Origin of the sequence: Paraburkholderia sp. Ac-20340, assembly GCF_017104965.1 — a bacterium.
Classification (GTDB): domain Bacteria; phylum Pseudomonadota; class Gammaproteobacteria; order Burkholderiales; family Burkholderiaceae; genus Paraburkholderia.
In genome coordinates this window covers 225,347-277,683 of the sequence record NZ_JAAGPR010000001.1, presented here as the reverse complement: position 1 = coordinate 277,683, position 52,337 = coordinate 225,347, and the positions used below count along the sequence as shown (strand labels likewise).

Annotated in this window: 78 protein-coding genes (2 of these 78 running past the window's edge); 16 read left to right on the top strand and 62 right to left on the bottom strand. The window is 61.2% G+C overall.

Annotated features, from left to right (window positions below):
• Positions 1–444 carry the start of a 5-methyltetrahydropteroyltriglutamate--homocysteine S-methyltransferase gene (gene metE / locus G3N59_RS01470; RefSeq protein ID WP_205980696.1) on the bottom strand. Its footprint begins 1,851 nt before the window's first position, so 444 of the gene's 2,295 nt are visible here — the first part of the coding sequence; it begins with the start codon at positions 442–444; its stop codon lies off the left edge, out of view.
• A 202-nt stretch (positions 445–646) separates the two neighbouring features.
• Between metE and G3N59_RS01465 the strand changes: the two genes are divergently transcribed.
• Entirely contained in the window at positions 647–1,009 is a 363-nt protein-coding gene (locus tag G3N59_RS01465) for a cupin domain-containing protein (protein WP_205980695.1), read from the top strand.
• Between the two features lie 82 nt (positions 1,010–1,091).
• Here G3N59_RS01465 and G3N59_RS01460 read toward each other — a convergent pair whose 3' ends face one another.
• The 3 genes from G3N59_RS01460 to G3N59_RS01450 all read right to left on the bottom strand — a co-directional run bounded on the left by G3N59_RS01460 (position 1,092) and on the right by G3N59_RS01450 (position 4,778).
• Positions 1,092–2,087, bottom strand: coding sequence for a substrate-binding domain-containing protein (locus G3N59_RS01460; protein ID WP_241023143.1), 996 nt, complete (start codon positions 2,085–2,087; stop codon positions 1,092–1,094).
• A 118-nt stretch (positions 2,088–2,205) separates the two neighbouring features.
• The gene (locus G3N59_RS01455; protein ID WP_241023142.1) at positions 2,206–3,141 is read right to left on the bottom strand and encodes an ABC transporter permease; all 936 of its coding nucleotides are present in this window, start codon (positions 3,139–3,141) and stop codon (positions 2,206–2,208) included.
• Positions 3,142–3,275: 134 nt separating this feature from the next.
• Entirely contained in the window at positions 3,276–4,778 is a 1,503-nt protein-coding gene (locus G3N59_RS01450; protein WP_205980692.1) for a sugar ABC transporter ATP-binding protein, read from the bottom strand.
• A 265-nt stretch (positions 4,779–5,043) separates the two neighbouring features.
• On the opposite strand from G3N59_RS01450, the gene G3N59_RS01445 reads away from it, so the two are divergent.
• Positions 5,044–6,015, top strand: coding sequence for an aliphatic sulfonate ABC transporter substrate-binding protein (locus G3N59_RS01445; protein WP_205980691.1), 972 nt, complete (start codon positions 5,044–5,046; stop codon positions 6,013–6,015).
• A 17-nt stretch (positions 6,016–6,032) separates the two neighbouring features.
• On the opposite strand, the gene G3N59_RS01440 is transcribed toward G3N59_RS01445, so the two are convergent.
• Genes G3N59_RS01440 through G3N59_RS01430 form a run of 3 tightly spaced genes read right to left on the bottom strand, consistent with a single transcriptional unit; the run spans position 6,033 to position 8,537 of the window.
• Positions 6,033–6,794 carry a MipA/OmpV family protein gene (locus G3N59_RS01440; protein WP_205981059.1) on the bottom strand — a complete coding sequence of 254 codons (762 nt, stop codon included), beginning with the start codon at positions 6,792–6,794 and terminating at the stop codon, positions 6,033–6,035.
• A gap of 38 nt (positions 6,795–6,832) precedes the next feature.
• A complete protein-coding gene (locus G3N59_RS01435; protein ID WP_241023113.1) occupies positions 6,833–7,762 on the bottom strand; it encodes an alpha/beta fold hydrolase in 930 nt (309 codons plus the stop codon).
• A gap of 1 nt (position 7,763) precedes the next feature.
• Positions 7,764–8,537 (bottom strand): DUF4118 domain-containing protein, encoded by a 774-nt coding sequence (locus G3N59_RS01430; protein ID WP_205980690.1) that lies wholly within the window; start codon positions 8,535–8,537, stop codon positions 7,764–7,766.
• Between the two features lie 390 nt (positions 8,538–8,927).
• Between G3N59_RS01430 and G3N59_RS01425 the strand changes: the two genes are divergently transcribed.
• Complete coding sequence (locus G3N59_RS01425) at positions 8,928–9,221, top strand: hypothetical protein (protein WP_205980689.1); 294 nt, start codon at positions 8,928–8,930, stop codon at positions 9,219–9,221.
• Between the two features lies 1 nt (position 9,222).
• Here G3N59_RS01425 and G3N59_RS01420 read toward each other — a convergent pair whose 3' ends face one another.
• From G3N59_RS01420 to G3N59_RS01395, 6 genes are all read right to left on the bottom strand, one after another.
• Positions 9,223–10,047, bottom strand: coding sequence for a patatin-like phospholipase family protein (locus G3N59_RS01420; protein ID WP_205980688.1), 825 nt, complete (start codon positions 10,045–10,047; stop codon positions 9,223–9,225).
• Positions 10,044–10,562, bottom strand: a complete 519-nt coding sequence (locus G3N59_RS01415; RefSeq protein ID WP_205980687.1) for a hypothetical protein — start codon at positions 10,560–10,562, stop codon at positions 10,044–10,046. Before G3N59_RS01415 ends, G3N59_RS01420 begins: the two co-directional genes overlap by 4 nt.
• Before the next feature lie 259 nt (positions 10,563–10,821).
• Positions 10,822–11,133 carry a hypothetical protein gene (locus G3N59_RS01410; protein WP_205980686.1) on the bottom strand — a complete coding sequence of 104 codons (312 nt, stop codon included), beginning with the start codon at positions 11,131–11,133 and terminating at the stop codon, positions 10,822–10,824.
• Positions 11,134–11,180: 47 nt separating this feature from the next.
• Positions 11,181–11,636, bottom strand: a complete 456-nt coding sequence (locus tag G3N59_RS01405) for a glucosaminidase domain-containing protein (RefSeq protein ID WP_205980685.1) — start codon at positions 11,634–11,636, stop codon at positions 11,181–11,183.
• 100 nt (positions 11,637–11,736) lie between these two features.
• Complete coding sequence (locus tag G3N59_RS01400) at positions 11,737–12,285, bottom strand: hypothetical protein (protein WP_205980684.1); 549 nt, start codon at positions 12,283–12,285, stop codon at positions 11,737–11,739.
• A complete protein-coding gene (locus tag G3N59_RS01395) occupies positions 12,282–12,722 on the bottom strand; it encodes a hypothetical protein (protein ID WP_205980683.1) in 441 nt (146 codons plus the stop codon). Before G3N59_RS01395 ends, G3N59_RS01400 begins: the two co-directional genes overlap by 4 nt.
• A gap of 197 nt (positions 12,723–12,919) precedes the next feature.
• Here G3N59_RS01395 and G3N59_RS01390 point away from each other — a divergent pair, with 197 nt between their 5' ends.
• A complete protein-coding gene (locus G3N59_RS01390; protein WP_205980682.1) occupies positions 12,920–13,228 on the top strand; it encodes an XRE family transcriptional regulator in 309 nt (102 codons plus the stop codon).
• Positions 13,229–13,401: 173 nt separating this feature from the next.
• Positions 13,402–13,950: a hypothetical protein gene (locus G3N59_RS01385; protein ID WP_205980681.1), complete on the top strand. Its 549-nt coding sequence runs from the start codon at positions 13,402–13,404 to the stop codon at positions 13,948–13,950.
• Here the strand turns inward: G3N59_RS01385 and G3N59_RS01380 are convergent.
• The 24 genes from G3N59_RS01380 to G3N59_RS01265 form a co-directional block, all read right to left on the bottom strand.
• Positions 13,947–14,918 (bottom strand): methyltransferase domain-containing protein, encoded by a 972-nt coding sequence (locus G3N59_RS01380; protein WP_205980680.1) that lies wholly within the window; start codon positions 14,916–14,918, stop codon positions 13,947–13,949. The two genes, G3N59_RS01385 and G3N59_RS01380, sit on opposite strands and share 4 nt — an antisense overlap.
• Before the next feature lie 263 nt (positions 14,919–15,181).
• Positions 15,182–16,714 (bottom strand): hypothetical protein, encoded by a 1,533-nt coding sequence (locus G3N59_RS01375; protein ID WP_205981083.1) that lies wholly within the window; start codon positions 16,712–16,714, stop codon positions 15,182–15,184.
• Between the two features lie 6 nt (positions 16,715–16,720).
• Entirely contained in the window at positions 16,721–17,314 is a 594-nt protein-coding gene (locus G3N59_RS01370; protein WP_205980679.1) for a putative phage tail protein, read from the bottom strand.
• Between the two features lie 3 nt (positions 17,315–17,317).
• Positions 17,318–18,463, bottom strand: coding sequence for a baseplate J/gp47 family protein (locus tag G3N59_RS01365; RefSeq protein ID WP_241023112.1), 1,146 nt, complete (start codon positions 18,461–18,463; stop codon positions 17,318–17,320).
• 20 nt (positions 18,464–18,483) lie between these two features.
• Positions 18,484–18,948, bottom strand: a complete 465-nt coding sequence (locus G3N59_RS01360) for a phage GP46 family protein (protein WP_205980677.1) — start codon at positions 18,946–18,948, stop codon at positions 18,484–18,486.
• Positions 18,945–19,538, bottom strand: coding sequence for a phage baseplate assembly protein V (locus G3N59_RS01355; protein WP_205980676.1), 594 nt, complete (start codon positions 19,536–19,538; stop codon positions 18,945–18,947). Before G3N59_RS01355 ends, G3N59_RS01360 begins: the two co-directional genes overlap by 4 nt.
• Positions 19,535–20,623, bottom strand: a complete 1,089-nt coding sequence (locus G3N59_RS01350; RefSeq protein ID WP_241023111.1) for a phage baseplate assembly protein — start codon at positions 20,621–20,623, stop codon at positions 19,535–19,537. Before G3N59_RS01350 ends, G3N59_RS01355 begins: the two co-directional genes overlap by 4 nt.
• A 3-nt stretch (positions 20,624–20,626) precedes the next feature.
• Positions 20,627–22,060 (bottom strand): DNA circularization N-terminal domain-containing protein, encoded by a 1,434-nt coding sequence (locus tag G3N59_RS01345; RefSeq protein ID WP_205980675.1) that lies wholly within the window; start codon positions 22,058–22,060, stop codon positions 20,627–20,629.
• The gene (locus G3N59_RS01340) at positions 22,057–23,916 is read right to left on the bottom strand and encodes a phage tail tip lysozyme (RefSeq protein ID WP_205980674.1); all 1,860 of its coding nucleotides are present in this window, start codon (positions 23,914–23,916) and stop codon (positions 22,057–22,059) included. Before G3N59_RS01340 ends, G3N59_RS01345 begins: the two co-directional genes overlap by 4 nt.
• Before the next feature lie 58 nt (positions 23,917–23,974).
• A complete protein-coding gene (locus G3N59_RS01335; RefSeq protein ID WP_205980673.1) occupies positions 23,975–24,316 on the bottom strand; it encodes a phage tail assembly protein in 342 nt (113 codons plus the stop codon).
• A gap of 2 nt (positions 24,317–24,318) precedes the next feature.
• Entirely contained in the window at positions 24,319–24,702 is a 384-nt protein-coding gene (locus tag G3N59_RS01330) for a phage tail tube protein (protein ID WP_205980672.1), read from the bottom strand.
• Between the two features lie 63 nt (positions 24,703–24,765).
• Positions 24,766–26,277, bottom strand: coding sequence for a phage tail sheath subtilisin-like domain-containing protein (locus tag G3N59_RS01325; protein WP_205980671.1), 1,512 nt, complete (start codon positions 26,275–26,277; stop codon positions 24,766–24,768).
• Positions 26,278–26,358: 81 nt separating this feature from the next.
• Positions 26,359–26,595, bottom strand: coding sequence for a DUF2635 domain-containing protein (locus tag G3N59_RS01320; protein ID WP_205980670.1), 237 nt, complete (start codon positions 26,593–26,595; stop codon positions 26,359–26,361).
• Between the two features lie 29 nt (positions 26,596–26,624).
• Positions 26,625–27,182: an ABC transporter permease gene (locus tag G3N59_RS01315; protein ID WP_205980669.1), complete on the bottom strand. Its 558-nt coding sequence runs from the start codon at positions 27,180–27,182 to the stop codon at positions 26,625–26,627.
• Entirely contained in the window at positions 27,179–27,511 is a 333-nt protein-coding gene (locus G3N59_RS01310) for a hypothetical protein (RefSeq protein ID WP_205980668.1), read from the bottom strand. The genes G3N59_RS01315 and G3N59_RS01310 overlap by 4 nt, the downstream gene beginning before the upstream one ends.
• 2 nt (positions 27,512–27,513) lie before the next feature.
• Positions 27,514–28,551, bottom strand: coding sequence for a major capsid protein (locus G3N59_RS01305; RefSeq protein ID WP_205980667.1), 1,038 nt, complete (start codon positions 28,549–28,551; stop codon positions 27,514–27,516).
• 70 nt (positions 28,552–28,621) lie between these two features.
• A complete protein-coding gene (locus G3N59_RS01300) occupies positions 28,622–29,278 on the bottom strand; it encodes a head decoration protein (RefSeq protein WP_205980666.1) in 657 nt (218 codons plus the stop codon).
• 41 nt (positions 29,279–29,319) lie between these two features.
• Positions 29,320–30,096 carry a hypothetical protein gene (locus tag G3N59_RS01295; protein WP_205980665.1) on the bottom strand — a complete coding sequence of 259 codons (777 nt, stop codon included), beginning with the start codon at positions 30,094–30,096 and terminating at the stop codon, positions 29,320–29,322.
• The gene (locus tag G3N59_RS01290) at positions 30,029–30,877 is read right to left on the bottom strand and encodes a S49 family peptidase (RefSeq protein ID WP_346777834.1); all 849 of its coding nucleotides are present in this window, start codon (positions 30,875–30,877) and stop codon (positions 30,029–30,031) included. Before G3N59_RS01290 ends, G3N59_RS01295 begins: the two co-directional genes overlap by 68 nt.
• A gap of 32 nt (positions 30,878–30,909) precedes the next feature.
• Positions 30,910–32,418 (bottom strand): phage portal protein, encoded by a 1,509-nt coding sequence (locus tag G3N59_RS01285; RefSeq protein ID WP_241023110.1) that lies wholly within the window; start codon positions 32,416–32,418, stop codon positions 30,910–30,912.
• A gap of 143 nt (positions 32,419–32,561) precedes the next feature.
• Positions 32,562–32,831 carry a gpW family head-tail joining protein gene (gene gpW / locus G3N59_RS01280; protein ID WP_205980662.1) on the bottom strand — a complete coding sequence of 90 codons (270 nt, stop codon included), beginning with the start codon at positions 32,829–32,831 and terminating at the stop codon, positions 32,562–32,564.
• A 2-nt stretch (positions 32,832–32,833) separates the two neighbouring features.
• A complete protein-coding gene (locus G3N59_RS01275) occupies positions 32,834–34,918 on the bottom strand; it encodes a phage terminase large subunit family protein (RefSeq protein WP_205980661.1) in 2,085 nt (694 codons plus the stop codon).
• Positions 34,911–35,603, bottom strand: coding sequence for a hypothetical protein (locus G3N59_RS01270; protein ID WP_205980660.1), 693 nt, complete (start codon positions 35,601–35,603; stop codon positions 34,911–34,913). Before G3N59_RS01270 ends, G3N59_RS01275 begins: the two co-directional genes overlap by 8 nt.
• Before the next feature lie 143 nt (positions 35,604–35,746).
• Complete coding sequence (locus G3N59_RS01265; RefSeq protein ID WP_205980659.1) at positions 35,747–36,451, bottom strand: hypothetical protein; 705 nt, start codon at positions 36,449–36,451, stop codon at positions 35,747–35,749.
• A 350-nt stretch (positions 36,452–36,801) separates the two neighbouring features.
• On the opposite strand from G3N59_RS01265, the gene G3N59_RS01260 reads away from it, so the two are divergent.
• Entirely contained in the window at positions 36,802–37,086 is a 285-nt protein-coding gene (locus G3N59_RS01260) for a hypothetical protein (protein WP_205980658.1), read from the top strand.
• A 122-nt stretch (positions 37,087–37,208) separates the two neighbouring features.
• On the opposite strand, the gene G3N59_RS01255 is transcribed toward G3N59_RS01260, so the two are convergent.
• The 23 genes from G3N59_RS01255 to G3N59_RS01145 form a co-directional block, all read right to left on the bottom strand.
• Positions 37,209–37,895, bottom strand: a complete 687-nt coding sequence (locus G3N59_RS01255) for a DNA-binding protein (RefSeq protein ID WP_205980657.1) — start codon at positions 37,893–37,895, stop codon at positions 37,209–37,211.
• Between the two features lie 199 nt (positions 37,896–38,094).
• Entirely contained in the window at positions 38,095–38,421 is a 327-nt protein-coding gene (locus G3N59_RS01250; RefSeq protein ID WP_205980656.1) for a hypothetical protein, read from the bottom strand.
• A gap of 295 nt (positions 38,422–38,716) precedes the next feature.
• Entirely contained in the window at positions 38,717–39,388 is a 672-nt protein-coding gene (locus tag G3N59_RS01245) for a hypothetical protein (RefSeq protein WP_205980655.1), read from the bottom strand.
• A gap of 292 nt (positions 39,389–39,680) precedes the next feature.
• The gene (locus tag G3N59_RS01240; RefSeq protein ID WP_205980654.1) at positions 39,681–39,833 is read right to left on the bottom strand and encodes a hypothetical protein; all 153 of its coding nucleotides are present in this window, start codon (positions 39,831–39,833) and stop codon (positions 39,681–39,683) included.
• A gap of 60 nt (positions 39,834–39,893) precedes the next feature.
• Positions 39,894–40,385: a hypothetical protein gene (locus tag G3N59_RS01235; RefSeq protein WP_205980653.1), complete on the bottom strand. Its 492-nt coding sequence runs from the start codon at positions 40,383–40,385 to the stop codon at positions 39,894–39,896.
• 17 nt (positions 40,386–40,402) lie between these two features.
• Positions 40,403–40,612, bottom strand: a complete 210-nt coding sequence (locus tag G3N59_RS01230; protein WP_205980652.1) for a hypothetical protein — start codon at positions 40,610–40,612, stop codon at positions 40,403–40,405.
• Entirely contained in the window at positions 40,609–40,983 is a 375-nt protein-coding gene (locus tag G3N59_RS01225) for a phage protein NinX family protein (protein ID WP_205980651.1), read from the bottom strand. Before G3N59_RS01225 ends, G3N59_RS01230 begins: the two co-directional genes overlap by 4 nt.
• A complete protein-coding gene (locus G3N59_RS01220; RefSeq protein WP_205980650.1) occupies positions 40,980–41,183 on the bottom strand; it encodes a hypothetical protein in 204 nt (67 codons plus the stop codon). The genes G3N59_RS01225 and G3N59_RS01220 overlap by 4 nt, the downstream gene beginning before the upstream one ends.
• A complete protein-coding gene (locus G3N59_RS01215; protein WP_205980649.1) occupies positions 41,180–41,452 on the bottom strand; it encodes a hypothetical protein in 273 nt (90 codons plus the stop codon). Before G3N59_RS01215 ends, G3N59_RS01220 begins: the two co-directional genes overlap by 4 nt.
• Entirely contained in the window at positions 41,449–41,763 is a 315-nt protein-coding gene (locus G3N59_RS01210) for a hypothetical protein (RefSeq protein WP_205980648.1), read from the bottom strand. Before G3N59_RS01210 ends, G3N59_RS01215 begins: the two co-directional genes overlap by 4 nt.
• Positions 41,760–42,107, bottom strand: a complete 348-nt coding sequence (locus tag G3N59_RS01205; protein ID WP_205980647.1) for a phage protein NinX family protein — start codon at positions 42,105–42,107, stop codon at positions 41,760–41,762. Before G3N59_RS01205 ends, G3N59_RS01210 begins: the two co-directional genes overlap by 4 nt.
• On the bottom strand, positions 42,104–42,313 hold the full coding sequence (locus tag G3N59_RS01200) for a hypothetical protein (RefSeq protein ID WP_184852888.1): 210 nt from the start codon (positions 42,311–42,313) through the stop codon (positions 42,104–42,106). The genes G3N59_RS01205 and G3N59_RS01200 overlap by 4 nt, the downstream gene beginning before the upstream one ends.
• A complete protein-coding gene (locus G3N59_RS01195; protein ID WP_205980646.1) occupies positions 42,310–42,579 on the bottom strand; it encodes a hypothetical protein in 270 nt (89 codons plus the stop codon). The genes G3N59_RS01200 and G3N59_RS01195 overlap by 4 nt, the downstream gene beginning before the upstream one ends.
• Positions 42,576–42,857 carry a hypothetical protein gene (locus G3N59_RS01190; protein WP_205980645.1) on the bottom strand — a complete coding sequence of 94 codons (282 nt, stop codon included), beginning with the start codon at positions 42,855–42,857 and terminating at the stop codon, positions 42,576–42,578. The genes G3N59_RS01195 and G3N59_RS01190 overlap by 4 nt, the downstream gene beginning before the upstream one ends.
• Positions 42,854–43,132 carry a hypothetical protein gene (locus G3N59_RS01185; protein ID WP_205980644.1) on the bottom strand — a complete coding sequence of 93 codons (279 nt, stop codon included), beginning with the start codon at positions 43,130–43,132 and terminating at the stop codon, positions 42,854–42,856. Before G3N59_RS01185 ends, G3N59_RS01190 begins: the two co-directional genes overlap by 4 nt.
• Positions 43,129–43,548 carry a hypothetical protein gene (locus tag G3N59_RS01180; protein ID WP_205980643.1) on the bottom strand — a complete coding sequence of 140 codons (420 nt, stop codon included), beginning with the start codon at positions 43,546–43,548 and terminating at the stop codon, positions 43,129–43,131. Before G3N59_RS01180 ends, G3N59_RS01185 begins: the two co-directional genes overlap by 4 nt.
• On the bottom strand, positions 43,545–43,793 hold the full coding sequence (locus tag G3N59_RS01175) for a hypothetical protein (RefSeq protein WP_205980642.1): 249 nt from the start codon (positions 43,791–43,793) through the stop codon (positions 43,545–43,547). Before G3N59_RS01175 ends, G3N59_RS01180 begins: the two co-directional genes overlap by 4 nt.
• Positions 43,790–44,953: a hypothetical protein gene (locus G3N59_RS01170; RefSeq protein ID WP_205980641.1), complete on the bottom strand. Its 1,164-nt coding sequence runs from the start codon at positions 44,951–44,953 to the stop codon at positions 43,790–43,792. Before G3N59_RS01170 ends, G3N59_RS01175 begins: the two co-directional genes overlap by 4 nt.
• Complete coding sequence (locus tag G3N59_RS01165) at positions 44,950–45,516, bottom strand: hypothetical protein (protein ID WP_205980640.1); 567 nt, start codon at positions 45,514–45,516, stop codon at positions 44,950–44,952. Before G3N59_RS01165 ends, G3N59_RS01170 begins: the two co-directional genes overlap by 4 nt.
• Positions 45,503–45,781 (bottom strand): helix-turn-helix domain-containing protein, encoded by a 279-nt coding sequence (locus G3N59_RS01160; protein WP_205980639.1) that lies wholly within the window; start codon positions 45,779–45,781, stop codon positions 45,503–45,505. The genes G3N59_RS01165 and G3N59_RS01160 overlap by 14 nt, the downstream gene beginning before the upstream one ends.
• Positions 45,766–46,104: a hypothetical protein gene (locus tag G3N59_RS01155; protein ID WP_205980638.1), complete on the bottom strand. Its 339-nt coding sequence runs from the start codon at positions 46,102–46,104 to the stop codon at positions 45,766–45,768. The genes G3N59_RS01160 and G3N59_RS01155 overlap by 16 nt, the downstream gene beginning before the upstream one ends.
• 28 nt (positions 46,105–46,132) lie before the next feature.
• On the bottom strand, positions 46,133–46,450 hold the full coding sequence (locus tag G3N59_RS01150) for a DNA-binding protein (RefSeq protein WP_205980637.1): 318 nt from the start codon (positions 46,448–46,450) through the stop codon (positions 46,133–46,135).
• A gap of 263 nt (positions 46,451–46,713) precedes the next feature.
• Positions 46,714–47,079 (bottom strand): hypothetical protein, encoded by a 366-nt coding sequence (locus G3N59_RS01145; protein ID WP_205980636.1) that lies wholly within the window; start codon positions 47,077–47,079, stop codon positions 46,714–46,716.
• A gap of 97 nt (positions 47,080–47,176) precedes the next feature.
• Between G3N59_RS01145 and G3N59_RS01140 the strand changes: the two genes are divergently transcribed.
• Positions 47,177–47,563 (top strand): hypothetical protein, encoded by a 387-nt coding sequence (locus G3N59_RS01140; protein WP_205980635.1) that lies wholly within the window; start codon positions 47,177–47,179, stop codon positions 47,561–47,563.
• 83 nt (positions 47,564–47,646) lie between these two features.
• Here G3N59_RS01140 and G3N59_RS01135 read toward each other — a convergent pair whose 3' ends face one another.
• Positions 47,647–47,907, bottom strand: a complete 261-nt coding sequence (locus tag G3N59_RS01135; protein WP_205980634.1) for a Cro/CI family transcriptional regulator — start codon at positions 47,905–47,907, stop codon at positions 47,647–47,649.
• 75 nt (positions 47,908–47,982) lie between these two features.
• On the opposite strand from G3N59_RS01135, the gene G3N59_RS01130 reads away from it, so the two are divergent.
• Entirely contained in the window at positions 47,983–48,543 is a 561-nt protein-coding gene (locus G3N59_RS01130) for a hypothetical protein (protein WP_205980633.1), read from the top strand.
• A gap of 4 nt (positions 48,544–48,547) precedes the next feature.
• On the top strand, positions 48,548–48,757 hold the full coding sequence (locus G3N59_RS01125; protein WP_205980632.1) for a hypothetical protein: 210 nt from the start codon (positions 48,548–48,550) through the stop codon (positions 48,755–48,757).
• Here the strand turns inward: G3N59_RS01125 and G3N59_RS01120 are convergent, their stop codons facing one another.
• Positions 48,758–49,201 (bottom strand): hypothetical protein, encoded by a 444-nt coding sequence (locus G3N59_RS01120; protein WP_205980631.1) that lies wholly within the window; start codon positions 49,199–49,201, stop codon positions 48,758–48,760.
• 137 nt (positions 49,202–49,338) lie between these two features.
• Here G3N59_RS01120 and G3N59_RS01115 point away from each other — a divergent pair, with 137 nt between their 5' ends.
• The 7 genes from G3N59_RS01115 to G3N59_RS01085 form a co-directional block, all read left to right on the top strand.
• The gene (locus tag G3N59_RS01115) at positions 49,339–49,554 is read left to right on the top strand and encodes a hypothetical protein (RefSeq protein ID WP_205980630.1); all 216 of its coding nucleotides are present in this window, start codon (positions 49,339–49,341) and stop codon (positions 49,552–49,554) included.
• Positions 49,551–49,832 carry a hypothetical protein gene (locus G3N59_RS01110; RefSeq protein ID WP_205980629.1) on the top strand — a complete coding sequence of 94 codons (282 nt, stop codon included), beginning with the start codon at positions 49,551–49,553 and terminating at the stop codon, positions 49,830–49,832. Before G3N59_RS01115 ends, G3N59_RS01110 begins: the two co-directional genes overlap by 4 nt.
• A 2-nt stretch (positions 49,833–49,834) precedes the next feature.
• Positions 49,835–50,083, top strand: coding sequence for a hypothetical protein (locus G3N59_RS01105; protein ID WP_205980628.1), 249 nt, complete (start codon positions 49,835–49,837; stop codon positions 50,081–50,083).
• Positions 50,084–50,085: 2 nt separating this feature from the next.
• On the top strand, positions 50,086–50,850 hold the full coding sequence (locus tag G3N59_RS01100) for a hypothetical protein (protein ID WP_205980627.1): 765 nt from the start codon (positions 50,086–50,088) through the stop codon (positions 50,848–50,850).
• Between the two features lie 98 nt (positions 50,851–50,948).
• On the top strand, positions 50,949–51,299 hold the full coding sequence (locus G3N59_RS01095) for a hypothetical protein (RefSeq protein WP_205980626.1): 351 nt from the start codon (positions 50,949–50,951) through the stop codon (positions 51,297–51,299).
• A 48-nt stretch (positions 51,300–51,347) separates the two neighbouring features.
• A complete protein-coding gene (locus tag G3N59_RS01090) occupies positions 51,348–51,782 on the top strand; it encodes a hypothetical protein (protein WP_205980625.1) in 435 nt (144 codons plus the stop codon).
• Positions 51,783–51,831: 49 nt separating this feature from the next.
• Positions 51,832–52,337 carry the start of a ParB/RepB/Spo0J family partition protein gene (locus G3N59_RS01085; RefSeq protein WP_205980624.1) on the top strand. The gene runs 1,258 nt beyond the window's last position, so only the first 506 of its 1,764 coding nucleotides appear in the window; its start codon is at positions 51,832–51,834; its stop codon lies off the right edge, out of view.

Here is a 52,337-nt window from a genome sequence, read left to right as displayed (position 1 = left end):
GACCAGACGCGACGCATCCAGCGTGAAGTGCGTATCGGCCGTAAATTCAGGCACGATGTAGTGATAGTTCGTGTCGAACCACTTCGTCATTTCACCGGCGGCAACGCCACCGCAGCATCCTGCGTGGGCTTGCGCACCTGTCGCCGAGCGGCCGCGCGCCACGCGAAAGGCATTGTCGAGCGCATCGCCATGAAAGTCCTGCACACGCGCGGGCAGGTTGCCGAGCGTAAAACTCATATCGAGCACCTGGTCGTAGAACGCAAAATCGCCGACAGGCGCGAGGTCGAGTTCGCGCTGATCGCTCCAGTGACGCGCACGCAGTTGCGCGCCGAGCGCCTTGAGTTCGTCGCGCGACGATTCCCCCTTCCAGTAGCGTTCGAGGCCGAACTTGAGTTCGCGTTTCGCGCCGATGCGCGGGAAGCCGAGATTATGTGTCGTGACCATGCCGGGTGCCATTCAATAAAGGTTGCGAGGAACAAAAGCTGTGAATGGCAGCGATCATAGAGACAGACGCATATGAAGAAAAATGGTCTTATTTCATTGATTCATTAGATTCCTTCATGTTCATGGAATCCCTGGAGGCGATGAGCTTGCGTCCGGATTTTTGTCGGGTTATCACTTTGGTCCCTTCACTACCCGGATCATCATGCGTATTCAGGACATCGTCGATTACTCGCAGCCCGCCAAAGAAACGCTCGAATGGGAGCCGAAACCCGAAGCCGTTATCTCGGGTGTGCCGCGCCAGGCTGCCCATATGCACTTCACGAGCGCCTGCGGCCAGCTCTCCACTGGGATCTGGGAAAGCGAGTGCGGTCAATGGACCGTGAATTTCACGGAAAACGAGTACTGCGAGATTCTTGAAGGCGTTTCGATTCTGCGCGACGAATCCGGCGAACAGCGTACCGTGCGCGCCGGCGATCGCTTTCTGATTCCGGCTGGCTTCAAGGGCACGTGGGAAGTGGTCGAACGCTGCCGCAAAGTGTTTGTTTCGGTTGAATTCAAGGCCTGAAGCACAGCGCGTAGAAAGCAAATAGCCCTGCGGCCAGTCATGGCCCAGGGCTTTTCGGCGTGCCATCTGACGTCGATCGATTTCAATCCACCGGAATCCATCCCGCCGTTGCTGCGGTGCTCACGCGAAATGCCGGAAACTTCGCGCCCAGCTCCGCAATGGTGTGAATGTCGTTCTTCACAAGGTCGTCGCGCGTCACCAGCGTGGGCTTTACGGTGATGTGATGATCGAGCGGTTGCCCCGCCACTTCCAGCGCCGCTGCACGTACCGATACTGCGCCCACGACCGCCGGATTCGTCGCCGCGGTGGCGACCCATGCGCTGTTCGGCGCGCGAATCGCCTCGATATCGGCTGTCGAAATATCGGCGCTATAGATGCGCAGCTTGCCCGAGAGATTCGCTTCGCCCGCCGCCAGGCTCGCGCCACGCGCGAATTCGTCATACGGTGCGATCACCACGCGGATATCCGGGTGCGCGCGATACGCGGCCGATGCCTGATTCGCCACCGACTGCGCAATCGGGTTATCCACCGTGCCCCAACGCGCCTGCTCGTGCACCTTCGGATGCGCGCTCTTGAAGGCCTGCCAGACCGCGTCGCGGCGATCGAGCGGCGCGAACCCCGCCACATAGACATAGCCCGCCGAAAACGCTTCGCCGTTGTCCTTCACCGCCTGTTGCAGCAGCAGCGAGGCCAGATCGTGGTCGCTCTGCTCGATCTGCGGCACGCGCGGATTGGCGAGATCGACGTCGAAAGCCACGACCTTGATGCCCTTGTCGAGCGCCTGCTGCACGACATCCTTGAGCGATTCCGGCAAACCGTGATTCACGATGATCGCCGCGACACCCAGGTTGATTGCCTGCTGGATCTGGTCGCGCTGCTGCGCTGCATCCTGGCGGCCCTCGTAGATGCGCAAATCGATACCGAGCGCTTTCGCCTGTTTCTGCGCGCCCGCCTCGTAGGCCTGAAAAAAGTCGCCTTCGGACAGGTAATTGACGAGCGCGATCTTCACGCCGCCCTTGTCGAACGGCGCGGGTGCGCCTTTGAGTGCGCCCGCGTGGGCCACGCCCGCGCTCAACATGGCCGCTGCGCAGAGCGTGAGCGTGCCGATTGCGCGGGATAGCGCGCTGCGAGATGTCGTACCGTGCTTTGCCATGTTTATATTGCTCCTCTTGATATCGTCAGGATTCCCTGGTTTTCTATCGATGTGTGCTGCCGCGATGCCCAATGCTGAACGTGAATGCCAGTGCGACCACCAGCAGCGCGCCCTTGATGAAATCCTGCAGGTAATACGGCGCGTTGAGCATGGTCAGGCCGTTGAGCAGCACGCCCACAAAAACCGCGCCGATCACCGTGCCCGGCACGTTGGGCCGCTTTACGCCCCACACGGCGAACCCCACCAGCGCCGCCGCTACGGCATCGAGCAACAGCGAATGCCCTGCGCTCACGTCGCCGCGCCCCACGCGCGCCGCAATCAGCAGACCGCCCAATGACGCAATCGCGCCAGACACGACGTAAGCCGCCACGCGATAGCGCGCAGCCGGTGCGCCCGCCAGACGCGCGGCCGTTTCATTGCCGCCGATCGCATAGATCACGCGTCCCCAACGCGTGAGCGCCATGACGGCGGAAACCAGCACGGTCAGCACCAAAAGCACCAGCACCGGCGCAGGCACGACGTCGAACAGTCGCGCACGGCCGAGTGCAAGGAAGGCGGCCGGAAACGTACCGCTTGCTTCGTTGCCGTCGGGCAGGATCGTGCCTGTGGCGAGCGAACGCCCGCCCGTGGGAATCAGTTGCAGCCCCGCGAGCAGAAACAGCGTGCCGAGCGTCGCGAGTTGATCGGGCACATGCAGGCGCGTGATGAGCACGCCGTTGAACAGCCCCGCAGCAACGCCGAGTACGAGACAGGCCGCCGCGGCCTCCCACGCATTGCCGTGCCACACGACCAGTACATAGCTTGCGGCCATTTGCGCCGTCGCTGCCACGCTGCCCACCGAAAGATCGAAGCCGCCGGCCGCGAGCGTAATCGTCACGCCTATGCCGAGCAGCGCCACGATCGATACCGCTTGCAGAATACTGAAAAGGTTGTCGACGCTCACAAAGGCCGGTTCGCGCACGGCGAACAGGATGATCATCGCGGCGAGCACGGCCAGCAGGCTCAGGCGTTCGATCCAGGCAAGCGCGGCGCGGCGGCGCGAAGCCGTATCGGCATGGGCGGGTGCGAGGTCGTTGGCAAGCGTGGATGCGGCGGTTTTCACGGTAACGGGCCTCATACTTGATTCAGGATATCTAAGGATTGTTGATCGACGTATTCCACCGTGCCGCGATCGAAATGCACGATGCGGTCGGCGACCTCGTGCGCCTCTTCCAGATCGCTCACGAATACCAGCGTGGCGCGGCCCGCCGCGCGGCGGCGCAGATGCGCGGCGATATCGGCGCGCGCGCCTGCGTCGACGCCCTGAAACGGTTCGTCGAGCAGCAGCAGCCGTGCCGGTTCGGCATGCCAGCGCGCAAGCAACACCTTCTGCTGGTTGCCGCCCGAAAGACGCGCCACGCGGTCTTCGGGCCCGGTGCAGCGGATGCCGAACGTCTCGATGGCCTCGCGCGCAACCTCATGCTCGTGGGTGCGCCCAACCACGCCCGCGCGGCTCCAGCGCGGCAGAAATGGAAAGCCGATCGTGCCCGCCACGGAAGCGAACGGCACTGCATCGGGAAACAGCGAACTGCGCCAGCGGTCCTCGCCCGCCATGAAAACGCCCGCACGAATCGCATCGCGCGGCGTGCGCGGCCGCCACGGTTCGCCGTAGAGACGCATCGTGCCCGCGCTCGCTCGCGTAGCGCCGAAAATCGCCTGCGCCAGCCGTGTTTTGCCTGCGCCCACCGGCCCGACTACGGCGACGATTTCGCCGTCGCGCATGTCGAGATCGAAGGCATCGGTTTGCGGCCCCAGACGCAAGCCGCGCAATTCCAGCGCCGGTTTCGCCTCACGCGCGCCGCTTTGCTGCGCAGCGGTGCCCGATACCGGCAAACGCCTGCCGATCATCGTCTCCAGCGCAGCATCGAAATCGATTGGCGCGTCTTTCACGTCCTGCACGGCAACGATGCGGCCATCGCGCACGACCGCCACGCGCGAAGCCAGCCTGCGCAGATCGGCCAGCCGGTGCGAAACCAGCAGCACAGCCACGCCTTCTTCGCGCAGGCCATCGATCAAGGTGTACAAACGTTCGGCTTCGGCGGCGGAAAGACTGGCCGTAGGTTCGTCAAGGATCAGCAGACGCGGGCGCGTAGCCAGCGCGCGTGCCAGCACCACGCGCTGTTGCGACGCCAATGAGAGCGTGCCGAGTGGCGCGTCGAGATCGACGTCATCAAGGCCCACGCGTGCCGCCAGTTCGCGCGCCCGGGCAAGGCGGCGGGCGCGCGGCGTCCAGATCGCCGCCACGCCGCCGCAGAATTCGTCGAGCAGCAGGTTGTCCGCAATCGGCAGCGCAGGGACGACCACATCGGCGATCGATTGATGGACCGTGGCCACGCCTGCGCGTTTCGCGGCCAGCGGCGAACCCGGCGCATAGGCTTGCCCGTCGAGCGTCATCGCGCCTTCGTCGGCCGGCTGCACGCCGCTGACGATCTTCACAAGCGTGGATTTGCCCGCGCCATTGGCGCCCATCAGCGCGACGATTTCGCCCGCGTGGATCGTCAGATCGAGCCGCGCGAGCGCAACGGTCGCGCCGAAGCGCTTCGCGATCGAGCGGGCGGTAAAGACGGCGGCGGACATGAGACGGCGGCTCCACGATGAATGATGGCGTCCATCGTAGCGAGCCGATATCGTGCGCCCAACGAAGCGATGCTCATATCCATGCGCGTGCTTTTGCTAAAGCATCGAGTGCGGATATGACGCTATGCCAACGGCCCGATAAGGTTATGCGAAACGCTTGGTTCGATCCGCTGCGAGCCGTCCATAAAATCGGCACAAAGCCACTCGCGCTAGAAGTAATGAGTCAGCGCCGCGAATAACTTATTCAATCGACGATTACGACATCATGCAACACAGCAGACGCAAGTTTATCCGCCAGCTTTCCGCAAGCGCGCTCGGCGCCGCCACCGTTCCGGCATTCATCGCGAATGCGCAGGCCGCCGAATCGCGCACTTTGCGCATTGGTTATCAAAAGTTCAATACGCTGAATATTCTCAAGGGCACTGGCAGTCTTGAGCGCGCCTTGCAGCCGCTCGACTGGAACGTGCGCTGGGCGGAATTCGCGGCTGGGCCGCAACTGACTGAAGCGCTCAACGCCGGAGCACTCGATTTCGGCCACGCGGCCGATACGCCTTCGGCTTTCGCCAACGCTGCGGGTGTGAATGCGGTCTATCTGGGCGCGGAACAGCCTTATCCCAAGGGCATCGGCATTTTTGTGGCGGCCGATTCACCGATTCGCTCGATCCGCGAATTGAAGGGAAAGAAAGTGGCGATTGGGCGCGGCTGGAATGTGCAATATCTATTGGTGCGCGCGCTGCACGAAGCGGGGCTTGAATACAGCGATATCCAGCCCGTTTATTTAACGAGCGCGGCAGATGTGAGCGCGACATATCTTTCGGGCAATGTCGATGCCGCCGGGCTCTGGGACCCTTTTCTCGCCGGCCAGCAGCTTGCCACTTCGCCGCGCGTGCTGCGCGACGGCACGGGTCTGTCGAACAACCGCACCTTTCATCTGGCGCGGCCCGAATTCGTCAAGCAGAACCCGCAGGTGATCCGCGTGCTGTTTCAGGAACTGGCGAAAGCGAATGCGTGGACGCAGCATCATCCGCAGGACACCGCGAATCTGCTGGCGCCGCAATTAGGCGTGCGCCCCGATGTGCTCAAGCTCGCGACCGGACGGCGCAATTACACCACCGTCGCTGTCACGCCGGATATCGTCAAGGAGCAGCAGGATATCGTCGATACGTTTCACACGCTCGGGCTGGTGAAAGAGCGCGTGGATGTCGCGCGTTTCGTTTATCCCGAGGTGTTCGTTTAAACGCGGAAAACGCCGCTTTAGAAGCGGTAATCGAGCGCGGCGAATGTCGTCAGCTCGCGGCGGCGCTCGGTGATCGGGCTGCCGCCAGCATAGTGTTCCAGACGCCCCAGCGTGGCGTTGACCGAGCCGACCCAATGCTTCGAAAAATCGTGCGTGGCGTAGAACGTCATATGCACGTCGCGAATGCCTGAACCCGTGGCATATTGCGGCAATCCCGAGGCCGTGCTTTGCGCCGACGAAATCCCAAACAACGTGCGCGTGTACACCGCATTCGCCCACGTGAGACCAGGGCCGACTGAAAAGAGCCAGCCCTGCAGCGGCAATGACGCATAGAGATCGGCGCTGGCCGTCGTGCCTTGTCCATTGCCCGAAATGTCCTGATACACCGCCACCGCACCCGTAAAGGCCCAGACCGTGTAATCGCCGAAGATACGCAGTTTAGGGCCGTCGTCCACGTTGCCGAGGCCGCGCAGATGCGGATCATCCGATGCCGTGCGCGACTGGAAATCGAAGCTCAGCGATGCACCGAGGTGATAATTCTCCGAGGTCAGCACGTTGATGCCGAGCACGTCCGGCCCCTGCGAGAAAATGCGATCGCGGTACGAAATATCCAGCGCCGGGAACGGATAGACCTTCATATGGCGCGAGCCCGGATACTGCGGCGCGAAATACGCGCCGGGCCCGATAGCGATCTTCCACGGCGATTCGGCTGGCGTCGTGCTGCTATCGCTTTGCGACGATGCGTCGTCGGCGTAGGCTTGTTGCGTGAATGCGAGCACGGCCGCACACGCGAGCGCTTTAAATAGATTCGATAGCTTCACGCCTTCTTCCTTCCCACTGCCGCCAACTGGCGCAAACGACGCGCGAGCGCCTTCGACACCACCGGCTGGTTCTGCGCATCGCGCGCGCCGTGCGCCACTTCGCTCTCGCGCAGAAACAGGGTAGTTTCGCGCGCAACGATTTCGCGCTCGTTATCCGAGGTGATCATGTGATACGAATCGTCGAGCCAGACCGTGCGCAGGAAATTCGCGCCAATATGATCGATCACATAGCGCGGGTTACGCGGGCTGGAGGTTTCATCGTCGATGGCGTGAATCACGAGCGTATCGTTCTCGATCGCCGCGACGTCCTTGCGCGCCGCACGCGCGAGACGCAACGCCTGATGCAGCGCGGGCAGCGCGATCGTGGACGGCCCCACTTCGCTGAACGAATTGCGCTGCATGGCACGCGCGATCTTCTTGCGCAGCGCTTCGTTGCGCACGCCAAACGGCTCCGATTCGCGATAAAGATAGGTATGGCGCAACGGCGTGTAGTAAGCCCAGTCCAGCAGGAAGCGATACCAGGGAATCGCCCAGCCGTCATACGCGAGTGTCAGCGAAAGCAGCACCAGCGACTGCGCGCCCGGGCGCTCGCGAATCAGGCGCATCGCCAGCGCGCCACCAATCGACAGGCCGCAGATCGACACGCGCTCGTAACGCGCGGCCAGCGCGTCGAATTCGCGCGCGGCGGCCTCGACCCACTGTTCCATGGTCTTCTCTTTCGAGCCGGCGCTATAACCTTCGATCAGCGGTGCGCAAACGGTGAAGCCTTCGTTCTGCAGATAGCGCGCGAGGTAGCGCAATTCGATCGGCGAACTCGACAGCCCGTGCAACAGCAGCACGGCATGGCCGTCACCTTCGCTGAAAATGCCCGTCGGGCGCAGGGCGGCCGCTTCGCGCACGGCCGGTTCCATCTCGGCAGTCGCCATCTCAGTCCTCCGTGCGCAGGACGAGGAAATCGCCCGCATGCGTAGTGAAACGCTCGCAGTTACAGTTCGTCATCCTGAATTCGCGTTCATTCTGCGCGCGACGCAGACGCACGCGATGATGGCCCGGCCACAACGTATTGCTCAGACGCTGGATGTCCTCGGGATGCACGGCGTCGTATAGGGGCCCCGGCGCCACTTCCGTAGCGGCCGGCAGCGCCGCCGTGCTTTGCCCCACGCTCGCGCGCTGCGCGGCGTTGCGCTCGAGCGCCTTGATCATGATGAAACCTTCGTGGTGCTGCGCAAGATGGCGCAGCAGGCGATGCGTTTCGTCTTCGGCGCGGCGTGCCAGCGCGCGCTCGTTGTCGTGGCGCAGCAGCATTTCATAGCGCGATTGCGCCACCGAGGTAATCAGTTGCGCGCGAAACTGTTCGCGGCGCAGGCGCTCGATCAGCGTAATGACAAGCAGCGTGACCAGCGGATACGACACCAGCAGCACCGTGTCATGAAAATCGAGCACGGAAATATTGGCGTAAGGCGGCACGAACAGATAATCGGCGATACCGAGACCGAGGAACATGACGGTCAGCGCGGGCGCAAGTCCAAAGTAGTACTCGACCAGCGAGGCGGCGATACAGAACGCCGTGCCCGGCATCATCGGACCGAGCCACGGATGCAGCGCAATGCGCACGACGCTCGCAATCGCAAGCGCGGCGGCGGCATAGCACCAGCGGCGCGGGCCTCGGGGTGCCCAGAGTCGGGCATTACGGAGTTTCATGTTTATTCAGGGCCCCGTTCTTTTGGCGGGCCGATACGAGAAGTGCCAGGTGAGCGGCCAGCGCAGCGAATATCGCCGATGGCGCTCTTTGTAATCTGTGTAAGGAAGGAGCGGCGCAAGATGGCTGGCCAATGGCTGGCAGGTGCGGCGAGGTTCCTTCGCGGCCGCGTATATTACCACCGATTACAGGCACCATTGAAGCACTTTCCTTAAATTTTTCAATGAATTACGTGAGTTTTAGAAACACTTTGTGTGGGTCTGAAACACACATACAAGCACAAATAGAATCAAACACTTACAAGGGGGTTTTGGATCACCCATGTCTGTTGGAGCCCCTGCCCTCACCACCGCTCTATACTGTATGCATTCACAGTATTGGAGGGGAGCGTCATGGGACGGGCACACAGACATCGCGCGCCGCTGACTGCCGAAGAGCTGGCTCAGATCTATGACGAAAATCCGACGCCGGTCGTCCAGCGGTTGCTTTGGGAGATTCACAGGCTGCGTTCGTCGATCCAGCGCATCAGCCACGTGCGCGATGCGATCGGAACGAGTGTGGGTCGGGCGAATACGCCCGGTGGGGTATGGGATCTGTTCGAGCAGGAACTCAACGCCGAGCCTTGCCTGACCGATCCACTGACACCGAGGCAGATGGGGAAGTCTGCCCCGGACAGGGAAAGGTAAATCAGGTCGTGGGGGAGGCTTCGGGCAACATGGCCAGTGCAGCCTTCGCCGCTGCATAGCCATCGTTGAAGAGTCGCTGGCGCAGCTCGAGCGGCATCGCCCGATCAAGCGTAGACGCATAGCCTGTCTCGACGAACGCCATATGCGCACCCGCCGCCTGCCCGGCCGTCACGTGTGTCGACTCACAGGCGGATAGCATCAGGTCAATCAGCCGCATCGAGAACTGCACCGGCGAAAGCGACTGCTCCGGACGCAGGGGAAGATCCTGGCTGACGAGCTGCACGCCGAGCCGGGGCACCTCGTCGACTTTCAGACGGTCGACCGGGATGTTGTTGACCATCCCACCGTCCGCCAGCAGCGCCGCGCCCAACTTCACAGGCTCGAACACGAACGGGATCGACGTCGACGCGCGAACGGCTTGCGCGACCGCCGCACCCGGCGTCGTGGCGCGCGAGAACTCGAATGCCGCTTCGCTCGCTACGTCTGATGCCACTACCGTCAGCATCGTCGACAGGTCACCGAACGTACGGCCACCCGTATGATCCTGCAACCACGCGAGCAGGCGCGCGCCGTCACAGAAACCGCGCAGGCGGAGTGCCGCAAGCGGACTGAAGGACAGCATCCCTGACCAGTCAAACGTCAGCGAAAGCGTCTTCATATCCGAGAGTGACATCCCGCAAGCGGCAAGCGCCGCGACAATGCTGCCGCCGGAAGTTCCTGCGAGCTCGACGGGTTCAAAGCCGGCGTCCGCTACCGCCTGCAAGGCGCCGACGTGCGCCGGCACCTTGAACCCCGAGCCGCTTAGCGCGAGGCGCAGCGGCTTCATTGCGCGGGCGCCGCTGCAGTTGCGGCGCTTGCAGAGGTCGCCACAGCCGCCGCCGATGCTGCAGCGGCCGTCGATGCTGCTGCCGACGACGTCGTGCTCGACGTGGTTCCGTTCACCGCCAACCAGTTGGAAAGCGCGAGCGATGCAGCGCCAAGCGCGAGCCGGATCGTATTGGCCGTCGCAGTATCGATCGGCAACAGCGAGACCAACGCAATAGCGCTCGGAATCACCGTGTTGACAAGCCCCTGCACGTTCGTCGCGTCAAGTGACGCCACTGCCGCGCAGAGCTGCCCGTTATCGGTCGCAAGCAGCTTTAGATTCGCGTCCCCGGGAATGGAAGCGCTCAGGTTGAGCAGCACGGGCTGGACGACCGTGCACGCCTTTTCGACATTCGATTGCGCGAGCGCCGCAAGCGTCGCGACGTTCTGCTGCGCGGTGGTGGTACACGCAACCGTAGAGACGAGCGCGCAAATGCCAACGGCGAGCATCAAGGCTCGCTTGATTTTCATCATCATGGTGAGAACCTTCGGGAGAGGTGCCGCTGTCGCGGCGGGGGGAGAAATCAGAAACGCCAGTGCGCGCTTAGGCTGACCTTCGTGCCAGAGGCGCTTTTTTTCACTGCGAGGGTCACGCGCGTCGATGGAGGAATCTCGGCATACGCGATGCAGCAAGAAACTTCGTAGGTGGTCGGATTCACGGCCGGAAGCAGTTGCACATGCTCAATGGCCGAACAGCCAGCGATAAGCGCCGCCAGCAGAGCGCCGACGGCGCGCCTCACTGGATCGTGGGCGGAGTTACGTTGCTCGAGGCAATGGCTTGCGACGCGGGCGGCGGCGGCATGGGAGCGCCATCAGCAACAGTGGGCGTATAGCCCGCGCGCGGCGCCGGCGGAACTGCATCGATCGCAGGCGATGCGCCACTCTCAGAGATTGCTGCGGACTTCGCGGTTTGATGCGTGGCCATCCAGCTGAGAGCCGCGCCGAGCGCCAGCACATATTCGCGTGCGTCAGCCTTGCCGAGGAGCACGAGTGCCCCCCATGCGGCAAAGATAAGCATCGCGCCAACGAAAAACAGAACGACATTCATGGATACCCCGTTGTGGTTAAAGGTGCCGCGCGAAGCGGCGGAAGGCCTCATGCGTCGAGCTGCGTGAGGGAATGCGCGTTGATGATCGAAATAATTTTTGAGGCGTAAGTCGGGTCGGTCGCATAGCCAGCGGCAGCGACTGCCTGGGCGAATGCGGCGCCATTCGTGCACGAGAACGCTGCGGCGTACCGCGGATTGACGATCAGGAAGCTGGCGTGATCCTTCAGGCTTCCGAGCCAGTCCGCGTAGACGCGCCAGCGCGCCGGCACCGTAATGCGTTGCCCGGCAACAAATTCATAGGTCGGAAGCACAACGACAGGCCCCTTCCAGCTCGAATCGGCTTTCACGCCGAAGAGATTGAAATAGCGTTGTGCGAGCTGCGAAGTGGCCCACCCTGATTCGAGCGCGGCCTGAGCGGTCGTGAAACTGGCCGGGATCTTTGTGGTGAGCGCGAGCGCGCGCGCCGCCGGCGCGATCGCCGCGATAAATGCGTTGGGGGTCATGGAGTACTCGACAAATGACGCGGCGCGCGATCGCCGTTATTGGCGACCACGCGGCGTGGTGAGGAAGAAGGCAGAGGCAGCGCGCGAACGGCGCTCTCTTTCAGTGACTGTTACCGATCCAGGGTTTGGCGGGGAGCGCTGGCCGCGTGGCCGTGTCCAGCTTCTTGCTGACGGCCTGTGCCGTGCTTGCAGCTTCGTCCGCCTTCGTCGCCGCGACAGCGACCTTTCGTTCAACCTGCGCGCTTGTCTGCTGCGCGGCAGTTGCTGCCTGCGCGGCTTGCCTCGCTTGCTGAAGCACGGCCGTCGTTCGCTGGTCACTGATGCGCGCACGATCGCCGAGAAAGCGCAGCGTGTACTCGGCGACGTCGTGCGTGTCTTTGATGAGTGGACGAATGTCCGCGAGGTCCTGCGCGCTGCGCTGGTTGAGCTGCGTCAGGTCGTCAATGCGCCCTTTGAACTCGCGCTCACATGCCGCGCGCTCTTCCGCGCGAACGGTCGGAAAGCGATTCACGAGTTGCATGCGCTCGCCCTGGTTGATCCAGTTCATGACGCCGGCGCCCGCCGCCATCGCGAGCAACACGACGAGTGCCGAAAGCACGAAAACGTCGATCCGAAACCACAGGGCTTTCAATCGCTGACTGTTCGTCATGCTTTGTCCGTCGCGCGACGGCCTCCGAGTTCGGCCTGCAGTTCCACGATGCGTCGATCCTTCTCGGCAAGGCTCACCATGAGCGCCTCGATCTTCAAACGGTCCTGCAACCGGTCTTCGGCGGCCTGCTGAACCATCTTTCTGTACTTGGCCTCAGCGACTGCCAGCAGACGCCTATAGCGCGTCTCGCGCGCTATAGCCTTGTGATACTGCGACTCCCATTCTTTCGATGCCCGGGCAAGGCTCTCGAGCGATGCGGCCTCAATCTCATCGCGACGGATATCCAACTTGTCGCTCGACTCGGCTTTCCGCGTATTCGACAGCTCCTTTCTGGCACGCATCCAACCGGCCGAGAGTGTGCCGGCGAGTACGGCAAGAGAGGCCGAAATCCCGGAAAGGAGCTTCACGAGGCTCAAATCGTCACCGGTGGTCGGCATAGGCGTGGTCTGTTCGCGAAGGGTTGTTGAAACGAAAACGCCGCCCGAAGGCGGCGTGTTGTTGTTCTTGACACATGTACCTTTTAGGTACATTGTGGAAGCTTGGGCTACGCACTCCGCGGTGCCCGACTCTCCGAAAGGAATGACCGTGAATCTGATCCTTCGCGCGCTCTCGCGCATTGCGTTTTTTCGTCCCTATGAACCCATCCTACGTGCCACCGACGCCCGAAGACCTGCTACGGCTCGCAGACGAGCTGGGCAATACGCGCACGCAAATGGCCGCGCTAGCTCACGTTTCAACCGGTCGCCAGTGGGCAAAGTACACGTGGGGCGACAAGACGCCAGAGGCGGATCGGCGCGATCTGGGCTTCGACAAAGCGTTCCTGATTGCGGCACGCCTCGAACTCATGAAAGGGCCCATCAAGAACATCGAGCAGATTCACGAACGGATGCGCAGCTTCGGATGCTTCGTCGGCCCGGATGTCGATGGAGAGCCGCAGCTGTAGCAACCGCGATCGGCTGCACGGCGGCCACGCAGGCGCGCGCTGAGTCGTTCTTCCAGATCGAAGCCGGCATCGGCGCCACTTCGGCGACCAAACTCGGCGATGGTATGTATTACTCGCGAGGCTTCTCACACGACACCCCGAACGGCAGCTATGGAGGTCGCATCGGCATCGTCATGAACGCCATCGACGCGCGGCCGCGCTCGTTCATGCCAGGGCTTCGCCTCCACCTCGACTATTACAACTTCGGCAAGGTCAAATGGTCATCGACGAATCCGCAGGACGCTGCCGACTTCGACGGCACGGGAACAACGGGCGGCTACAACGCTACGACCCAGACGTGCAACGATGACAACTGCGGCGCGATGCGCCGCTTCGATTCGACAGGAGGCATCCAGGCGATTGCGCTCACGCTTGAACCATTCTGGGATCTGGGCTCAAGCTGGCAGTTTGGAGTGGAGATCGGCCCTGCGCTCTATCGAAGCACGTGGACGAGTGTCGCGACAGCCCTCTCAGATGGCCGCTTCGGCCCGATAGGCACGCAGGAGACGTTAATGCACAGCCCGCACATGCAACTCGGCGCGCTCGCTGGCGCGTCGATCTCACGCGGGCCGTTTTCGGTGCGCTTGAATTACCTCTATGCGCCAGTCGGCAGCTCGACGGCGAAAAACGTGCCGTCGGGCATCAAGGGCGATTGGATGTTGAGTGCGAACTACACGTACTAACCTGACACGAGCCTTTTGATTGCGCGAATTGGCGCCGTGATTTTCCACGACGTCGATTCGCGAAGCGCTGCGTTCTCACGCGTCAGGCGCTCGTTCTCGGCCTTAAGTCTGGCAAGCTGTTCAACCTCATCGCGGCGCGCCTTCGGTAACACGGGCTCGAACACGATCTTGCGAACGTCCGGGTTTTCAAGGTGCTGCCACGACGCATGCGGGCCACCCATTTCGAAAATCGATTCCCACGTTCTGAAGGCGTGATAGATACCGCGCTCGCGAAACATTTTGCCTTTGGGGTCGCGACGGCGCGGTGCGTCCTGATAGAAAACGTGCGTGAAGCCAAGTTCTTTCAGGATCTCGTACATCGCTTGCGGGTTTGGTCCCCACCAGTTCGAACCGTCGCCGTTCAGCACGGTCCCCGGGTAGAAGATCATGCCGGGTCGATCGGAATCCAGCATGTCCTGCCATGTCTCCACGATCAGCGTGTTCTTTGCGCACTGGCTGATCTGGCGCAGCAAATGCACGGGGTTGATCAGGTGATAGAACACGCCGGAGAACAGCACGATATCGAACTGGCCTACCGACTGCGGATTGATTTCAGGCACGTCGATGTCGAGCGCATCGATATCCAGCTGGAGCAAGCTGCGTGCGAGATCAAAGGTTTCACGGCCCTTGAACTGCGCGTTATTCCAGCAGTAATGATCCGTAGCCAATACGCGATCACAGCCGCGGCGTTTTGCTTCAAATGAGAAAGCGCCGTTCCATGCGCCGATATCCAGAAGCGATCTACCGTGCATATTTATCCCATCATAAAGTGCACGGGCTTGCTCATTGATATAGGCAATATTACCGCCGCCTTTAGAGGCGACGCCGTCGCCAAAATCTATTGAGTGATGCCAGTAAAACCCATCAACAATCCGTTGTCGCTCTTCTTTTGATGCGTTCTGAATATTTTCGTATTCAACGGTAGACATAGTTAGGATCGTAAAGATTGGCGTTGCCGGATATTACACCAATCGACCGACTCTTAAATTAGTCGCCGGGGGCAATCAAACCTGTCAAAGCGGCCCATTCTCCCTGCGCGGTATAGTACGCCGTATATCGCGCGTCGCTCGATAGAATTGAGTCCTGATATGGCCACACCTCGGTCGAATTGCCTGGTCCTGCGAATACACCATTCACAGTCGCTTTCGTTGCGTCCGTAAAACTCACATAGAGCGTGCTCGCCATATATTCCTCAGATCGTGAAGCCGCGAAGGCTGACATTGAACGTGCCACCACTACTTACACTACCGGTGTAATAAAGCGTCTGTGCCGTCGCCATCGGCAACTCCCAAGGGTCGAGCACTGCTCCCCCTGCCACCGTGTAACCAGCTGTGAGCGATTGCGCGGCGACGCCAGACGCCGAATTAAGATAGCTGGAAAACTGCTGAGCAGCAGTTGCGCTAGTTGCGCCAATCAAACCAAATGCGGTCTTGGCGTTGATCGGAATAACCGTCGCGCCAGACAGGGTGACCTGTGCCGTTGATCCACTAGTCGAACTGAGAATCGAAACGGGCGATAGAAACCAGAATTTTCGGTCTTTCTGATACCCGGCGACGAACTGGCCGCTGCTATTCGTTGGCCACACGCTTACAAGGCAGCTCGCCGTATAGCCACTCGGCATGTTTGCGCCGCCATACACATTCGGTGCAGCAGCGCTCGTCGCGTTCGTCGCCAGCAACGCGGCAGAGCCGGTCGACAGAGAACCTGCAGCGACTGTCTGCGATGCCGAAACCGTATAGGTTCCGATGCCGCCGGTTCCAGTACCGAGCGCAGTGATCTTAGTGCCAGGCGCGGCACCTTGGACATATTGCCCAACCGCCAGCGCGCCAGACACGACACTGGATACCGTCAACGTTGTACCGCTGATCGATCCATAAAACATCGAAACCAGCGGATTGTAGATCGCGTAAAGCGCAACAAAGCCGGATGCGGGTGCCGAGCCAGTGTCCATCGCTCCGGCGCCAGTGGACGCCAAATTGCATGACGCGCTTAGCGACGGTATGCAATAGCGGATCCCGCCCAATGCACTCTCAACGATGACCTCGTCCGCGGTCAAAGTGCCCGATGCTGATGCAGTCGAAATTGTCATCGCAAAATTGCGCGCGTCGCCCACGACGCCAGCGACTTGGCTCATTTGCGGCGCATGCGTTGGCTGGGTAGCTGGCGCAACCTGTTGTGCGCCGCCAGCGCACTCCATCAGTACGCAAATCGGGTTGCCGCTGTTCACCCCCGTGATCGTCGAGCGCATCAAAAACGCGGTCCCACCAGCAAACAACTCGCCATTAGCGAGAGGCAGAAGTCCCAGCCCGTAGATCGGGATAGCGGGCAGTCCATCCGGTGCGTAGGTCGATTGTCCGGTGTTCGAATGTGCGATTTTCACCGCCTGCATCGTGCCGTCCACCCATGTCGCGGCGACAAGCGGCGTAGCGTTGACGGCGGCATAGGCGTTCACAATTCCTACGTCCGCGAGAACCGAGTTCTTTTTGAAAAGCGCCTTAATTGCTGCGACGATCTGACCGTTGTTCGTCCTGTCCGGTGTGATCCCGGCAGACGTCAGAATCGCGATCAATTCCTCCTGAATCGCGTTGTACTGATACGAGGGCCAACGCGTAGCCGGAATATTCGAAGCCGGATTACCGTCGGTCGCATATTGGGCCGTTCCGGTGGTAGGCGCGGTGTCGGCTTGCGCCGCCGCGACCGAGTTCGATGCAATGAGTCGATCCATGTTCGGTCAGTCCGAATATGAGAAGTTGAGGATAGTGTGCGCGGGCATGATTCGCTCGAGCTCGCACTGCAGGACGTTATTTCCCCACGATGCAAACGGCGTCCCGAATGAGCCGCCGAACGAGAGGTAGTTGATGGAGAACGTCGGGGCGTTGATTTCCCAGGCGAATGCCCAGTCGTCGCCTCCGAACGGCATGCCGAACGCCATGCCGAACTGAGCCGGTACGTATTGCGTGATGGTGATTGCGTAGCCGATCGCCTTCGCGACCGCCGTGTAGTAGGCGATCGACTGGCCACCGGTGGCGGTAAAGCGCCCCACCACCTGCGCGACGCGCTGTTCGGTCGTCGGCGCTTCTCCCGCACATGGGTCTGGCAACCCGAGCGTCGACTCCCATTCCGGCAAGAGTTCGTAAGTCGAGCTGGGAAAAGCATCGACGAGCAGGTTATTGGCGCGGGCATTGAGCCGCTCAAAGGCAGGTGTGAAAGTTCCTAGCGTCTTGACCTGTGAGGTTTCGCTGTCACGCGGCCAGACGCGACCTCGCGGCAAATGCGCAAGCAGCGCGCGCAGATAATCTGCGGCGCTGTAGTTGGGTGCGAGCATAGATCAGGAGGGGTAGGTGACCGTGCCGAGCACAGGCAACTGCCCCGCGCCCATCGTGATATTCGCATTCGGTGTCAGCGTCGTTGTAACGCCAGCGACCGTGCTCGTTACGCCGGTGATGAGGTATCCGCTGGTTCCCGATACGGAGTTGACTGCGCCCGTTAGCTCCGACCAGTCGATAGTGCCCTTCGGCTCCCCGTCACGGAAAAATATATCGGATAACGCACTGTTCACAGAAGCCTGCGTCGTACTATCCGTGATTCCTGTGACCGTGAAACTGATTGAGTTCTTGATCGGCGAGCACGCATACACGAGAGCCGTAACCGGCTGCTCGCTGACGATGGTGTCTGCGACCGTCAACTGGTCGCCGGTCGCGACAACGCCACGCGGAAGCCCGTCAGGCCCCTCGTCGTTCTGCGAGACGCCGTTAGTGCCCTGCGGAAATCCCGCATAAGCGGACTCAGCATCATCCATCATGAAATAAAGAACGACTGTTCCGACGCCAAAACCATTCGGCTGCACCCATGCCCGCGTAACGCCGCTGATGTCGGTCGCCCACTTTACATAGTCGCCCTGAGCGCCGCCCTGCGGTGGATCCTGATACGCGTCCATCACACGCGTCCAGTAGGCGCTTTGCGTCTCGACGTCGGCTCCTGTCGTCACAGTGGACGTTACTGAACCGGTCGAAGGTACGCCGGCGATCGCCGACGTCAAGGTCATAGACGTACCGTCGTCGCAATTGCCAGCGCTGCCCGCCACCGACGCCGTCACCGCCACGGTAACTGTCCCGTCGCTTGCCACCTCAGCAGCAGAATTGACTGTATAGAGCGTGTTGTCTTGCCGCGAGATGCTCGATCCCGCAGCGATGGATCTGCCAGGCGTAGCACCAGTAAATTCGACCTCCCCAACCCACGCCACAGCTGCTTTCAGATACACGCTCTTCAGCGCTCCCCACCCTGCCAGATATTCGTTTTCAGACGTCCATGGCACGGCTTGCTTCGCGATCCAGTCGAGGTAGCCATAGACGCCCCAGACAAGAGCAGCCAGCGCAGCGCCAACAATCTTGAGGACAGCTTTCGAGAGGAATGCGAGGATCGAACCGAGGCCCGTCTGGATATCACTCCAGATCTGCGTGCGCAGCTCGGTCAATGTCGGTCTGGTATACGGCATTAGCTAGTTCCCCACGCCCAGTCATAAGTGCGCGCTGCACTGCCGTCAGGCGGCCACGCGACGATTGAAGAACCGATCATGTTTTTTCGCGTTCCGAGTTGCCGCCATTGGACAACTACATCGAAACGAGCCACCACGCCGTCGTCGACGAGCCACTGGATAGCCTCAACGATGTAGTCGTAGGCGTCTTGAAGAGTGGAATCGAGTGGCGCCTTGCGCCGCGCGAGCAACCAGAGACGCGATCCAGTGGGACGCGTGTCACTATCGCTGCCGTCGTCCCCCCACCAGCCGCGCCGATCCGTCGATCCATCAGGAATCACGTCGTCGCTCGCGGCCTCGCGGTCACTGAACATGCTGAACAGGAGCGCAGTTTCCAGGTCATCGCCCGTCGCGATGTCGTTTGCAAGAAGTTGCCAGTCGCCGCGCCCGTTAGCGGCGTCCCAATAGATCTTGATGTCGCTCATTCGGTCACCGTTGGCGTGCCCGTACTGATATTGCTGAGGCCTGTTTGGATGTTCGCAATCGGGTGTTGGTGCGAGTCGTAGATCTCGCGATCGGCGGCCATACTACGGCCGGTCGAATCACAGTTGTCTACGATGTCGCCAGTACATTCAAACCGCGGCGTTACGGCACGAATCTTGGTTGCAGCGTTGATCGTCACGACCGTCGCGTTGTCGATCTCGACTGGCTGACCGTTCGCCGCGACCTTGATGCCGCCACTTGCCGTGAGATAGATCTGCTTCCCATCCTGCGTGAAGATGACAGTCTCGCCGGCGGCAAGATCTCGCGGGCGCGATGCCTGGTGATTGACGCCCACGATGACACCATTACTCCGATCGCCACCAACAAACACCATTGCGACGTCGCTCTCCTTCGGCGGTACCGAGCTGAAACCGAAGTCGTGCACGACTGGCACACGGTCTATCGTTTCAAGAGAGTTGACGGTGACCTGGCTCATCTGTACTGGACCAGAGTCGTCTATGAGGTTGACGCGGGCACGTCCGATCAGATTCAGGATGCGGCGCGCGGCGCGATCGAGGAATTGCCGGCTCACTGTTGCCCCCCCAACGCGCTTCCATCGACGAATGCGGGCTGCAACGCAATCGGCTCTGGCGAATAGCCACTCGGATCCATGATGACGAGCTCCGCGGTAGTGCCAGATTCCGCGTTACGCCGATACGATACTTCGCCAATCAGCCACGTCTTTTTTGAGATTTTGAGCTTCGGAATGTCTACAAATACCAACGTGTTAGGCGTCCAGAGAACACCTCCAGAGTCGCGCCAGCTATCCACTGTGACCGAAATCACAGCGGCGCGACCAGCGCGCCGGTTCATCTCCCAGACGGCTCTGCGACGCGCCAGATCCATGAACCCCTGCACTGCTTCAGCGACGATATAACGCTCACGCACGCGCTTGACGTTTGGATCGCTCACAGTCGCAACCATGTTCGCGCCGATACCTGCGTCTGTGAACGACAGCACCGATTGAGCGAAGCATGTGTAATTCGAGAATCGCTCGGTCGAGGAAAAAAGCACGGATGCAGCCTGAACGTTCGCGCCTTGCACAATCCCGCCGGTCGCACGCGTTCCATCAGTACCAGATTGAGCCCGCGCGAGTTTGAGCGACCCGTCCGGTTGGTCATAGACCAGCAACTGGCTGTAGCGGCTCACGCGCTCAATAATTTCGAAGGGCGTTTCACCGATGAAAACGTTGAATTGGGGGATCGAAACCAGATCTGATATGTCGCAGCTGACACTGATGCCGTAGTGCGCCGCGAGCTTTGTCGCAACGTCGAGTGCGGATGTCCCGCTGATTTGCCCGTTCGGCCAAACAGCGGAGCAGTCTACGAGATCCTCGCACTTGCTGCGTCCCGCTACGCGCACGGTATGACCAGCCTTCGATATCGCGGGCTCGTATGTATCGACGTAGCCGGTCAGCACAAGGTCGGCGCCCAGATCGATGAGGCATTCGTCGCCCGTCTGCACCACGACCTCGGTCACCTCATTCTGTTCGATCTGCTCTTCGGTAAGCCCGATGTCGAAATCAGAGACGCATCGTTCGATGCCGCGCGTCACCCGTATGTCGGTCCAACCAGTAATCGTCTGATTGCCGACGCTTAAATACAGTTCGTCGTCCATCGATCATTCCGCCAGCGCCTGGAACGTCGAAGGCATGAAAAGAGGATGCACAGGTGCGATCTGCTGTACGAGCTGGTCCGCGCGCGATGCGTCGCCATAGATCCGATGCGCGAGCACAAGCGCCGGCAGCGTGGTGCCGAACGACATCGTCGCGAGCGACGCAAGGTCGGCTGCTCGCGCCTGCAGGTCGGCGACTACAGCGCTGCGCATCGAGCGCAGCGCTGTATAGCTATTGTCGTCAGAAGCGTCTCCTGCAATCTCGATCTCGTCGTCGAGCAGGGACGTGACGGTCGACATCATCGATACCGCGTCGTCATATGACGACGGCTGGTAGATGGCGACCGTCTGAGCAAGCTGTGCGATCGCCGCGCGTCGCAGGAGCGCTGATGTCGCGGTAGAAGTCGTCGACATTGCTGTGCCAATCGCCGAGTCGGTGAAAGTCCCTGTCGGAGTGAACGAAGACAGATTGATCAGAGAGCGGATAGCATCGCTGGGGCCCGACATCGTCGCTGCCAGAGCAACGACATACGCCTGCGCGGCCGTATTGAGCGATGCAGCATCCGAAGGGTTCGCAGCAGCTTTCTGTAGCGCCGTGCTGGCTTGCGAAACAGCGGCGCGCGCCGTCGCGTCGTTGTTCAAAAGATCGGCAGCCGTCGTGCTCGACGACGCGGTTTGGTTCGAACCGCTGTATCCGGAATTACCGGCTCCGAAAAAGCGGCCAAAATTGCCGACAAGAGTACTCGCGGTGTTCGCGAAACGCCGCACGTCGTTGACGACGGATACACCGAGCTGTACCCAGCTCACCGCGACCCCAACGGCGGTCTGTACCACCGCTGCGCCTTCCTCGATCGCAGATGCAGCCGACTTAACGAAATCCAGCTCGGCGCCGACGCCAAGATCATCGGCGACTTCATCGAGCAGCGATTTTGTATCGGTCGTCGACGACGTCTGCGACTGCACGCCGTTGCGCATGAATGTGAAGCGCACGACGATGACGCGCCCGTGCTCGACACTCTCGCCAGCCTCGGCATCCAAACAGGCGACGTTGTCGATCCGGCCAAACGTCGGATGCACGAGCGTCTGGTTACCGCCTTCGCATACGTCAACCAGTCTGTCGCGCTGAACGATGACCGCGCCGCCGCCATATACACGGCTATTCTCGATCAGAAAACCAAAGATCTGGAAGCGACGCGGCAGCTTGCCCAGCGTTTCAATCCACGCGTCGTCACGGAACGGGTATTCGTGCACAGCGTTGCGCGTGCCGAAACGAGTGCTGGTGCTTACCACGGCGAATGGCACTCCGCCATACGATGCCTGCCGCAGCGATCCCCACCATGAATTGGCCGAAGCACCGGTAAGCAACGACGCGAGCTGGCTTGTCGCCGATGCGACACCTCCGATGCTGCCAGCGAGGTTTGTCAGACTTGCAACGCTCATATTGCCGGTTCCATGAGTGCGGATTCGCCCACGTTCGCCGAAGCGGTCGTGTTGCCCGTCGTTTTGACGGTCGCGCGCGTTCCTTGCGGCGCGTTCGGCATGTCGATATGCACGTGCACGCTGCCATTTGTCGTCTGCGAAACGCTCTGGTCGACGGCGACGGCGTCCGCAGCGCGACGTGACGCCTCGCCTTCGGTGTCCGCCGGACGTTCGTACAGCCTCGACACGACATCGCCGGCCTGCGCCGCAGTAGTAGCTTGCGCGAGTGCATCGCCGGCCTTTTTTTCCGCGCCCTGCCGCATCTCGTAGTCAATGAATTGCAGCTGCTGATCGAGCGTGGAGTTTCGAATGTCGATGCCGAAGCGCTTCCGAAAGGCTTCCTGCCGGTCAGCGTGCCATTGGCCAATGCCGTATGCGGTACCGTTGTCGCCGCTCGCGTTCGGGTCATAGCCGCTCTCGCGGAAAATGTTCGAAGCGATGCCGGATGCCTGCGCTTGCGACCACCCCATGTCCTTGAAACGCTGAACAATTGCGGGCGTCTTATCGCTGTCCGCAGCACTTTTAACGAAAAGGCTACGAATTGAACGGAACAGGCGGCCACCCAAACCGCCGTCTGCGGGCGCCGCAGTATTGGGCGTAGCTACGCCACCGGCGATCGCGTCGGCAACGCGCTGGTCGCGCTGATCCTTCGTTTCGTCCGGCAGTTGATGAATGCTTTTATCAAGCGCCTGCGCACGCTCGCGTTCTGCGATATAGCCGCCAGCAGCGATGACAGCCGCCCCGCCCGGGGCCGTCGTTGATGCGATTGTCGTCAGCAGGGCAACGAGCCGCACGGCGCGCGCAATCAGCGTCGTGATGCTTGCGATGGGTCCCGCAAAGGTTATCGCCGCAATGGCTGCCCCAATCGTTTGTACGCCACCGAGCGAGTCAACGAAGCTTCCAACCTCATCAGCTTTCTTGGACCAGTCAGTCGTCTCGATCCAGTTCGCGATCTTGGGCCCATATTCGTTCGCAATCGGCACCATCTCGTCTGCGACTTTGCCCAATGCCGGCGCTAGTGAGGAGCCGATGGAATTTTTCAGCTTATCGACGCTCGCATCGAGACCGACGATGGACTCGTTATAGCGCTCGCCCTGGGCAATCTGCTCGGGCGTCATCACCGCATTGAGTTTCTGGAACTTCGCGATATAGGCGTCGATCGCCTTGCCGCCTTTCCCAAGCAGCGGACCCAGATCCCCAACGCCGAAGATCTCCAGAAATTTCTGACGTGCTTGAGTATTCGATATCTTCGACGCCGCATTCGCGACGTCGTGCAGCGCGCGCGCCGTATCAATCGAACCATCGCGCAGACGATGAATTCCGATGCCCTTATCAGCGAGCACGCCGGCTACGAAGGTGTCGCGGCCGGCGGAAGCATCCTCGAATGCGTTGCCGACAGACTTCAGGCCGTTCGTCATTGCCTCACTGGAGACGCCAGCCAGGCGCGCTGCGCCCTGATACTCCTGCAGCTCCGTCGTGCCCATTCCGATGCTATAGGCAGTGTTGCGGATCTGTACCGCGCTACGGCCCCAACTCGTCGCAAAGGCCACGACGCCTGCGACCGTTGCGGCGCCGGTAAGCGCCGCCACTGGAGGCGCCAGTGACGCGACACGGCGCGCAGATTCGGTCGCGAAAATGCCGACCTTCTCAATGCTCCGGCCGAGCTTGTCCATCCCCGTTTCTTTGGCGAACGCGGAGACGGACGCCTTGACGTCGCCGATCGGCTTCGTGATCTTAGCGACCGCCTTATTCACGTTCTGCGCGACCGCAGTTGCTCGGTCAACAGCAGTGATCGTGATCGAAAAGACGTTGGCCATCAGGAAGCTCCCTTAAGACGCATGGCTTGCTCAAACCAATAATTGAACTTCCGCAGCGTCATGCGACCGGCGTCGTCGGGCCCCCATCGCCAGAAGTGAGTGACGTCTGCGCGTCGGTCCCCGAGGTCGCGCCAGACTGCGGGGGCTCCCAGGTAAAACCCGACAGGTACGCCGTCGCCTCCTCGTAGTCCGTTTTCGACATCTGACGTGCGATAAGCAGCGGCACCCCCGCCACCATCGCAACAAGAGCCGCATTCGAGGCATACGCACTGCCTTGCACCTGAACGCTGCGGTCGAGCTCGTCGACCGTCGGCTCGCGCAGCGTGAGTGAGTCGTAAGTCTTCGTGTCGCCCTTGATCGTGACGGGCTTGCGGAGAATGAGAATTTTCGTGTCGTCCATGTTTAGCTCGTGGTGGTTTCAGTAACGCAACCGGTCGGCCCCTCGAGACGCACGTCGAACTTCGCGTCTTCGGAATCGACCTCTTGCTCTTCTACGGACCACATGTCGCGCCCGATGACGGTCTTGCCGTTAGCGAGCTGCGCCACGCAGGTGACGTCGGTCCAGTCGTTGACCGATGCGACCTCAAGGCCGCCCCAGTCGCGAAGGTTGAAAGAGATGTACGGCGGCGATGGCTTTTCCTTGTAGCCGTGCACGCTGTCCATGCCAGAAAGCGATTCACGCTTTTTGCTGCCTGGCTTGTACTTAAAGTCGCCCGTGACCATATACGTCGTGCCGTCGACGGTCAGCGACGCAGTGCCGGCGAGCAGTCCGGTGGGAGAAGGCATTGCAGGTCTCCAGAAAAAAGGAGCGCGCCGCATAGCGGCGCATCAAAGGATGTGCTCGCGCGATCAGCTCGAGGTCGTCGGAACGATGTTCGAGAACTGCATCAGCAGCGCAAAGACGCGCAGCTGATCGATGAGAATCGCGGGATAGAGGACGTCGACGCGGTTCGGATTCGTGCTGTTCTGCTGCACGATGAGGCCTTGCGCGAATACGCTGCTGCCCTGCACGTAGCCGTTTTCTTCCATCGTCTGATACTGCGCGATGAGGTCGGCGCGAATGGTGGACGGCGTGACAACGTTCGTGCCGGCGACGACGCGCGTGCCGTTCGCGGCGAGCTTTTTGCGCGCGTATTTCGTCGTAACGACCGACTTCAGTTGGCGCAGCACATATGCGAGCGTGTTGAGCGTTTCGACCTCGAGATAACTGTCGTCAGCGTCGCCAAACGAGTTTTTCTGGTAGGTCGTGATCGCGTTCTCGATCGCGCACGTACCGTCATCGGCAACCGAAAACGTCGAGATGCCGTCGTACAACAACGTGTTGCGATCGGTCAGTTGAAAGCGCAATTCCAGCGGAGGCGCTTGCATGCCATCCAACGTGACCGTCTGCATCGGGAGTGCTGGGTCGGCCCGAGCTGATACTGCGGCAGCGGCGGCGTAGATCGCGGAGATCACCCAGTTCGGCGTCGGTGACCCGTTGAAGCCCATGATCGACATGTGCTCGTCATTGCGCGTGACGCCGAATGTCGTGAGGGTTCCGAGCGTTCCACGATAGGCGCCATAAGCCCCACCATAGAGCTGCTGGCTCCAACTCCAGCGACCCGTCGAAGTGCTCAGAAACGACTTGATCGCATCGAGCGAGGTGCTGTCCGTGTAAGGGAACGCGATGAAATCGAACGTCTGGTCGCCGAGATTCGCCAATGCATCTGTGACATCGGGGGCGACGAGCCCACCTGCCATGGCGGTTATCGTCACGGCCATGCCCGTCGGGGTCGACTCGCCGGCTGCGATACCGCCGTAGTTCAGTTGCAGGTCGATGTCATTGCCGGCGAGTCCCTTATTCTTCGCCGTGAAGTTGACCTTCGTTGTGGTCGTTGCGTCGACAGCTGCGGTGACGGGCAGGTCGGGAAGCGTGCCGATCTGTGCGACAAGCGCCGTCGCAATCTGGGCTGCGGTCATCGTGGATGTCACGACGAGGGAAACGACTTGGCCTGCGATATACAACGAGAGAACACCAGTAGTCGTCGGCACGCTCGTCACGTTCAGCGAACCGGAGGCAGCGACCGACGACGCACCGTCGGCCAGCGGCAAATACCACACTTCGCCGAACGAGTCGCGATTGCGATATGCGGCGGTCATAAGGGCAAGCATTGAGCCCTGACCGCCTACTGACTTCGCATCGCTGACGCCTTGGCAGATCTGCGGGCGTCCGGGGGTACCGGTCCCCGAAGAAAGAATCTGGCCGATGATCAGCGCACGCTGGGTCTGCTGACCTGTGTTCGCCTTGCTCGGGTCGAGATCCGCGTAGAAAAGCGGAACCCGAAGGTTCTGCGGGATGTTAGGGAAAGAGAGATCGCCCATTCGATGGCTCCGGTGACGATGTCGCCGCCCAAAAAGAAAAACCCCGCAGAAGCGGGGCTCACGGGCAGCGCGACTGTCGTGTTAGCTCAAGGTCTTTTCGGTGGCCGTGGCTTTCGATGCGGTATCGGCCTGCGTCGTCGAAGCGCGAACGGCATCACCATCGCGCAGGCGTCGGCGCCAGTACAAGTCGTTGTCGTCGACCAGCATGCCGGCATCCGGAACAACGGTCGTCTTGACGCCGTCGACCGGCGCCGACGAAAGCAGTTGCTTTGTAACCGGATCGCGCAACAAAACGCCCGGGGCGGGTTTCACGTACATGGAAAGCTCCTATGGCGCCAGCGCGCCGCTCAGGTCTGTGGAAGATCGATCGTGAGGCCCGGCTCGGTCGTGTGGTCCGGCATTTCGTAGGTCACGTCAACGCCTTCAAGCGGCGTAGTAGGCGGCTGGAAGAAGTCATCGGGGCCTTGCACATGCTCCATTTCGACATCGAGCGTCATTTCACCGATGGGCGACTGCCCTTCACGGTTCACGCTGATCGAAGACCTGAACGCTGGAAACTGTTGCAGCAAGGTCATGATCGGCGGGTAGTTGATGAGCGCCGCTTTGGCCTGCTCACGGATCGTTTCGAGCTGCTCCTCGACGTTGGCCGCCGCGGCGTCGTCAGCAAGCGCTGCGGCTTGTGCTCGCGCCGTGACGCGTAACGTAGTCACGACCGTGAATGCCGGTGCGCCTTGCCGCCCCCAGCTCTCGCCATGCTCGTCGGGCGTTTGCACGAGTAGCATCGGATACTTACCATCCCACGTCGCCCACGTGCGCGGCGAATAGACATTCGATCCAGCGGCGGTCGCGCCTGCGACAGTCAATCCCTGAACTGCCAGTTCGCGTAAGTTGCGTGAAGTGGTCATTGCTTGCCCAGATCGATATATGCCCAGCCTAGGCCGTCGACCGCTACATCCTTGACGACGTACGCAACACCACCAATCTGAAAGCGGTCGCTCTGAACAGGTACGGGCGCGTTCAGCGCTGAGAATTGAGACGTCTGAGCGCCGAGCGTCGCAACCGTGATATTGGCGTCCGGCTCGCCGTCAGCATCGAAGATGTGATCGGTGATCTGCGTAAAAACCCCCGTGATGCCCGGGAAGCTCCCACCGGCTTTCGGTAAAAAGACGATGGGAGTTTCGTCGCCCAACGTCGCGCTGATCGCGTCATTGAGCGTACCGTCGAAGTCGATCACGCTCAGTTGCCTGCGCGGCCGCGCTGCAGAACCTCCGGACGCGTGCAGATGTGCAGCGGGTACGAATATCCTTCCATCTTCCACCACGCATTGCGATCGCGGTCGAAGATCGGGATCAGATAGCTCTGCTTGCCCGGCGTGTTGACCCATTCGAACGATTCGCCCGGCGCGAGTGCGCGACGGAAGATTCCAGGCGCCCCGATCGGGAAAAACTTGACCTTGTCGTCCGGCACCTTGAGCGTCGAGTTATCGTCGGAACCACGATAGTTCAGCCAGTTGATACCGGCATACGGAAAGACATCGAACGCAGCGCCCTGACGGTCGTCGCGAAGGTCGGCGGCAGCTGACCAGTTCATGAACGTTTTCACGACGTCGACGTGATTGACGAATGAGTCGTAAAAGGCGTCGCCGCACAGTGCAAAGACGCGCGTGCTCTGCGTGAATGCACCTTGCGCCTTACGCGCCATTGAACGGCGGATCCGGTTGCAGATAGGACGCAGCGTGAATTCTTCATTGGCAGACAGGTTGAACGGCACTTCGTCCGGTTCTTCGATACCGAATTCGTCGAACCAGTTAAAGATAATCGAGCCGTCCTTGTCGATCAGCATGCCCTGCACGGCAGCCAGCCTATGGAACTCCCACGTGTACTCGATGTTTCGCAGGATGCCCGTAGGGCCGTTCAGACGACGCGCCACTTCGTCCTGAACCTGCATGAGCTCAGACTCCGAACCGAACGCCCGAATGTTCTGGATTTCGTTCGCATAGATCGTGTCGTCGTGCAGCAGACGCGGCACGTCGAAGTAGCGCGCCTGGCGGCGTTCCGTCACGCGCTGCGTACCTTCCGCGCCGCGCGTCGACGTCGGAATGATGATCAGTTGACCTTGACGTTGCTCGACGGCGAGTGCCGTCGTGCGGATGGGGTCATCCTCGAAAATATTCAGTTCACCGAGCCCCGTCGGCTGGAACGGATATTTGTCGATCGCTGCAGTGAGCTGGATGGTGGAAAACGGGTCCTGGTGGAAAACGTCCAAGCTGGCCATTATTGGCTCCAAAAAAATAATGGCCGCTTTCGCGGCCAAAAGGACATCGAATGAAACTGACTGGCTACGATCAGCGCGAGATCACGCCGAGCGCGGTAAGTTGCGCGGTCGCGGCAGCGATCTGCGCGGCGGTCGCTGCGGTCGGCCAGATCAGTTCGGCCGCGTTGACCTCCGCGTCACGGATCACCACGGTGCCCTGCTTGTCCGCGAGCGTGACGTCGACGGTGTTGAACGAAATCGCCGCCGCGGTCTGCGTGCCGTCGGTGGCACTCGGGTTCAACGGTTCGTACACACCGGTGATTGCGATGACCTCGATATCGAACGTGTCACCGACCACGAAGTCCGTCGCGCCGTCCGCGATCACGAACTTGATCTGATTGCTGAAGGCTGCGCCAACGGCTACCGTCCCCAGCACGTTGTGAGCAGGATCGGTGACTTGAAACGTGCCACCGTTTGCTGCGGCAGCAGTGCACACCGCGGTATAGACACCTAGTTGCGCGCCGGTCAGCGTCGGAGTGGTTGCGTCGGGCGTAATCGCGCCGTTGCCGGTATTGCCATCGGCTGCGGCAGCCGAGACGACGCCGCCGGCCTTGTATCCGAGCACCTGCCCGGCGAGCACGACGACGGCGCCAGCCAGCGTGACCATTTCGCGCGAGCGGTGACCGCGCGATTCGGATACCAGAAAGCCGCCGTTATGGCGGTTCTCGATGAGAGGGGTCTGAGCCATGATTCGAGTCCTGTTAAGTTGGAATGGTGCGGCGCTTCGACTTAGCGACCACGCGCTTTGCCGAAAGCGCGATCCCAGCCGGCCTGAATCGTGTGCTCGCGCGATGCGCTCTGCTCGCCGCCAGCACCGAGATTCGGATTTCGACGCGCTCCGACGCTGCCCTGCGGCGCAGGCGTTTCGTTCAGCACCTTGAGTGCTTGCTTGCGCGTCATGTTCGTGTTGAATGCGAGGTTGGCGGCAAGCACCGGATTGCGCCCAGCCGCCTTGCTGCCGAAGATCGCCGCACAGCGCGCGCGTTCGCGACGACGGCCGCGAGCAGCTGCGCTCTTACCGCGCATCTCCTCCTCGTCATCATCGTCGTCCTCGGCACGATCTCCATCGTCGTCGTCGTCATCGTCATCGTCGCCCGATGCCGCAGCACGCTTGCCCTTCTTGCCCTTCCCGCTGTTGTCGTCGCGGTCGTCGTCATCATCGTCGCCGCCCTGGTCGTCGCCTTCGGCGCGCGAGCCTTTCTTGCTGTCGCCGTCGTCGCGGTTCTGACCGTCGTCGTCGTCGTTGTCGTCGTCGCCTTCGGCACGCTTGCCCTTCTTGCCCTTCCCGCTGTTGTCGTCGCGGTCGTTGCGATCGTCGTTTTCTTCGGCGCGCGCCGAGCGCGTCGATACCTTGGCGAGGTGGCCGAACGAGAGACCCGCGCGGCCCATCATGTTGCGGAGCACGTTACTCATGAGTGTTTCCTGATGGTTGGTTAAATCAGCCGAGCTCAGCGAGCAGGCTGGCAAGTGCTTCGTCCGGCGCCATGACAGCGTCGGCGAAACCAACCTCGACGCCAGCGGCGCCGAGGAACGTGCCGGCCTGCGTGCTGCGCACGCGGGCGGCGGTGAGATTGCGGTTGCGCGCAACCGTATCGACGAACAGCTCTCCCATCGCATCGACGTCGGCCTGCAGACGTGCGCGAACTTCTTTCGAGAGCGGGGAGTACTCGTTACCGTCGGCTTTGCGATCGCCGTAGTGAATGAGCGTCACGTCGATCCCGGTCTGCGAAAGCGCCTTCGAGAAATCGACATGCATACAGATAACGCCCACGCTGCCCGTGCCGCCCGTGCGCGGTACGATGATGCGATCCGTGGCGCTCGCGATCGCGTATGCAGCCGAGTAGGCGCTCTCGGTCAGGATCGACCAGATGGGTTTTTCGCCGCGTGCCGAGTAGATGGCGTCGGTGAGATCGAAACAGCCCGCGACTTCGCCGCCGGGTGAGTCGACGTCGAGCATGATCGCGCGCACGCCCGGGTCCTCAAGTGCAAGGCTTAACAGCGCACGAACGCCGTCATAACCAGTCATGCCTGACCACGGATGCAGGGTGCCGAGCTTCTGCACTAGCGTGCCCTGCACCGAAATCCGCGCAACGCCCTCGAATACTTCGTAGGGACGCGACTCGACGGGCTCCTCGTCCGCATCCATGTCGTCGAGGAACGCACGTGCGCCGCCGCCGGCCAGCGCAATGATGTCGCCGTCCGGACGAAACAACTGCGCGATGCCGAGGCGGTCCGCCAGCGCCGCGATGACGATCTCGGCCTTGTGTGGAGTGATGGCGAGCGGCACGTTGAAAAGTCGTGTCGCGAGATGCGGGAAATTCATGCTGCCTCGGGCGGGGGAAGAGGTTCGTCAGAACGCGTCGCGACTTCGGCGCCGCCCCATTCGGGAAGCGGAATATTCTTGTCGCGGAATCGCTGGATTTCGTAGGCGCGCTGGTCGATCAACTCTTCGGAGTCGAAGCCCTGCTCGGCCGCTTCCTGCTCGAGCGTCGTGAGCGCAGCGTCCATTTTCAGGATTGCTCCCTGCGGCTCCTTCACCGGATCCACCCAGCCGCGCGCAGGGCCAAGCCACGAGCACGCTGCGTATGCTGTTTCAGCTTCGAGAAAGTCGGGAGCTCCATTCGGCATCGGCAGCTCGCCACGCTCCATTTCTTCGCGCAGCCAAACGGCGTACATGGGCGTGGCAGTGCCCGCCGAAAACTCCAGGCGGCGGCGCACGAGCGTCTTCCAACTCTCTAGCAGTGCGCCGCGTGCGCTGGAATACGTCGTGCGCGTCCAGTCACCGGTCATCTGCTCGGTGGAAATCCCAAGCTGGGTCGAAATTGCACCGAGCATCTCGTGCGCGAAATCAACGAAGCCGCTGTGCGGGTGCGCAGCGGCCACCGTCTTGATGTCTTCGCCGGGCGCGAGCGCTGGGATGCGCGACCCGTTGAACATCGCTGGCCGCTGGTCGTTCCAGTTCGCACGCAGCGACTGATAGAAGCCGAGCTCACGATCGTCGCCGAGGGCTTCCTGCACCTCGCTCGGATCGTATGGGCTCGTCACGTAAGTGCCGATCGCAGCCGCAATCGCAGCTGCCTGCAGCTCGATGCCGTAATACCGTGCGAGCATCTTCGCGTGAGCGAGCACCGGAGCGAACACGCTCACCCCGCGATTCTGGCCCGCGCGGTCATGCTCGAAATCGTGGATAACGCGGCGCCAGCCGTCTTCGTCTTCGCGCTCTACGCGCTCCCACTCCATGCTCTCGACGGAGTTGTACCAGTCGTTTTGATGCGCCCGCCGAATGTGATATGCGAGCGGAACGCCGTTGTCGTCGATCTCAACTCCGCCGCGCAGGTGGCGCGTATCGACCATCTGCATTGGGTTAGAGAGGCGGTCGGGGTCAACGACGAGATACGCGGTCGCATAACGCGCGGCGCCACGTCCGACGCGCTCCGGCATCCAGTAATTAACGACGAGGCTCTCGCCGTCAATCAACTTGTGGCGCAACGCAAGCCGCATCTGCTGTGAAACGGTGAGCTGGCGACCGACATCGTTGTACCGGCCGAGATCGTTCGCGAAGATGCGCCAGCGCGCTTCAACTTCGCTGCGGAATTCGGCGGCCCATTGGACGTCGAAAGACGCACCGCTCAGATAGCGCAATGCGCGATAGTCGGGCTTCGCCATCAAGCGCAGCGCAGCGCCGACAGTGTTATCGAGGATGCGGGTAACGCCACCCGATGAGCGGCCGTCATTGCGGATCTGGTCGCGCGCACGCGCCACCATGCGATCGCGGAACTGCGTTATTTCCGCATCTGGCGAGCGAATCCACGGCAGCCACGCGCCCATCTCCTGCGTCTGCCAGTCAGCGGCTTCGTACGGGAAATACCAGCGTCCAACGCCACTGGAGAGCGGCATGCCGTTCGGATAGTCGGCGCGCGCGCGACGCAGCGGCTGCCCGCGCAAATCGACGATTACCGGATTTTTGCTCATTAGAATAGCGGCCGAATGTAGCGGCGACGATTGACGCGCAGCGCCGGGTTCAACGCGAGCTGCAGGTCGGCGATCCACATGCGCAACGACGCCATGTCGGTTTGCTGAAACGTCGCGCTGCGCGAACCGCCGCCCTGAGCGTAGGCGATCGACACCACTTTCTTGCCGCTGCGCAGGTCTGCGTAAGCCTGCTGCGCATCGGCGAGCATCTTCTGCAGCTGTACGGTGCTGAGCCCGAAGAGCGGCGACGTTGGATCGAGTGTGGCCATCGCTATCTGAACTTGAGAACTGCGGATTGCTTCGCCTTCGGCGCCGCGGGGCCCGGGGCCGGTGAGGTCGGCGGCGAGCTTGGAGGTCCAGCGAGGAGAGACGTGTTCTTGTCCCAGGGTGCCGCCCACAGAGGCGGCTTGTCCCAATCGATCTGCGATAACCCGTGAAGGTGCGCGATCATGTGCGTGCCGACCATCTGGTCGAGCGCTTCGTTGCGCCGACTCGAAACGATCTTTTCCCACCGGCCGTTTTTCTGCCGCGTCTCCGCAGTGAGCTGCTCGAACCAAACGTGAGGTTCTTCGGGAGACCGTAGCTCGTAGGGGAAATGCACGTACCAGTTACCGGGCTCGGCGCCCTGAAGCTGCCCAGCGAGATCGTCCTTAAAGCTGTTCGGATTGAACTGCGCCACTGGAACCGCACCGCGGGCGGCCGCCTTGTTTGCCTGCCGTGTCGTGTCTGGATACGTCACGACCAGTCGCGGCGCTTCGAGCGTTTTTGCGCCCTTGGTCGGGATTACTGTCCACGCATCGCGGCCCGCGATCTTGCCGATAAGCCGCACGCGCTTCTCGTTCTTGCGCCAGCGTTTCCACGCGGCATACGCCTGCTGGGTCACGCCAGGTGATCCACCGCTGTCAAACCCGAGGGCGCGGATCGGCATGTGCCGACCACTGCCGTCAGCGAGCGGATATGTGCGTGCGATCAGTTCGAGCAGCTGATCCCAGTCCTCTGCCGACGTTGCCGGATCGGCTGGTATGCGGCCGCGATCGACAACCCAGCTCTCACCGCCCACGCCGAAACCGCGCACCAGCCAGTCGAAGCTCGCGATCTGGATGTCGACGAAGGCCGTCATGAACCGGACACCTTCAGAGACCTTTGCCAGCTTCAGATCCGGCTCGGCACGGTCCGCCAGCACGTTGGCATCGATCGAACCCACGCCGCGTTTTGGCGCGTAGGGAAATCCGAACTGCTTGACGGTCACCTGGCGAAGTGTCAGGTCATCACCGCTCACTTCTAGCTCGCGTTCAGCTTTCACCTTTGCGCGCGCAAGGCCGCCGATGCCGCCGAGGATGAACGGAGACATCGCGCCGACGATCCAGAATCCCGCGCTCTTGCGCGCTACCAGATCGCCGCTCACGGCGCCCTCTTGCGAGATCTCCTGCCCATCTCCGATCCAGCCACCAAAAGGTGATCGATAGGCCGCGAGATTCATCGCGCGACGATGTCGATCCTCAATCAGACAACCGTTGACCGGGCACAGCAAACGCGCCTCACGCTCGATATCGTCGAGCGTGCCATCCTCCGGGTAATGCAAATCCATGAACCGAGGAGCGGTCGGGATCGGGCTCGACCACGCACCGCACTCCGGGCATGGCCAGTACCAGATACGGCGATCGCTGTCGCCGTACATCGCCATAATCCCCGCACTCCAATCGCGCTCTGGGATCAGGCCGCGCGCACGGTCCGGGTGGCTCATGGCGAGCAGCATCGACTGGCGTCCGAACGTCTGACGCCGGATGTCCAATACGGCCTTGATGTCACCCAGCGACTCGGGGTATGCGTCGACCTCGTCGGCAACGATGCGGGGCGCCGACTTGTTGATTACGTTGTTCGGGGACGCCGAGAGAAACTCGACACGCATGCCGGTGAAGCGCTTGAAGTGCAGCGAGTCGTCTACCGGACGCGATCCCAACTGCATCGACATCTCTGCGTGGCCATCGATCTGCGTGTTAATCCGGCTCTTAACGAATGCTTCGAGACCGGGATCGGTCTGCATATACCAGAGCATGTCGCCCGGGTCGTTTGCGACCGACTTCAGCATCCAGTTCTGCGCTACCTCAGTCTTGCCAGACTGCCCTGGACCAACCACGACTGTGGTCAGATAGTCCAGGCGCGTGAGGGTCTCCATCGGCGCCACGAGGTACGGCGCTTTCTCGTGATGCCAGCGGCCGACGTAGCCGCCGCCCTGATTCGTCAGGCGGCGATTTAGCGCTGCGTACTGAGCAACCGTCTCGCGCGCCGGTGGCACGAACGCAGCGAGCGCCTCGCGCGTGATCTGGTACGGGTCGGCGTACGCGCTTTCAAGCATCTGGACCTAGCAACACTTTCAGCTCATCGACCATCGTCGTACGCAGGTCGTCGGTCAGTTCGCGAATCACGTCGGCATTCTCCTCTGGGAGGCCGAGCTTCTCGACGACCTGATCCGCCAGGCGGTCCATACCCTTGCCAAGGTGAACCAGCATTTTCGTGATCACCTGCCGCATGACCTCGGCCTGCACCAGCTCGCCGCGATCGCGGCGCAGCTTGTCTTCGAGGATCTCGGCCTGAACCATGTCGCGCCGTTGGCGCGCGGTCTGCTCCCCACTGTGTACGACTGGCTCGACGCCCGCCGGCGGTACGACAGTGAACTTCGCGCCCGGGTACGGATTTGCGTCCGCCGACGCTGCGGCGCGTGTTGGTGCCGGACGTGCAGCTGAAACGCCGCCGGCGAGATACGCCTTGACCGCCGCAAGATCAAATTCCCATCCGCCAGCGCGCGTGCCGCGCTTTGCGATCGGAAACGCTTCGTCGCCATCGAGACGGCGATCCAGCTTCGGGCGCGTCCATCCCAGCGCATCGCACAAGGCCGCTTTCCCGATCACGCCATCCGTATCGGCCGGTGTAACGCCTGCCGGTGTAACGTCCGCCGCCTTCGACCGCGCTTTCGCGCCACGCTGCGTTACACCCGCATCGCTAGGCGCGGCGCGCCTTTGAGCCGCATTTGATGCCGCCATAGCGTGTAACGTGTAACGTGTTTTTTTCGGTCAAAGGAACGGGAAAAACGGGCGCGCGCAATGCCCGCGTAATAAGGATCTCCCGGAAGGACCCGCCCGGCCCCCGGGGGGCCTTCGGGAGAGCCTCCGGGTGACCTTCCTTTTCAGCGCCGGGCGGTCTTCATGGCCTCGGAGAGCGCCGTGGCCATGTCGCGATCTATCCATTGCTGGATGGTGCGCCTCGCTTGGACGCCCCAATCGAGGTGCTTCTTGACCGGCAATGCATCGCCGAAGCGGATCAACAGCTTCAGCTTGCCGCGGCCGCCATTCTGCGTCGCATCCAGCTTGTTCAACTTGCCGAGCTTCTTGCCGCGCGCGTTGATCAGACTGACGCGCTTCGTGTTGGTCGGGCGCTGCCACACCCCATTGATCGTCTCGCCGGATGCAGTCTTGACCTCACCGATGAAAATATCGGGGCGCCCCTTCAGCGCGGCGAGCGTATTGCGCGGCAGCTGCCCATACTGGTTCAGCCGAATGTTCTTCGGGTTGAGCAGCGCCCGGCTGTTGAGTTTGTGCACACCGCCGGTCTCGAACGGCTCGAGATAGCTAGCGGCGATGTCCTTCATATAGACGACTGCCGTCGGGGCGCCTTTCTTTGCGCGCTGCACGCCGACAGAGTTGCGCGTGAACGGTGACGGATTGGTCAGCGTATCCGCGAGGTTTTGCTTTTCTACTTCGGCGACGCGCTGCGCGGTCTTGTTGATGCCCTGCGCGATCGCGAAAGGCACCTGCTTCTGAATGAAGTCGTTGAGGCCGCGAGCCAAATCACGTGCATTCGATGTGACCCGGATCGTCATCAGGCCGGCCATGCCGCCGATCTCACGCCTGCGTCCGGCTCGCTCGAAAAGAACGGCACCGCGGGCAATTGAAGCGAGTCGCGGCCAAGAGGGAAGACCTGCACAGCGATTTCGGTTGGCTCTTCGTCAAAGACGGCAATACATATACCGACCGTCGCGTTCGCAAAGAACGGCGCACGCACCATAACGCTCGCACCGAGACGCGGCGAAGTAGCCTTGGACTTCGGTCTGTTCATTGCTTCACTCGCAAACGTTACGCCCAGGGTTTACGACATCGTTGAATTCAGCCTACCAATCCTTACATACGCGGAAGGCGCTCCGGGGGGCCGGGCGCCGATCACCATACGCATGAAGGAAAAACAATGGCCATTTACTTCGTCGGATACGATCTGACCAAAAAGCCGTTTCAGAATTACGAGAATCTGATTGCCGCAATCAAGGGTTATGAGGTCTATTGGGGAAACTTGGATTCCACATGGCTCATTTCGACCAATCACACCGCAGAACAAATTCGCAACAATCTCGTTCAACATATCCACAAAGATGACCGTCTGCTGGTCGCCAAAATCGCTCCGGAAGCAGCGTGGACGGATTCGTTTAGCGACACGGCAAAACAATGGCTCCGCAATGCCATCCCGGGCGCATAACCGAGTCGGAAAACGAAAAAGCCCGCGCGGCGGTAACCGTGCGGGCTTCAGAGACACTTATTCACAGTGTCAGGTTGATGCGTATTCTACGGTCGAAAACCGCAAAGTCAAGAAATTGCGCGTCATGACGCCATAAATGGCAACGTGGAGAGCAAATCGTCGGCGCGTTTGCGCGCCAATGACTCGATTCCGTCTACCGCAGTCAGGACAGCGGCGCTCTCCGCTTCCTCGTCCAACACGGCATCCGCACGCGCGCCGTCAGTCGCGACACGCACGCGCTTCGCCGGTGCCTTTGCCTTTGGCTTCGGCACCCCGCAAATCCATTCGCGCACTATCTTCCAGTGGGCCGAAGCCGTGTTTTCGCTCACGCCGCACTCTTTGGCCAGCGTGCTGATCTCCACTTTCACGCCCATCGCCTTTTCGACGAGCCGCCGCCGCAAGCGATAGTGCGACAAATGGCCGGCCAGCTTTGCCAGAGCGGCTTGCTCCAGAGTCCGGATCGCTGCGACGTATTCTGGATTGGGCATGTGCCCTGAGCAGCAATCGCTACCGCAGGCGCACGGCCACGATTTCGGCGCGAAGCGAGCGGCAAGTACCGCCCGATCCAGCTCGCTCAACTGCTCGAGCTCGCGGCGAATCATGCCGGCCTGCCCGGCACCGTCGTTACCGCTCAAGCCCTTCCCGGTGCGTGGCGACGGTGCGGCCATTCGATCGACCAAAGAGCGGTCCTGCCGCTGCATCGAATAGTTGAACGCGAACACGAGAGCGTCTTGTGGCGTGCGGAACAGCTTTTCTGTGGTTTCGCTCATCGGCTTGCCTTTCTAGGTTGCAGGTTTTTCAATGCTTCGATGCGCGCGCTCTGCGCGTGGAGCGTCTCGCTCAATAGCCAAAGCGCTGACGCGGAAATCATGACGGTCTCTTCAGGGCGCCCGGCGCGCACTGCGCGTGACGCCTCGCGCAACGCGCTTTCAAGATCGGTCTGCGCCGCCGGCGCGGGCCGAGGGCGGCTCAAACTGCACGCTCCAGCTCGCCAGAGTCAAAGAAATCGCGTAGCGATCTACGGTTCTTGCTAAGCCGCGCAGTGCAGCGCAGATATTCGCGATCGACCCACGCGCCGCGCGGCGCTTCGATGCCAGCGCGGCGGTCGTCAGGAACGTAGACCTCGACCTCTGCTAGATCCGGATCGAGCGATCCGTCGGCCAGTTTCTTGCGACGGATGACGCGCACGCGCGCGACGTGCTCGGCCTCCCCCGAGACATATGTGATGCGGTTACGGTATTTCCCATACGTCGCCGGAACTAGCGTCGGCACGTCGGTGATCAGCACCATCGTCATCGGCTTTCCCCGTAGAGTCGCTCGAGCGTCGCGTTGAGCAAATCCATCTGCGTCATTTTCAAGATCCGCAGATACGTCTGGTCTCCATGCACGCCGTTTCGGCCTTGATGGCAGTCGTCGTGACATAGCGGGATCGTGCAAAAGTCGCCGGCGCGCTGCGCGCCACCATGGCCAACGCGAGCGTGGTGTACGTCGGTTTTCGATTGCTGCTGGCGGTCGAGCAACGTGCAACAGATGCACGCCATCTTCGCGATACGCCCCATGTGCGCCGACTCGCGCTTGTTAGGTCGATGCTTCATGCAGCGATCTGCTGGCGGATAGTGGAAAACGGATCGATTTTTCCCGCCAGCACGCGGCGACGAAAGCGATGCTGCTTCCCGTTGACGGAATTGGACGTCGCGACGGGCATCGGCGCGTCAGGGCCTGCGCCTAGTGACCATCGAGGCCACCAGCCGCCATTGCCAGTGACTCGAACACGTTCCCAGCCTGATTTGAAAAAGTGAATGCCGTGCCCCTGGCGTAAGAGCGTGGTGACGCGCTGACGTGATCCTGCGCAGCGCGCGGCGATCTCCGGCACAGTGAGGTTTGGCTGAGCCGCCAGCACGCGGATGAGCTCTTCGGTCACCCACGAATATGAGCAACCGCGCTGTTTCGTGCGCCGCGGCAACCCGCTTGCGAGGCCGTGCTCCATCACCGACCGCCAGCCGCGCGCGGGAAAATGCTCGGCGCAGAGCTGCTTCAATGTGCCCTTCTCAAACCAGATCTTGCGGAGCAGCGCGTATTCAGCTGGCGTCCACTTCGCGTAAGCCATTTCGCGCACGCCAAGCTTCAGTTTGCGCATGCGCCCCTTGACACCGTTGCATGTGCGACCGGCGAAGTGCGCGGCAATCTGCTCGGCATTTAACTCAGTTGCGTGGAAAGCACGCAGGCGCGCATCGTCTTCGGGTGACCAATCGGGATTTTTCATGCCTCACCGCCGCGCACGAGACGCCAGATGCGAATAAGCAGCGGTGCGCGCCGGGGCGCCTCGGGCTGCGCCTCCCACAGGCGCCCATTGGCCCCACAAAGATCAACGGAGATGAAATCGCCACCGCGCGCCTCGCTACACGTCGGCAACCAGCCATTGACCGGGTCGCGCAAATATTCCATACGCGGGTGGCGACACGCGCGCGGCATGCGTGGCGAAGGTGGTGACGGTTGACCGAAGCGGCATGTCGAGCACGTCGGCGCCGGCTTTTGAATGGTGTCCATTGCACGCCTCACACCGCAACGCTGCGCGTCAGATCTTCAATAAACTTCCCAATAAGCTCACACCGTTCGCGCAGATTCTCTATCGACGTGCGCAGGGTGAGCGTTTTTCGCGCTTCATTTCCGTCTTCGTCGGACAATCTGACATTGAAGTGGTTTTTCATCGCCGTTTATCTCCCGTCAAAAGGTTTGCCGGCGCGCGGCCGGCGATCATGGATCTAAAGTCAGGCCTTCGTGAAATCGACGTAGTACTCGCCACCCAGCTCGAACTGCACACCGGCTTCGTGGTTCACCGTCTGCAACTTCATGACGCCGCCGGGCGTCGCCGCGTAGAAAGCGTCGTTTTCCGGAGAGCCGTTCACCACCGGCGACAGCTCGATCTCGTGGATATGCCCCTTCTGGCTGTCCCAGTGCTCACGCTGGCTGGTCGACGTGACTTTGAATTTCGCTCGTACGGTGCTCATGGTTTGCTCCAAGGTTGAACCGCCAGCAGCTGCTGGCGGCGTGATGAAAAGAGATGGGAAGTGCGATTGGGCGTAGCGCATGTCCGCCAGTCGTTCCCTGCGCACGCGTGCGGCGTTTTCCGGCGTGCCGAGGAAGTACTCCTCTGCGCTCATCACACCGGGCATACGCATGGCGCGCCACTCAGCTGCGATCTGCTCAGGATCGAGGCCCACGCCACTTGCGACCGCGCGAGCGGCGTCGATCGGGTTCACGCCTATGGTTCCGTCGCTCACGGTTTCGAGAGCGTTTCGGCAAGTTCGTCGAACGTCGAACTGCCGCGCACAAGCGAGTCGCCGAAGTAGACTGAGATGCGCGGATGCGGCGCGCGCACGTCGTCGTAGCGGATATTTTCTTTGGACCACTGGTCGAGCGCGTATTGCTCCAGTTCGGTCTCAGCGGCGATGAGAAGCGTTCCGTCTGGGCGGATCTTCGTTTTCATGCTGGCACCTCGTCAGGAACATCGGCGCCGAACTTAAGCGCCACATATGCGCGCATCGCCGCGACGAGCGCAGTGGCTCCCGAGAGCGCGTGCTTGTTGAACAAATCACGTAGTTCCTGTTGCTGTGCTAACCAGTGGAGATGGCCGTCTTGATCGAGCCAAGGGGCTATTTCGAAGCGCTCGCGCTCGATAATCGGACCGCCTTGCGCCCAATCCGACGAGTAGTGCGGCACCCCGCGCGACCCGTGCTCGCTAACAATCACCTGCACAAAGGAATTTGCCTCCGCACGAAATCGACGGTCTACGGCATGGCCCTCTGCGCGAGCCACCCACTCGTCGAGCTGCGCGCCGCTCAGTTCGGATACCTTCATTGGGATGCTCCCGGTTCGCTGTTCCACATTTCGACAACGTCGGCGATCGCCTTTTGTGGGGCCGCGCTCGTGAATTGCAGCGTCACCGTCACGTCGCATTCACCGCACTCAATGCTGGCCAGCCACGAATTGATTTCGATCTGATCGACGCTCGGATCTTTCGCCACGCCGCCGCAAAATTTGCAGGGTTCGAGCTTCATGCTTTCCATCCGTCGTTGTTTGTGCGGCGTGAAAACTTCGCGCGGCGGCGCGCGGCACGGTTATCGATCTCGGTCGGCGATGCGAACTCGGGGAGATCGAATTGCGCGCGGGCCAGCTTTTCGCAAGCGGCCTTCATCCGCAGCTCCTCGCCGTCGAAAAGCGAGTCGCACACGATTAGCGCCCCACCGAGTTCGCGCGCGACTCGCTCCGCCAGCTCCGGATCAATGCCGTATACCTCGGGATGAAGAACGAAATACACTCCGGTCACGCTGGCACCTCTTCGCCGAAGACCGCCATCACATAGGTGCGTGCCGCAGCTATGGCAGGAGTCGGGCCATTCGCCGTGAAGAAGACCCCGTTTCTTACGTGTGCCGCACGCCAAGTATCTGGAAGTTCAAAAATGCCAACCCGTTCTGCATCGGAGAAGTTGGTATCGAACGGAAGCGGCGCCAATTGCCAGTCTTCGGTGCCATCTTCAAGGACAGGAATCACGACCCGCCAGCCAGCCGGCGCGTCCTCATAAAATGAACATTTGACCCACACTTCCAATGTGTGGCCGCGCATGTCTTTAACTCTCATGCCGGCACCTCGTCAGTCACTTCGGCGCCGAACTTTGAAGCGACGAACGCGCGCATCGCCGCGATGAGCGGCGTGGGACCCTCTTCGATAACATCTGCCTCCAGATAACCGTGACAGATCTCTGGCCGCACAAGCGCCACCCAAGCGTCACAGAGATAGACCGCGATTCCTTCGCGTTCGATGATCGGACCTGCTTGCTGCCAGTCACTCGAATAGAAAATCAGCACACCGCAGTCGGTCGCGCGGTAGCAGCCGTCTTGAAAGCTGTAGGCCGCACCGCGGCTTCCGTCTGCTTTCGCGACCCAGTAATCGAGCAGCGCGCCGCTCAGCTCACTTACTTTCATTCGAGATACTCCTTTCGGCCATCGGTGTGCACGCGATACCAGCGTTTCTTGATGGTCTTGACCCACGCGCCGTCGGACCAGCGGTAATAGCGTTCCTCCGTCGTTTCGAGCCAATAAGTCCAGTGCCGATCGCGGCGGAACAGGACCACGACAAACGCTATGAACGCCACAAAAAGAAACGTCGAAATCCAATCGAGCGTGCTCAAGCGGTCACCTCGTCGAGCTGCTCGTCGTGCACCGGCAGCCCAGTGATCTGGCGCAGGCAGTAGTCGGGGACGGCGATGACGTCGTGGAGGATGTCGCACTGGCGATCGAAGTCCCAACAGGGCATCGGACGCGGCAGCCGCACGACCCAGCAGAAGCCGAGATTCGGGTAATCGACGGTTTCGCCAGGCACATCGACCGGCAGCCCGAGCAACTCCGGGAAATCGGATTTGACGATGAGCGCCATGCACGGCGGCTTACAGTTCATGCGGTCACCTCGTCTCGCTCTTCTTCCGTCACCGGCACACCATTGATCGGTCGAAGCTGCGCGTCGAGGAAGCAGCACTCAAGGTCGTAGCCCGCCCGCTCGCCCGGAAAATCCCAATCCGAAAACGGCCCGGGCGCGCCGATGAAGCGCACCTCCCAGTACGGCCCTTCGTCGTCCTCTTCCGGCGGCGAGAGCGCGAGTACTTCGACGATGCGCCCTTCGTTTTCGGGGAATTCGTCCCGAATCACATAAGCGAGATCTCCGGGTTTGCAGTTCATCGAAAGGCCTCCGCGATCTGTCGATTAATTTCTTTCTGAAACTCGGCGAATAGGCTCCATTGCGTATCGAATAGACCTTCGCCGTAGGCAAGTTGCAAAACCTCGCGGTCGACGTGATCAAGAATTTCGACGTCGGCCGGCGCCATATGCGACCGATCACGTCGATACGCGCTCGCCGCCATGCGCAGCCAGGTCGGCCCAAAGATCACGCGGGAATCCGAGGCTAGCGCGATGAGCGCCGCGGCCGACAAATAGTTCGCGATGTCGTTTTTCACGCGCCGCCCTTCTTCGCCGCGCGCCGGCGGTCGTCGATCGAGCGGTTGATCATCGTGCCGCCCAGCCCGTCATCAGCGCGGATGCCTTCGCCGCAATGAGGGCAGCACGGCACCATCGAGCGGCTGCGCCATGCCTTCTCGACGCGCTGAGCGGCCGTCAGGTGGATGTCGCGCACCTTCGCCTCGGCGTGCGCGCGTTCGCGCTCATTCAGCCTTCGCAGCGCGCGGCCGTAGTGATCGAGGAACAGCGTGAGCGTCCAATAAGCATCGAGCTGCGTGCCGCAATCAGCGCAGCGCACAATGCTCCCGACGTCGTCGAGGTTGAGCCGCTTGTGCGCGCACTCGGTCGCGGCCCGCGTCTCGTGCTTTTGCTGGCGCTGGATGCGCAGCTCGTCGATGTCGATGACGTTGCTCATCGCAGCGACGCTTGCAACATGGCATATGCCTTTGTGCCCATCACGAGCCGATTTCCCGGCAGCTTGTAGATCGGGCTGTGCGTGCCGAAGAACTGGAGCATCCAGTCGTTGAGCTCGTCGACAAACGCAGCCGGCATTAGCGCCGCAAACTCAGGCGACGTCTGCATGCGCGGAACGTTGTCGAGCGCCGGATCGACGGAGATGTTCATGCCGAACAATTGGCTGCGAAGTGGGTTGTCGATCATGACGCGTAGAAGTCCACAGGGAGAAGGTGGTCGCCGAAAAATTCGATGACGCTCTGGTACCGCGCCGTGCCCTGCCAGCGCTTCAGCACGTGCTCGATCCACGGCCCGCGGCCAGAGGCCTGCGCCACGCGAATCAGGTAATCCGGGGTCGTCTCGTTCGGGCGACGCTCCACGCGCTTGCTTCTGCCCTGCGCGTTGATGCCCGAATCGCTTTCCCACCACGGCGTGCTCTGGCTGGCGGACGGCTCGGCCTGCGCTTTCCCGGCCGCCAGCACCTCGCTCACGAAGCAGTCGAGAAATTTCGCGCCAATGGCGCGCTCGTCCTGCTTTGAGTCGCGGCGCTTCTGCGCGCGGCGATGCGCTTCCGCCAGCTGCACCTGCGTCAAGCCCTTGCCAACCCATGTCAGCACGAGCAGGCGGTCCGCCAGCTGGTCGACCGCGACGTTCGGCAGCACGGCGAGCCACGCGAGAAGTTGCGCTTCGGCATCTGGCGGCGCGATGTCATCAGCGTTGTGCGGCGGCTCTTCGGTTTGCTCGTCTTCAGGCAGCAGCGGCAGCGAGTTATCCACAGCGTCGGCTTCGCGCGCGTCGCTGCTGCTACTGCTCTCTAAGCCAACATCTGCTTTATTGGGCTCCAAATTTGGAGGGGCTTGAGGTGGGATTTCACCCCCCTTAACGTGGGATTTGGAGGGGCTTGAAGTGGAATCTGGAGGGGCTTCGTTTTTGGAGGGGCTTGGTTTTTCACCCCTCTTAGCCCGCTTACCCGAAGAGGCTCCAATTTTGGAGGGGCTTCGTTTTTGGAGGGTCTTCGCCTCGTAATCCTCACGTGACGGAGGGCTGAGCGAAATCGTTTCGCCCGTGCGCTGGTCGATCGCCTGCACTATCGTCGAGCCGGCCGGCGCCACCATCTGATAGACAACGATGCTGCGTGTCTCGCCAATGCGCTTGTCCGTCTCGATCAGATAGCCCTTCTCGATCAGCTTCGCGCGCGCCTTGCGGATCGTCTGGATGTTCAGCTCCGTGTCGATGAGCAACTCCTCGTTGGTCACCCAGGTGCTGTAGTCCTCACTGGCCCAGTTCGCGTAGGTCTTCAGGACAGTCTTGGTCGTCGAGTCGCCCACGCACTGGCGCTTTGCCCATTGGAAAGCGTAGTGGCTCATGCGACGGCCTCGCGAATATGGCGCGCGATGCGGCGCTGCGCGTCCATGCGCTGCTCCCAATAGCGGTAGTAGAGGTTTTTGTGCCACGTGCCGAGCACGGCGGGCGGCAGCTTCTCGCGGCCAAGCACGTGCGGCGCGCGCGCCACGAAGATCTCGAAGCCGTCGAGACACGTGCTGGTCGACTGGACGCGGGTCGGCTTGACGTGCCAGACGCCCGCGCGCTCAGGCACCCACTCGGGGATGCCGAGCTGCTGGGGCACGACGTAAATGAAGCGCGTGATCCAGGCGGGCATGCCCACCCACTTCGGCTTCGCGAGATCCCTGCGCCAGTCGCCGAGCGAGATCTTCACCTCGAGCTCGGTCGCGTAGTTCGCGCGCGTGACCACGACGAAATCGGCGCGATACTCGAAGCGGCTGTGACCGACGGCGTAGCGGATCGACGCCTCAGGAATCAGGGTGTTGGCGCGATGATCGACGTGGCGCCGGATGGCAGCCTCGATCAGGCCAGCGTTGAACTGACGGCCATGATCGCCGCCAGCAGATGAATTCTCATGCTTCGACATTGGCGTCTCGCGGCGCGCCGATATTGACGCGGTAATGCACGATTCGCCCGTCGCGCAGCTCTTCGACCAGGCCGAGCGCCGCCAGCGCGCGGATCTGGTCGCGCACGCTGCTGTCGGAAATGCCACACATCACGGCAATACGCGCGATCGTCGGGCAACACTCGCGCGTGCTCATCACGCTAAGGTGCGCCAGACAAAGCAAAACGAGCTTCTGCATGCCGCGAAGCTCGATGTCCCAGGCTTGATTGGTCAGGTGGTGAGACATCCAGTCCCCATAGCTTGTTTGACCGCTTCAGCGATCTGGCTGCGTTGTGTAGGCGGCATCGGCAGCGAAAGGTCGCGCCGGTCGACGGCATCGCGATCCGTTTTTACCCTGCGCAGGTTCAGGTCAGGCATGACGCCCTCCTCCTGAACGGTCTTGGGGATCTTTCCAGCGAAACCGAGCATCTTCACGCCTCGAACGACCCAGACCGGCTTCTTCATGATTTCGGTCCATTGGACGTCCAGCTCGACGACGTTCACCACGGCGCCATCGTTCGCAGTGCCCGTATTCACGACGCGTGCGATATCTCCCGCTTCGACGTTCATTGGTCTTCCTGAATGCGTGAACGAACCGTCAGGCGGCAGCGCCGCATGCACCCATATTCATGCGCGCGCAACGGCAATTACTGCCGATGACGTTCCCTTCCGCGAGATAGTCCATGTAGCTCACGGTCGTCACGACGAGACCGATCGCGCGGAACAGCGTGTCGAGATGTTCCAGAGTGATACCCGCCGTGTTCGACAGGATCTTCGATGGCATCGACTGGTCCCAGCCCGTCGCCTCGAGGATGGCCTGCTTCTTCTTAGGGTCCGCAATCGCTTCCCGTAACTGCTTTTCGACGATAGGCATGCGCATCGGCGCAATCGGTATCGTCTGTGCTGCGTGGTTCATGAGGGTTACTCCCTATTCAATTATTCAGGAATGCGATTGAACGCATCCTCTTTTACAGTCGGTGCATGCCACTCACAAATACGCGAGATCACATGCCCTACCGCTCTGCCTCCCTGCGACTGCGTCTCCAGCAACGACGCTCGGCCCACGATGCTTTGCGCGCCGGCGCGTGCAGATCTAAGAATCCTTTCAACGCAGCGCGCATCGAAGACATCGCGCTTACGTTGAGTTGCGTCCGCCAAGAAGGCGACGCGGCTTTTCATTCAGACGCCGGCGCTGCTCTTCTCGCCTTCAGTGGCGAGCAGAAACGCGAAACGGGCAAACAGCCAGGCGGTCAGCGACAGGACGCCGAGCGACGTGCAGCCAATCGCGACCTGCGCGATAAGGCGCGCGAAAAAGATCGCGCGCAGCCAATAGCGAACCGCGCGCGGCGTGGACGCACCCTTCGGAATCGGCCGGTTGACCCAGTGCGCAAGCACGTAAATCAACGTGGCGCCGAACAGCGCTGCGACTGTGCACCACCAGTAGAAGGTCAGGACACGGCCGCCAGCATCGACGCCGCGCACGAGCCACAGCCAGCCGAAAGCAATCTCGGCGGCAGGGCCGAAGAAGGCATAGAGCCAGCGCATTTAGTTGCTCCTCGACTGACAGAAATGGTGGGGATCCACTCCACGTTTAGAATCGGAGGTTCCTACGCCAACCGTTTCTTCACGAAAGGGAATCCCCATGACGGACGAAGTCAAAGTAGCGACGTACGAAATGCCCGACGGGACGTATCGCGTCGAGATCACGCACAACGGGCAGACAAGAAGCTTCACTCCAGACGCACTTTCGGAGCACATCAACGTGTTGGCGCAAGTTCGCGAAAGTTTGATACCGCCCGTGCGCACGAGCGATCCAGAAGTCGGCGAGAAAACTCTCGCTACGGTCGATCCTCGCTGGTGGGCTTCATACGAGCAGTTCATCGGAGGCGCCCTGCTTCAAGTCCGGCACCCTGGATTCGGATGGCAAGCGTTTGCGATCCCGCTCGAGAGCCTGCGGGCGCTTCATTACCACCTTGGCGAGGCGCTTGCCACAGCAGAACAGGCTGCGTCTGCCCAAAAAGCGAGCTGACCGCAAACCGCTCGATCTCGATCAGCCGTCCCGCGCACTCGACTCGATCATTCGAGGCGGGGCGGTCGCTAAATGCAGTCATCTCAAATGCCCTCCTCGTGCTGTGCAACCTCCGCCAGCTCCGGCCAGTACTCCGCCCAATCCGTCGGGCGCAGATCCTTGCGCGTAACGTCGCCGCCCGTCAGCCGTTCGATTGCAACGCAGCGGCTCGGCGGCACCTTGCGCTCGCCATTCACCCACTGCTGCACAGTCGGTGGCTTCACGCCAATGGCCCGCGCAAGAGCCGCGTTGCCGCCAATCAATTTGCTGGCCCGCAGGACAGCCTCGGTGTAGGTCTCGCTCATGAACGGCATTATATGGCATTGCCTCATTTTAGCAAGGCATTGCCGCATCGACCTTTGCACGGGTCAAATTAGGCAATGCTTACTGGGAAAGAATTAGGCGATGCCATTTCGGTCGCCATCAAAAGAAAAGGCGTCACGAAGAAGGCTTTCGCGGACGCTATGGGCGTGCGTCCAGCATCCGTTCAGGATTGGATCAAATACGGGCGCGTGGCGAAGGTCCGTATCAACGACCTGATCGAGTATTTCTCGGACGTTGCCGATGCTGGCTATTGGGGGTTGAACTTCGATCCGCTGATGACGATCGCACTCTTCGATTCATTCGAAAGCGCGAAGAGCGCCAACCGCGGTCAGATGAACGACGATTTAAGCAGTATCGTAAACCCTGAGGTAAACCCTGGTTCCACGGAAGTAACTGCCAGCTTAAAAAGTGAGCGCGACACGCTGGATCAATTCATCAATGAACTGAGAGAAGCCTTCGAGAGCGGCAAGTTGACTCCGAAGCGATTGGCGCTACTGCGCGATCTGCTTCAGGACGGCATTGATAGCCAACCGCTCTCCTATGCGGAGCAAAAGCTGACGACCCGGGGCGTACATGGCGGAGCACGAGGACACACCGCGCGAAAGAAGACTGGATAAGGTCGTGAACCTCGACGCCTATCGCAAGTCCATAGGCGCCCCAACTGAGAGCCGGGGCGCGGGATTTTCTGTGTACGCGCATCTTTACATCGATTTGTGCTCCGACGGCGAGACACGGTTCGGCATTGTCGGAGCAAACAGCGACAATGCCTTAGGATTGCTCGAACCTATCTTTGTTCTAGGCCGCCAGCTCGTAAGGCTGACGACTGGCTGATCACATGCCTCGCAGTTTCCTTTCAAACGTCACGCCATCTTGATCTGGGCGGTATAGCGCCCACCCCAACATCTCCACCCGCTTCTCGCCCGTCACGCCAAGAATGTCCCTCGTCGCATAGACGAAAATCAACCTGCTCTCCTTGGCTGGCGAATGGCCGGCCTTCGCGAGCCCTTGCGCTACAGCAATCGCCAACGCCTCGGTATCGGCTTCGCTCGTCGCAAATCCGTCTTCCGGCTCGGTCTTGTAATGGATCGTCAATGCCAGGCTTCTCGCATCGCGCGTGTCGATTGAGACGTTTGCCCATTGCGGGCGAGGAAGGAGCGATTTCACCGCTGCCTTCACGACTTGTCCGTCCGGAGCCGTGCTTGCAGGTTCACCTGCCATTGCGCCAGCGCAGCTGAATGCGAGCAAAAGCGCCGCAATTTTTTTCACATCAAACATCTTTGGTCCCTCGGTTGAAATTTTGAATTTCAGCCATTGTCCGTTCCCTTAAAAAAATATGGCAATGCCTCTTTACAAGATATATGGCATTGCCTAATATTCGCTCCATCAGATCGCAACACGCAACGGAGCGAACCATGTCACAGAAGCAGCAAGCCAATCCCACCGCCAGCGCACAAACTCGTGCCGGCGCGCGCGGCGTCCGCGCTCTGCTCTGGACCATTCGCGCCGCTCGCAACGTGTTCGCCATCCTCGGTGTGGTTTTCGTCTATCTGCTCCTGCTCGGCTATCAGCAGTACACCGATCGCCTCGCAGCTGGTGACACGTCGTGCGCTCTCACGCGCTGCCTGTGAGAACCGACATGCGCCCGACGCCCACCCGCCTCCCCGACGAGCTGCTCGCGCAAGCGTGCCGCACGCTCGGCGTCGAAGGCACGCCCGATGAAGCGCTGCTCAATCCCGCCGTGCGCGCCGCAGTCCAGGCCGCTGTGCGCGCCCAGATCGTCGGCCGTCCGCAGCGTCACGTCGGCCACGCATTGGCGCCGCGACACGCTCCCGTAACCCAGACGTGCTTCGCCTTCGACGAGTCGTTCGTCGACCTGAAGCGCCGCGCCGCCAACGACGAGGACTGATCATGGCCAAGCTTTTAAACGCAGCTGGCTCGGTCGCAGACGTCAGCGCCACCTTCGAAGCGATGAGCACGGAAGAGCTCATCGCGACCGATCTCGTGCAGCGCGGCGCCATCGATGCGCTCGAAAAGCTTATGGAATTCGGCGTGTCGCTTCAGACGGTCGATGAGATGCTGACAAGCGCTCGCTTCGGCCGCCAGCTTTTGCGCAGCGTTGCTGTTGACCGCGGCGTGCGCCTGGTGAACGAGGAATGACGATGAACACGATCGGCTATCTCGGCTCCGCAACCCTCGCGCTCGGCTGCGCTGCTTATGCGGCGATCGCCTCGGCGAAGCGCTTTGAACGAATCTTTCCCGCCCCCGCGAACGATGTCCCGGGCACTCACGGAGGCGCGGCCGCGGCGCGCCTTCCGCATGGGGTTTCGATGACCGCCATGGCGCTCCGACAAGGTCTGCCTGAACTGCCGCAGCGCATGCGCGCGCTGCCACTTGATTCGCGCGGCTATCCGGTACCGGTTTTCGCACAGCGCGACAGCGGCGTGCCTGACTATCGACGCTGCGACAGCGAAAAACTTGCGGCATGCGTGTATTACAAACGCTGCTGCGTCTGCGGCGAACCGGTCGGGCAGTACAAGGCGTTCATGATCGACGCGCTATCGGCCGTCACGCGCACGTCCTTATTGCCCCCCGCGCATATCGAATGCGCGAAATTCGTGGCGAAGGCATGCCCGGTCATTGAGCAGCGCGTCGGCGTTTCGCTCGTTTGGGTAACGCGGGCCTATGAGGCACTCCAGCACGAAAGCGGCCTGATCTTCCGCATGGCCGAGGCCGAGCAGACGTGCTGGTACATCAACGGACGCCGCGCGAACCGCGATGAGGTGCGCTCGTCGTTCGAGGACAGCTTGCCGGCGCTTTACGACGCCGCGCACGCGAAAAGCGAAGCCGCAGTGTTCGAACTAGACACGATGGTGGCGCGTGCGACACGCTACTTCCCTGCGCATTCAGCCGCTGCTTTTCGCTAACTCAAAATCAACTGGCTCTCAGGTGCGCGACCAATTCCCCGGCGTCGCGTGCTTCTCGGTGGGCGGCTCGTACAGCGCCCCATTTTTTAGGATCAGATATGGACGGTCAAAAATTCGAGCAATGGGCTCTCGTCGAATTGTTCGGACACCAACGTATTGCAGGCCGTGTTTCGGACCTGACGGTTGGTGGCCAGTCGTTCGTGCGCGTCGACGTGCCGGCGTGCGAAGCGACCGATGAATATCCGGCGCTCCAGCCCTTCACGAAGGCCTTTGGCCCTGGTGCGATCTACGGCATCACGTTTCTCGATGAAGGCGCAGCACGCATGTTCGTGCGTCAGCTGCGTGTGCAGCCGATTGGCACGTGGGAATTGCGTCGGGCATTGCAGGACTTGCCGGCCGGTCGGGGTGCGCAAGCGCAGCTAGACATGGCCGACGACGTGCCCATTTAAGCCTCGCAGCCACGGGCTCACCTCATTCCAACGTTCGAGACCTAAGCCATGAAAACCATCTTCATCTTCAACGATTCCCGCCCCACCGATTTCAAGATGCGCGTCACCGCGCTAGGCGAAGACGGAAGCCGTGCGGCGACCATCGTTTTCGACACTAATACCGGCGTGCACTTCGAATACGCCATGGGCTGCAAGCACGAGTTCGACGCGAATGTCGAATCGAGCGTCTCGGTTCCCGTGAACGACACGCGCCAGCGCGTTCTCGCTGCGTACGACAACACCTTCGGCAGTGGCAACTGGATCCCCATGCTGATCAGCCCGAATGCCGATAACGCGGACTTCCGCGCGGCACTCGCGCTCTATCGCCAGCGCGCTGAAATCTTCGATGCAATCGAAGCGCGCTTCAGCGACATGGCTCTCGCCAAGATCTTCGAAGCCGTCATCAACCCGTCGGGCCCGAGCAGCGATCGCGTGATGCATTGAACGCTCGTGAATGAGCTGGAATGAGCCGAATAGATAAGGAGATTTCCCCGTGCAATCCAACGAACAGGCGTCAGTCGACTTCATGCTGATCGACAGCATCCGCAAGTCGCCGACCAACCCCCGCAAGCGCTTCCCGGAGGCCGAACACCTTGAACTGGTTGCTAGCGTGCGAGAGCATGGCATCCTGCAACCGGTGCTCGTGCGTCCGTGGCCGGATGAGCCGGGGCTGTTCGAACTCGTCGCCGGCGAGCGCCGTGTGCGCGCGGCCACCGATGCCCTGCTCGCTCAAGTGCCCGTTCTCGTGCGCTCGCTTTCCGACGACGAAGTGCTCCAGATTCAGATCGTGGAGAACCTGCAGCGCCGCGACCTTCATCCACTCGAAGAAGCTGACGGATACAAGGTGCTCGCAGATCGCGGCCACACGCTCGTTCAGATTGCGACCGAAGTTAGCCAGACGAAGACCTATGTTGCTCAGCGGCTGAAGCTGTGCGCGTTGAGCGATGGCACGCGCAAGCTCTTCTTCGAGGGCAAGCTCACGGCGACTACCGCGCTGAT

Coding starts and splice junctions, on each gene's coding strand:
- G3N59_RS01465 (WP_205980695.1), top strand. CDS start 647: ATGCGTATTCAGGACATCGTCGATTACTCGCAGCCCGCCAAAGAAACG.
- G3N59_RS01460 (WP_241023143.1), bottom strand. CDS start 2,087: ATGTTGAGCGCGGGCGTGGCCCACGCGGGCGCACTCAAAGGCGCACCC.
- G3N59_RS01455 (WP_241023142.1), bottom strand. CDS start 3,141: ATGATCATCCTGTTCGCCGTGCGCGAACCGGCCTTTGTGAGCGTCGAC.
- G3N59_RS01450 (WP_205980692.1), bottom strand. CDS start 4,778: ATGTCCGCCGCCGTCTTTACCGCCCGCTCGATCGCGAAGCGCTTCGGC.
- G3N59_RS01445 (WP_205980691.1), top strand. CDS start 5,044: ATGCAACACAGCAGACGCAAGTTTATCCGCCAGCTTTCCGCAAGCGCG.
- G3N59_RS01435 (WP_241023113.1), bottom strand. CDS start 7,762: ATGGCGACTGCCGAGATGGAACCGGCCGTGCGCGAAGCGGCCGCCCTG.
- G3N59_RS01430 (WP_205980690.1), bottom strand. CDS start 8,537: ATGAAACTCCGTAATGCCCGACTCTGGGCACCCCGAGGCCCGCGCCGC.
- G3N59_RS01425 (WP_205980689.1), top strand. CDS start 8,928: ATGGGACGGGCACACAGACATCGCGCGCCGCTGACTGCCGAAGAGCTG.
- G3N59_RS01420 (WP_205980688.1), bottom strand. CDS start 10,047: ATGAAGCCGCTGCGCCTCGCGCTAAGCGGCTCGGGGTTCAAGGTGCCG.
- G3N59_RS01415 (WP_205980687.1), bottom strand. CDS start 10,562: ATGATGATGAAAATCAAGCGAGCCTTGATGCTCGCCGTTGGCATTTGC.
- G3N59_RS01410 (WP_205980686.1), bottom strand. CDS start 11,133: ATGAATGTCGTTCTGTTTTTCGTTGGCGCGATGCTTATCTTTGCCGCA.
- G3N59_RS01405 (WP_205980685.1), bottom strand. CDS start 11,636: ATGACCCCCAACGCATTTATCGCGGCGATCGCGCCGGCGGCGCGCGCG.
- G3N59_RS01400 (WP_205980684.1), bottom strand. CDS start 12,285: ATGACGAACAGTCAGCGATTGAAAGCCCTGTGGTTTCGGATCGACGTT.
- G3N59_RS01395 (WP_205980683.1), bottom strand. CDS start 12,722: ATGCCGACCACCGGTGACGATTTGAGCCTCGTGAAGCTCCTTTCCGGG.
- G3N59_RS01390 (WP_205980682.1), top strand. CDS start 12,920: ATGAACCCATCCTACGTGCCACCGACGCCCGAAGACCTGCTACGGCTC.
- G3N59_RS01385 (WP_205980681.1), top strand. CDS start 13,402: ATGAACGCCATCGACGCGCGGCCGCGCTCGTTCATGCCAGGGCTTCGC.
- G3N59_RS01380 (WP_205980680.1), bottom strand. CDS start 14,918: ATGTCTACCGTTGAATACGAAAATATTCAGAACGCATCAAAAGAAGAG.
- G3N59_RS01375 (WP_205981083.1), bottom strand. CDS start 16,714: ATGGATCGACTCATTGCATCGAACTCGGTCGCGGCGGCGCAAGCCGAC.
- G3N59_RS01370 (WP_205980679.1), bottom strand. CDS start 17,314: ATGCTCGCACCCAACTACAGCGCCGCAGATTATCTGCGCGCGCTGCTT.
- G3N59_RS01360 (WP_205980677.1), bottom strand. CDS start 18,948: ATGAGCGACATCAAGATCTATTGGGACGCCGCTAACGGGCGCGGCGAC.
- G3N59_RS01350 (WP_241023111.1), bottom strand. CDS start 20,623: ATGGACGACGAACTGTATTTAAGCGTCGGCAATCAGACGATTACTGGT.
- G3N59_RS01345 (WP_205980675.1), bottom strand. CDS start 22,060: ATGAGCGTTGCAAGTCTGACAAACCTCGCTGGCAGCATCGGAGGTGTC.
- G3N59_RS01340 (WP_205980674.1), bottom strand. CDS start 23,916: ATGGCCAACGTCTTTTCGATCACGATCACTGCTGTTGACCGAGCAACT.
- G3N59_RS01335 (WP_205980673.1), bottom strand. CDS start 24,316: ATGGACGACACGAAAATTCTCATTCTCCGCAAGCCCGTCACGATCAAG.
- G3N59_RS01330 (WP_205980672.1), bottom strand. CDS start 24,702: ATGCCTTCTCCCACCGGACTGCTCGCCGGCACTGCGTCGCTGACCGTC.
- G3N59_RS01325 (WP_205980671.1), bottom strand. CDS start 26,277: ATGGGCGATCTCTCTTTCCCTAACATCCCGCAGAACCTTCGGGTTCCG.
- G3N59_RS01320 (WP_205980670.1), bottom strand. CDS start 26,595: ATGTACGTGAAACCCGCCCCGGGCGTTTTGTTGCGCGATCCGGTTACA.
- G3N59_RS01315 (WP_205980669.1), bottom strand. CDS start 27,182: ATGACCACTTCACGCAACTTACGCGAACTGGCAGTTCAGGGATTGACT.
- G3N59_RS01305 (WP_205980667.1), bottom strand. CDS start 28,551: ATGGCCAGCTTGGACGTTTTCCACCAGGACCCGTTTTCCACCATCCAG.
- G3N59_RS01300 (WP_205980666.1), bottom strand. CDS start 29,278: ATGGCTCAGACCCCTCTCATCGAGAACCGCCATAACGGCGGCTTTCTG.
- G3N59_RS01285 (WP_241023110.1), bottom strand. CDS start 32,418: ATGGGCGCGTGGCTGCCGTGGATTCGCTCGCCAGATGCGGAAATAACG.
- gpW (WP_205980662.1), bottom strand. CDS start 32,831: ATGGCCACACTCGATCCAACGTCGCCGCTCTTCGGGCTCAGCACCGTA.
- G3N59_RS01275 (WP_205980661.1), bottom strand. CDS start 34,918: ATGCTTGAAAGCGCGTACGCCGACCCGTACCAGATCACGCGCGAGGCG.
- G3N59_RS01270 (WP_205980660.1), bottom strand. CDS start 35,603: ATGGCGGCATCAAATGCGGCTCAAAGGCGCGCCGCGCCTAGCGATGCG.
- G3N59_RS01265 (WP_205980659.1), bottom strand. CDS start 36,451: ATGGCCGGCCTGATGACGATCCGGGTCACATCGAATGCACGTGATTTG.
- G3N59_RS01260 (WP_205980658.1), top strand. CDS start 36,802: ATGGCCATTTACTTCGTCGGATACGATCTGACCAAAAAGCCGTTTCAG.
- G3N59_RS01255 (WP_205980657.1), bottom strand. CDS start 37,895: ATGAGCGAAACCACAGAAAAGCTGTTCCGCACGCCACAAGACGCTCTC.
- G3N59_RS01250 (WP_205980656.1), bottom strand. CDS start 38,421: ATGACGATGGTGCTGATCACCGACGTGCCGACGCTAGTTCCGGCGACG.
- G3N59_RS01245 (WP_205980655.1), bottom strand. CDS start 39,388: ATGAAAAATCCCGATTGGTCACCCGAAGACGATGCGCGCCTGCGTGCT.
- G3N59_RS01240 (WP_205980654.1), bottom strand. CDS start 39,833: ATGAAAAACCACTTCAATGTCAGATTGTCCGACGAAGACGGAAATGAA.
- G3N59_RS01230 (WP_205980652.1), bottom strand. CDS start 40,612: ATGAAAACGAAGATCCGCCCAGACGGAACGCTTCTCATCGCCGCTGAG.
- G3N59_RS01225 (WP_205980651.1), bottom strand. CDS start 40,983: ATGAAGGTATCCGAACTGAGCGGCGCGCAGCTCGACGAGTGGGTGGCT.
- G3N59_RS01220 (WP_205980650.1), bottom strand. CDS start 41,183: ATGAAGCTCGAACCCTGCAAATTTTGCGGCGGCGTGGCGAAAGATCCG.
- G3N59_RS01210 (WP_205980648.1), bottom strand. CDS start 41,763: ATGAGAGTTAAAGACATGCGCGGCCACACATTGGAAGTGTGGGTCAAA.
- G3N59_RS01205 (WP_205980647.1), bottom strand. CDS start 42,107: ATGAAAGTAAGTGAGCTGAGCGGCGCGCTGCTCGATTACTGGGTCGCG.
- G3N59_RS01195 (WP_205980646.1), bottom strand. CDS start 42,579: ATGAACTGTAAGCCGCCGTGCATGGCGCTCATCGTCAAATCCGATTTC.
- G3N59_RS01190 (WP_205980645.1), bottom strand. CDS start 42,857: ATGAACTGCAAACCCGGAGATCTCGCTTATGTGATTCGGGACGAATTC.
- G3N59_RS01180 (WP_205980643.1), bottom strand. CDS start 43,548: ATGAGCAACGTCATCGACATCGACGAGCTGCGCATCCAGCGCCAGCAA.
- G3N59_RS01175 (WP_205980642.1), bottom strand. CDS start 43,793: ATGATCGACAACCCACTTCGCAGCCAATTGTTCGGCATGAACATCTCC.
- G3N59_RS01170 (WP_205980641.1), bottom strand. CDS start 44,953: ATGAGCCACTACGCTTTCCAATGGGCAAAGCGCCAGTGCGTGGGCGAC.
- G3N59_RS01165 (WP_205980640.1), bottom strand. CDS start 45,516: ATGTCGAAGCATGAGAATTCATCTGCTGGCGGCGATCATGGCCGTCAG.
- G3N59_RS01160 (WP_205980639.1), bottom strand. CDS start 45,781: ATGTCTCACCACCTGACCAATCAAGCCTGGGACATCGAGCTTCGCGGC.
- G3N59_RS01155 (WP_205980638.1), bottom strand. CDS start 46,104: ATGAACGTCGAAGCGGGAGATATCGCACGCGTCGTGAATACGGGCACT.
- G3N59_RS01150 (WP_205980637.1), bottom strand. CDS start 46,450: ATGAACCACGCAGCACAGACGATACCGATTGCGCCGATGCGCATGCCT.
- G3N59_RS01145 (WP_205980636.1), bottom strand. CDS start 47,079: ATGCGCTGGCTCTATGCCTTCTTCGGCCCTGCCGCCGAGATTGCTTTC.
- G3N59_RS01140 (WP_205980635.1), top strand. CDS start 47,177: ATGACGGACGAAGTCAAAGTAGCGACGTACGAAATGCCCGACGGGACG.
- G3N59_RS01135 (WP_205980634.1), bottom strand. CDS start 47,907: ATGAGCGAGACCTACACCGAGGCTGTCCTGCGGGCCAGCAAATTGATT.
- G3N59_RS01130 (WP_205980633.1), top strand. CDS start 47,983: ATGCTTACTGGGAAAGAATTAGGCGATGCCATTTCGGTCGCCATCAAA.
- G3N59_RS01120 (WP_205980631.1), bottom strand. CDS start 49,201: ATGTTTGATGTGAAAAAAATTGCGGCGCTTTTGCTCGCATTCAGCTGC.
- G3N59_RS01115 (WP_205980630.1), top strand. CDS start 49,339: ATGTCACAGAAGCAGCAAGCCAATCCCACCGCCAGCGCACAAACTCGT.
- G3N59_RS01105 (WP_205980628.1), top strand. CDS start 49,835: ATGGCCAAGCTTTTAAACGCAGCTGGCTCGGTCGCAGACGTCAGCGCC.
- G3N59_RS01100 (WP_205980627.1), top strand. CDS start 50,086: ATGAACACGATCGGCTATCTCGGCTCCGCAACCCTCGCGCTCGGCTGC.
- G3N59_RS01095 (WP_205980626.1), top strand. CDS start 50,949: ATGGACGGTCAAAAATTCGAGCAATGGGCTCTCGTCGAATTGTTCGGA.
- G3N59_RS01090 (WP_205980625.1), top strand. CDS start 51,348: ATGAAAACCATCTTCATCTTCAACGATTCCCGCCCCACCGATTTCAAG.